Source organism: Phaeobacter cretensis (assembly GCF_047372505.1).
GTDB lineage: Bacteria > Pseudomonadota > Alphaproteobacteria > Rhodobacterales > Rhodobacteraceae > Phaeobacter > Phaeobacter cretensis.
In genome coordinates this window covers 1-57671 of the sequence record NZ_JBKBEU010000002.1, presented here as the reverse complement: position 1 = coordinate 57671, position 57671 = coordinate 1, and the positions used below count along the sequence as shown (strand labels likewise).

The following is a 57671-nucleotide window of genomic DNA, read 5'->3' as shown; positions in this document are numbered from 1 at the left end:
CAGTGGATGAATTGTCCAACACTGCAAAGGCTCAGCTGCCCGCCCTCATCGCTCGGCGGCTCAGCCAGATGACGGCGTCCCAACGCTATGCCTACCTAAAACTGGCCACAGGGGGCTTGCGTGTCGGGATCTCCGCCCGGCTCGCGCGCAGCGCATTGTCGCAATTTGGTGGCGTCGGTGTAAACGAAATAGAGGAGCTATGGCATAGCCTTACGCCGCCCTACCTCACCCTGTTTGCATGGCTGGAAGGGGGTAACAAACCCGTCAACCTTGCCGCTGCGCCTTTTCGACCTGTTATGCTTTCAACCGGTACTGATCTCGACGATCTGGCGAGCGCGCTACCAACTGATTTTATCGCCGAATGGAAATGGGATGGCATCCGTGTGCAGGCGACCAACGATGGCGGTGCTCGGCGGCTCTATTCACGCACCGGCGATGATATTTCGGGATCATTTCCTGACCTGATTGACGCGCTGAACTTTGAAGGGACACTGGATGGTGAGCTACTGATAAAGCGTGGCGATACTATCACGCCTTTTGGTGATTTGCAGAAACGGCTCGGCCGCAAGAAGGTCGGCAAAGCTATGCTGGCAAGCCACCCCGCCGCACTAAGGGCTTACGATCTGCTCTTTTGGAATGGCAATGATTTAAGGTCGCAGGCACTGGTGGAACGCCAGGCCAGCCTGGAAAGCTGCGTTGCCGAACTGAACGATCGCCGCATTGATATGTCCCGCCCGCTTGCGTTTGACACTTGGGAAAGCCTCGCGCGATTGCGCGCAAACCCACCCGAAAGCGTGATTGAAGGTGTGATGATCAAGCGCCGCGATAGTGCCTATATAGCGGGGCGCAAACGCGGAAATTGGTTCAAATGGAAACGCGACCCGATGCTGGTCGATACGGTCATGCTCTACGCACAACGCGGCCACGGGAAACGCTCCGGGTACTATTCCGATTTCACCTTTGGTGTCTGGCAAGATGATCAGCTGGTTCCGGTTGGCACGGCCTATTTCGGTTTCACCGATGCAGAACTGAAAGAACTAGACCGGTTTGTACGCAATAACACAACCGATCGTTTCGGCCCGGTGCGCGCGGTAAAGCCAGACCTGGTTCTGGAAGTTGCCTTTGAAGGTTTGAATGAATCCAGCCGTCACAAAAGCGGTATAGCTATGCGTTTTCCGCGAATAAATCGTATCAGAACCGATAAACCAGCATCAGAGGCCGGAACGTTAAAAGAGCTCCAGAGTTTTCTTTAACGTTGTACGCTTAGAGTAAAATATCACAGATGTCAGTACACGGACAGTCAGCGTGACCACAAACGAGTTGTAACGACCATGCAGAAACAGTCTTTGGCCTATCTTACATTGGTACTTGCCGTTGCCTTCGCCGCAGCGCCACTAGTGACTGAGCCGTTCACAGGCTTTACTACAAACCAGCTGCCGTATCCGCAGCCAAATCCGATAATCCAACCCATTGGCCCAGCATTTTCAATCTGGATTGTAATCTATGTGTGGCTCATTTTGGGAGCGGGCTTCGGCGTTCTTCGCGTGCCTGAGGCCGCTACATGGCACGAAATGCGCAAGCCTTTGGCGATCAGCCTTTCATTGGGCGTCTGCTGGCTTTGGGTTGCAAAAACCTCGCCAGTACTAGCTACAATCATGATTGTAATAGTGACAGCAACCGCGATACTTGCGATGCGGCGCGCCGGCAATGACAAAAGAATTTGGAAACGCGGGCCTGTTGGCCTCTACGCCGGATGGTTGACGGCGGCCTCCGCCGTTTCGATCAGTGTTGTGGTTTCAGGTTATGGAATCATTGATGGGCAAATCGCGGGTGTGATTTGCCTGCTTGCAGCGCTAGCCGTCGCATTCTGGGTGCAGTCAGGAAGCCCATCCGCCTGGACATACACGGTTGCCGTTTGTTGGGCCATCGGCGGGATAATCATAAACCAATGGGGCAGCGGCAACTGGTTTGTTGTGACTTTGGCCAGTTGCGGATGGATTGCACTTGCGCTGCGTGGCCTGTCAGGTGCCAGATTGATCAAAATGCCTGAATAGCTTAGAGTACACCAATACAGGATCCCTACTTAACAGGCTAAAACATGAGCGTAAAAGCCTCCATATCCCTGACCGAAGCGCAGGAGGACTTTGCCCGCACCTTGGTTGCAGAAGGCCGATATGCCAGCCTAAGTGCAGTTTTGCAGCAAGGTCTTGAAATGCTACGCGAAGAAACCGAAGCCCGTGCCGCGGACACCATTGCCCTTCGTGCCCTGATGGCAGAGAGACGCGACGGCCCCTTTGTTGACGTGTCCGAGGGGCGCCAACGCACTGCAGGTCTCTTGGCAAGAAAACGAGCAGAAAATGGTCTATCGGATTGATCGCGCCGAGGCGATTGATCACGATCTAGAGGCGATTTTCGATTTTCTTTTCGACACGGCTATCGGCTTTGGAGACGATAAGGAAACGGCAATCAGCCGAGCTGCAAAACGTCTGAACGAGATTGAAGACGCTATTGAAGCACTTGGCAGAGCACCTCATCAAGGCACTCTCCACGCTGAAATCGCCACAGGCCTACGCAGCGTTACCAAAGGCCGTGCCATCTTCTATTTTGATCTCAATGAAGCAGAGCAATGCCTGCGCGTACTGGCTGTATTTTTTGGCGGACAGGACCACCAACGCCGGATGTTGTTACGTGCCTTAAACCATGATCGCGAGAAATTAACACCCTGATCAGGCACCAATTTCTTGGTGATTGGTCAGGCATTCGGAATGATCCCGCAGCACCTCTAAGACACGGCATTCTGCGACCGTTCCGCCAGCGCAATCACAGATCATCCGCTGCAATTCGGTCTGCAACGCCTGCAATCGGGCGATCCGATCCGTAACCTCTTTTAACTGTCGCTGAGCGATAGAATCTGCATCGGTACAGGATTGGCCTGGATGGTCGGCCAGATCCAACAGTTCACGAATGGCATCTAGCGCAAAACCCAACTGCCGCGAATGACGAATAAACGCAAGCCTATCCAAATCTAAATCGCCGTATCGTCGCTGCCCACCTTCGGTTCGACCGGGTTCTGGCATCAACCCGATTTGTTCATAGTACCGAACGGTTTGGACCTTAGTCCCTGTGCGTTTGGCCAATGTTCCAATGGTGAACACGTAATGCCTCCAGATATACATGACGAAATCTATATAGACTGTAGGTTTGGGCACTGAGATCTGCAACCCACAACGAAAAAGGGGCGGCCAACGGCCACCCCCGATCTCAACTGCAGACCTTCACCTCAGGCCGCAGCTTCCCCCGGCCGCTTACCCAAAATGATCATGCTCAGCAGATCATCATCAGTCACGTCCTCGATATCGACCGTTCCGACGAGTTGACCGTTTTTCATAACAGAGGCGCGATCACATAGCTCCATAACCGCATTCACATCATGATCGATCAGGAAAATACCAATCCCCTGGGCCTTCAATTGTTGGATCAACTCCGCAACCATTTGGGTCTCATGCGGGCCAAGGGCTGCCGTCGGCTCATCCATGATCAGGATCTTGGCGTTAAAATAAACCGCACGTGCAATAGCTACAGACTGGCGTTGACCACCCGATAAGGCCGACACCGGTTCTGAGAACTTTTGAAAGTTCGGATTCAACCGGTTCATGATCTTGCGGCATTCTGCTTCCATTGCAGAGTCGTCCACCAGCCCGAATGGCGTCACCAGCTCACGACCAAGAAACAGGTTAGATGCTGCATCAAGATTATCTGCAAGCGCAAGCGTTTGATAAATCGTCTCGATATTGTGCGACCGAGCATCCCGCGGGTTGGTAATTTCAACCGCCTCACCGTTAACCCGGATTTCACCACTATCCATCTGATACGCGCCAGACAGCACCTTGATCAGAGTGGATTTCCCCGCGCCATTATGGCCAAGCAATCCAACGACTTCACCCGGATGAAGATCAACACTAACATGATCCACAGCCTTAATGCCGCCAAAGGAAATTGAGACGTCTTTCATCTCGACCAAGGGGGTAGCGCCTGCGGCGCGCAGCTCTTTTGCGGTGCTCATATCCGGGCCCCCACACGTTTGCGATAAAGGATGTCGATCCAGACAGCGGCAACCAGAACGGTGCCGACAACAATGTTCTGGAACGGCGCATCAACGCCCACCATTGCCATACCGGATTGCAGGCTTTGCATAATCAACGCACCAAGAATCGCGCCATAAATTGTCCCAAAGCCACCAGATAGAGCGGTACCACCAATGACAGCTGCCGCGATCACCCGCAGCTCGTCCAAGGTGCCGATGTCGTTTGAGTGGTTGGCAAGCCGCGCCGAAGCCACGACCGCCGACAGGGCACAAAGGAACCCCATAAGCGCAAATATCTTAACTGTCAGAAGCCGAGTATTAATACCGGATAGCTCTGCAGCATCAGGATTGCCACCGGTGGCAAAAATATAGCGCCCAAACCGTGTACGGCGGGCAATGATGGTCATGACTACAGCAGTGGCGATCAGGATCAGCACCGAAATAGGTAGACCATAGCCAACCACCAGCCCCTCAGGCATGATCTCACCCTGAGCTTCCATCATCCGCTTCAAACGGCGGACTGGGATCTGATACGCATTGAGGATGCCAACAAATCCGAGGATCGCAGAGGCTATTGTACCCGCGATCACGGCCTCAGCCCAAGCTGGTTTCACTGGGAACCCATGTCTTTGTTTGGCGCGCCGACTATTCCACAGCGCAGCCAATGCCAATACCGCAGCGACAATGCCGACACCCCAGCTGAGCGTGGTTCCCAATGTGCCAGAAGTACCGCCAAAAATCAGAAAGGTGCTATCAAGCGGGCCAATGGTTTGTCCGTCGGTTAGATACCAGGCCACGTTACGCCAAACAAGAAATCCGCCCAAGGTCACGATAAATGCCGGAATGGTCAGAAACCCGATCATCCATCCTTGGAAGGCTCCGATAAGAGTACCGACAACCAGTCCAACAGCCATTGTGATGATCCAAGTCGCCGGATGATTGAGCCCCAGGCCCAGCATATCGGGCAAAACATCGGTCTGCACCACAGCCATCACCGCTGAGCAGGTCGCAAGAAGCGCGCCGACGCTCAAATCAATGTGCCGGGTTACAATCACAAACACCATGCCCGTAGCCATGATTGCCACTGATACTGTTTGAATCGTGAGGTTAAAGATATTGCGCGGCGTTAGGAAACGCCCATCTGTCAAGATGTTGAACCCTATGCACAAGATGACAAAGGCACCGATCATTCCCAATAGGCGGACATCCAGTTCCAATTGCTGGAACAGGCCGCGCTTGCTGTGTTCGGGGATCGGCTGAGACGTGGTTTCGGTCATATCCGAACTCCAGTGATCAGCGGTATTGAAGGAGGGACGCGTGCCCGATCCAATAAGGATCCTCTGCGGGCACGCGCCGGTTTGAAACGAGACCGCGTGCGGTCTCAGCCTTAGCTTAGTTGCAAGGTGCAGGGCCGTTTGTCACACCTTGGCACAACGCATCCTTGGTGATCCAGCCCGCATCTACGACAACCGTCAGATTGTCAGCTGTCACCGGAACCGGCTCTAGGAAACGTGCCATTAGTTCAGTTCCTGCGGGTGATGTCCAGGCTCCACCACCGACAACATCGCCCATGGCAGCGCCTTCTGCCATTTCAACCGCAATTTCAGCTGCTGCTTTGCCAAGGTCACGGGCATCTTTCCAGACTGATACAGTCTGTGTACCCTTGGCCACGCGGTTCAGCGCAGCGTGGTCACCATCTTGTCCGGAAACAGCGATCCCTTCCATGCCCTGTGCGGTCAACGCAGCGACAACACCACCGGCTGTCCCGTCATTTGAAGCTACAACCGCATCAACTTTATTGTCGTTGGCAGTCAGGATCTGTTCCATGTTGCGCTGCGCGTTGGCAGGCAACCAGCCGTCTGTATACGCTTCGCCGACGATCTTGATGTCGCCACCATCGATGGCAGCCTGAATGATCTCTTGTTGACCACCACGCAGGAAATCCGCATTGGGATCAGTAGGAGAACCCTTGATCATCACGTAGTTGCCGCTTGGTTGGGCACCAAGCACGGCACGGGCCTGCATCCGCCCTACTTCGACATTGTCAAACGTCAGATAGAAAGCGCGGTGATCTTCGATCAGGCGATCGTAGGCTACAACAGGGATACCCTCATCCGCAGCGGCCTGAACAGCTGGGCCAATCGCCTGTGCATCTTGTGCTAGAACGATCAACGCATCCACACCCTGTGCGATCAGGCTCTCGATATCAGAAAGCTGCTTTGCAGACGATGACTGTGCGTCAGCAGACACATACGTCGCCCCCTTGGCTTCCAACGCGGCCTTGATTGCTGCTTCGTCGGTCTTCCATCGCTCTTCCTGAAAGTTCGACCAGCTTACGCCAACGGTCACATCTTCGGCAAAGGCCATGCCTGCCGTTGCAGCAAAGGCAAGAGCAGAGATTCCACTCAGAAATTTCATTGTTTTCCTCCCTCGAGTCGTTGCGGACTAGTGCAGCAGTTCAGGTCCACCCTTGCTACATATCCGTCCTGCTATCCCTAACATTATTTTTTTTGAAACTCAAATTAAATAATGTATCATGTGGTGATATATCTTGTCGGTCGGTGGCTCCTTGCGATAACCCACTCGACAGCATAGGGGAAATACGGTGGTCAAATCGGACAGGCTTTCACATTCCAGCGAACTGCGTGAAAGCAGTCGTCTCCAAGTATTTGATACTATCCGGGCCGCTGGGAAAATTGCACGCATTGATATTGCCCAAGCCACACGAATCAGCCCCGCCACCGTCACCGCCATTACAGCGGAATTGTTGGCCGCCGGATTGATCGAGGAAGTTAGCCCAGACTTAGCGCGTGACGGTAAGCGCGGCCGTCCTAGGGTCGCACTCAAAGTCTGTGGCAATGCACATTATATTGCCGGGCTTAAACTATCGCATCATGCCATCACCACACTGATTACCGACTTCGAGGGTAGCGAACTGGTCAGCCACGAAATGCCCCTACGGGGCGGTCAGATATCACCCGATGCGCTCAGTGAAAAAATTGTCGAGGCTCTTGATCAGAGTTGCGCCAAGCGCGGCCTAGTGCGGGAGCAGATCTCGGGTGTCGGCATCGGCATGGCTGGCGTGATGGATGCAGAGCGCAATTTTATCTACTGGTCCTCGTCACTCAACGTGCGCAACATTGATTTCGGAAGCGTCCTGAACCGCTATCTATCCATGCCCGTTTTCATCGACAATGATGCCAATCTGGTCGCCAAGGCGGAGCACCTTTTCGGCGAGGGCGATACCCGCAGCAACTTTGTCGTTGTTACGGTGGAGCATGGCGTAGGTATGGGTATCGTCATCGACAATCAGATCTATCGTGGAGCACGGGGCTGCGGCGCAGAATTTGGCCATATCAAAGTCCAGCTAGAAGGCGCGCTTTGCCAATGTGGTCAACGTGGCTGTCTGGAAGCCTATGTCGGAGATTATGCTCTGCTGCGTGAGGCAAACATAACCAGCGGCGTCGAACGGCATAAGGATCTTGCATCGCTTTACCGGGCCGTAGCTGAAGGCGATACCATGGCCCAGTCCATTCTTGATCGCGCCGGGCGTATGTTCGCAATGGGGCTAGCCAATATCGTGAATATTTTTGATCCCCAGATGATCGTTCTGGCTGGTGCGCAACTGGCCTTTGGCTATCTGTCCTCAGACAAAGTAGTCGAGGAAATGCGCCGTTGGGTGGTGCAGGTGGATGGGCCCCTGCCCGAGGTGCGCGTGCATGGTTGGGGAAACCAAATGTGGGCCAAAGGAGCGGCCGCCTATGCGATTGAGGAAGTTTCTGCCCTAACCATTCGCGAGATGGCGAGCCATGCAAGTTAGGCCCACAATAACCATCATTGCTCTACTTGCTATCGGTACGACCTCACAGGCTGTTCAGGCCGGCGGCACAGACCAGCCGCTTTTTGAACCTCGCCCGGTACCAGAACATATCTATGATGGCGGTTGGGAACATTTTGTTGGCGGTGGTCTTGCCTCGCTTGATTGCAACCGCGACCGGCTCCCCGATTTGGTCGCAGCGGGCGGCGATAATCCGGTTCAACTGCTGGTCAATCGGACCAAAGGCCCCGGTTCGCCCCTAAGATTTATCGCCGAAACCCCTGCCACCTTGGCGCAAACCGGCGTAACAGGCGTCTATCCACTGGATATCGATGGCGATGATATTATGGATCTGGCGCTCTTGCGGGTCGGTCCCGATAAACTGCTGCGCGGTTCCGGAGATTGCCAGTTTGAGCCGTTCGACGGGCTTGGGTTTATCAGTGACGAGCATTGGACGACCGCATTTTCCGCAACATGGGAGGCGGATTCGAAACTGCCCACACTTGCGTTTGGCACCTATGTCGACCGAGACAACCCAGAAGGCCCATTCGAAACCTGCGACGACACGTTGCTCTATCGACCAGATGGGGACAGCTATGGCCCACCGATCAAGCTCCAACCTGGCTATTGCGCGCTTTCAATTTTGTTTACCAACTGGCACAGAACTGATGGCGGACTTGCGCAAGGTCGGGCCGATCTTCGAGTTAGCAATGACCGGCATTACTATGTTCGCGACGGGCAGGAGCAAATGTGGAAAATGACCACGCCGCCATCGCTCTATAAACAAAACGACGGTTGGGTGCCCTATCACCTCTGGGGAATGGGCATCGCGTCGCGCGATCTCAATGGCGATGGATTCTCGGATGTGTACCTCACCTCAATGGGCGATCAAAAACTTCAATTGTTCGATCCGTCTAGCATCGGCCCAACCTACCGAGACGTAACTTATGACTTCGGCACCACCGCACATCGCCCTACAAGCGGAGGAGACGGGCGTCCATCGACGGGATGGCATGCGGACTTTGGCGATGTAAATAATGATGGGCGCGACGATATTTTTGTGGCCAAAGGCAATGTCGAACAAATGCCTGACGCAGCGATGCGCGACCCAAACACACTGCTGATGCAAAGTACCAATGGCCGTTTTTCTGACATGGCTGCGGCAGCCGGAGTTGCCAGTATGGCGCGTTCACGAGGAGCCGTTTTACGCGATCTCAATCTGGATGGCCGCCTTGATCTGGCTGTTTCAAACCGCCGTGCGCCGCTGGAACTCTTTGAAAACATCACCCAATCAGACGGAAACTGGCTCACTATCTCGCTGGAGGCCCCCGCCCCCAACACACAAGCAATAGGCGCCTTTGTCGAACTGGATGATGGTACGCGAATACAAACGCGTGAAGTCACAATCGGAGGTGGCCATGCAGGTGGGTCATCCGGGGATTTGCATTTTGGCCTTGGCTCATCTCACGGCATTCGACTGCGGATCATCTGGCCAGATGGCACAAAAACTGAGTGGCAAAATGTTATTGCCAATCAGCACATTACGGTGTCGCGCTAACATACCCTCGCAAAATCACCGCTCCACCGGTAGCCCCGAAGGCACCGCATCCGGCACACCAAGCCGCCCCTCGGTCCTCTTACTGTCAGTCAAGGCCTCAAGGAACGCAACTAGATCAGCCAAGTCTTCATCACTCAATCGAACTGGGGACAAATCGTTTGCAGCTGCGATCCGTTTCAATTCGGCCTGATCATCCATCACGGCCCAATCCACTGCACCACTAAGCTGTGGCAAAAGCACCTGACTGCGGTTGTAGGAATTCAGGGCTGCAACGGGGTCAAAATGGTGTCGCACAACGGCCTCAAGTGTCCGATAGGCACCGGCGTGCCCATAAGGCGCCGTTAGCGCGACATTGCGCAACGATGGCGTGCGAAACCGATAAGCATCTTCTGGATCACCGGTGACGCGCAGCCGCCCTTCGTCGCGAGCGTGAGATTCGAATCGCGCCGCCTTACCCGGACCCAACTGTGGCATCGCAATTGCATAGAACCTATTGTCCGTCTGCAGCCAGCCAGAATGGCACTGGCCGCAGAGGGCTGCCCCGTAGAACAACCCTTGCCCACGCGCCGCCGCACCCTGCAAAGCCTCGCCCTTCACCAAAGCCCGATCAAACGGGCTGTCATCGGCTCGCCACTCAAATTCAATAAAAGAAGCAATCACATTACCGACGTCTGTGAACCTGATTGGTGCTCCAATCCCCAAAACAGTATCAAAGCGCTGCCGGTATTCAGGAATCTCCGCTACGCGATTCGCGATCAGATCCCAAGCTCCACCGGGATGGCTCAATTGGCCCAGACGTACCGCCCGCGAAATATCATTCTCACCATAGTGGCCCGCCATTTCATCTGGCGACAGCACCGGGAACATAGCTTGTGCCGCCAAGGCTGACTCAAATCCGGCAACCATGTCGCCCCCTAGAGGCGTGCGAATTCCCGCCCCGTAAGCCGGATCCGCCTCCAGGCGACCGTCATGGAACATCACTTCCATCCCTTTGGCACCTAAATTCCAAAGGGATGGCGCATTCCTCGGTATCCGTTGTTCTGGGAGGTTTTCGGGATCAGCCATACGCTCAGGACCAAGAGTGTTGGCGCCTTCACCCAGCGACAGTGAAACACCGTCGCCTGTTCCAAACCGCGGGTGATGACAGCTAGCGCAGCTTATATTGCGATTCCCCGAAAGGATCGGATCATAGAACAATAACTGCCCCAACGCGGCTTCAGCCGGATCTACTGCCTTGAAAATCGGTCGCGGGCCAAGATCTAAATTGACAGCCACACCGCTAGTCTCTTCATCCTGTGCATGAGCGGCTATGCTCAGAGAAATGAGCAGACTGCAAAGCAGATTGGTCCCGACCCAGCGCTTAGTCATCTTCCCGAACCTCATTCACTTGCCGTTTCTTTCTGAGAAAAACTCAAGATCAACTGCTGCTTATAGGGCTGGTCAGGTTGGACCAATACACTCGGAAACCCCGATTGATTGACAGCATCAGGAAAGCCCTGTGGTTCAACACAGACGGCGGAAAACGGCGTGAGCGGCTGTTCACCCCATGCAGTCTGAAGACTATTCAAATGTGCAGCCGTGTAAACTTGGGCCCCAGGCTGATCCGAATACATCTGCATGACAACTCCGTTTGGAGCCATCAGACACGCCACCTTCGGCACCCCGTCAGCGGCATCCCGGGAATTGCCTTCAGGGAATACTATATGAGTATCAGAACCCAATTGCCGTGGATCCAGAGCAGCAAATGTAAGGTCTTGGCCGTAGTCAAACCGTGTGCCTGAAACAGGTACGATTTCTCCGGTGGGCACGCCATCGGCGCGAACTGGCAAATATGCGTCTGCGGCGCTCTGCAGGCGATGCTGCCAGATATCGCCGTCCACACCCAGAGTATAATAATTGTGCTGGGCTAGGTTGATTGGCGTGACCTCATCAACATCTACGGACATGTCGTAGGTAACGTTGGAGCCTGATAGCGTGATGCGCAGTAGGATTTCAGCGCAGCCTGGATAACCATTCTCACCGTCGGCGGAGGTATAGCGAAGTTCGATCATATCACCGCCGATCTGGCGCATATCCCAAAACACGCGACCCAACCCCGCAGGACCACCGTGAAGCTGGTTGCCTCCCTCGTTTGCACAAAGGGCAATACCCTTCCCCCCCAGATCAAAAGTCGCTCGACCGATTCTATTGGCAACTCTGCCAACGATAGCACCCAGATAAAAAGGGTCGCCTAGATAAGCGGTCATATCATGATAGCCAAGAACCATCGGTTGCCAGACATTGTCTCGACGCAAGTCGAGCCGAGCCGTTACCCCGCCGAGATTCAGCACGCGAAGCCGCAGTTTATCGTTTTCTAGATCGATCCATTGCAGCTGCTCCGCTGCATTTTCCGGCAAATGGGGATGTTGCAAGGGCATATTTTTAGGTGGCGAAATGGGTGGCAACAACTTGGGGTGTCCTTTGAATACAGACCCCCGGATCGTTGTGATTGGGGCATTTATTTCAGTATATAAATTAATCATTCAACCCATATCTGTCAATTAAACACAGGTATATTGCCCTTCGCGCGATCAGATGTCCTTGGCATGGCACAAGACACAACCCGGTCGTCAGGGTTCTCGACAAGGCCCAAGCAATACTCAATTTAAGACAAATTCTTGCCACGAATTTAAATCAAATCTTAAGAAACGCGGAAGAGATCGCAGCCCAAGATGGCAATCAGCGATCCAGTCGATACCAGCATCGGCGCCGTGAGGCAGAAGATCGGGGCAAGACATGAGCGACATTACAAATTTTGACCATCTACGCTCACCATCTGGAAGCGAGCACGCCAATCAACACCGGGTCGGCATCTATGCGACTATAGGCAAACGGCTACTTGACCTAATACTGGCGTTGGCGCTTCTTCCGACTCTCATACCCGTGATCGCCACCCTCTGGCTTGTAAGTCGCCGCGATGGTGGACCTGGGTTCTTTGGACACACCCGCATCGGCAAAGACGGAACTCCTTTCACCTGCTGGAAAATACGGACAATGATCCATGGCGCTGAAGAGGTGCTCGCAGAGCACTTATTGACCAACGCGGAAGCCGCCGCGGAATGGGCGCGAGATCGCAAGCTGACATCCGACCCTAGGATTACCAGTTTTGGCTATTTCCTGCGTCGCAGCAGCTTAGATGAATTGCCGCAAGTCTGGAATGTATTGCGCGGCGATATGAGCTTCGTAGGCCCACGCCCAATCGTACGCTGTGAATTGAGCAAATACGGCACCGCCGCGAGTGTATATCTGAGCCAAAAACCCGGAATCACAGGCCTTTGGCAGGTTTCAGGTCGCAACGACGTCAGCTATGAACAACGGGTTTCGCTCGATGTTGATTACCTAAAACGACGGACATTTGGCTTTGACCTAAAGCTAATCCTGTTGACTGGCCTATCCGTTGTCGGGTGCACTGGTCGGTAAACGCCGCATTAAGTCCTGTGCTATAGTCTTCTGCTCAAGGCGAAAGGGACAAAAGGCTGCACCATTGCGTGACCGCCGCGCAACAATATGCTCCCTAACTGCAAAAGCGGGAACGACCAGAATGCACGACAGCAATACTGATGCTTCGACACTCAACCATGTCTCGCGGGGCCGTGGCCGCCTCGCTTTGATGGGGGTGTTATGGTCCTTCATCAATATACTGGTCAGCAACGGCTTGACAGTCATCGTCTTTCTCATCACGTCGCTATTGTTGGAACCCGCTGATTTCGGGGCAGTCGCGCTTGCCACTTCCATCGTCATATGGGTCATGACATTGGTGCCCCTGCCGCTTGGGGACGCCATCATTCAGCGTAGCGACCTAAACCAAAGCCATCTCGATAGCGCATTCTGGTTGACGATGGCTGTTGCGCTAGTGTGTATCGCACTACTGGTCCTTGCTGCGCCTTGGTTTGCCGCCTGGACAAACCTTGACAGTCTCGCGCTCATATTGCCGGTTCTTTCCCTACGTATCCTGTTCGTTTCGCTTGGGAATATACCAGCCGCATTAGTCAATCGACGGATGGAATTTCGCCATATCGCGCTGCGTACGGCACTTGCAAACGGTCTCGGGGCTGCAGGCTGCCTGCTGCTTGTCTTGGAAGGCTATGCCATCTGGGCGCTGATCATAGCCCAGGTCATCACCGCTGTGGTCGGATGTATCGTCTCCTTTTGGAGCGCCCGCTGGCGCCCGGGGTTACAACTATCAAGCGCAGCTCTAACCGATTTGCGTGGTTTCACCCTATTCACGATGGGTGGACGAATGATCGAGCCCACCAAGATCAACCAGATACTACTCGGTATCATCGCGGGTCCGGCAGTCTTGGGTATCTTTTTCTTTGCACGCCGAATTTGTGAAATTCTGCAGGAGGTGACAATCGGCACCCTTCTGCCAGTCACACGGGTGCTTTTCGCCAGCCTTCAGACGGAGCAAGAACAACGTAGGGAAGCCTTTATTCTGGCCAGTTTTTCCGCAGCCACCGCGGCGTTTCCACTGTTTATTGGGTTCATCATTGTAGCCCCGACCGCGATCCCATTTGTTTTTGGGAGTAAGTGGCTCGCGGCGATCTATCCGCTACAGTGTTTTGCACTGCTGAGCCTGATGATGAGCATTGGCGTAATGCAGGCCTCACTGGTTCGGTTTTCTGGGTATGCAAAATGGTGGTTTGGTTTTGAATGCTCCGTCAGCCTGTCCGGTTTTGCTGCAATCCTCCTTTTTGCACCCGAAGGACTGAACAAGATTATGACAGCGCTGGTCATTACTTCCTTTTTCCTTTGGCCGATAGCGACCTGGAAGACTCTGCGAATTCTCAAAACCTCTGCGACTAGGTATATCTTTGACGCGTTACGACCAGCCATCATCGCAGTTTCGATGATGGCGATCTCACTATTTGCGCTGCGTGAACTCGGGCCGCCAATGTACGGCACACCTCTACTCTTGGCACAAATCGGAGTGTCCGTTCCTACCTATCTCATCATGATTTTTATGGTTGGCGGCGACCGGATACAGCAAATACTCACCAGGGTTCGTAGCAAAAAAAGCCAAAATACTTCATGATTGTAGAGCCTAGCTCTATAGTCAGCTCGGCAACCACATCCTAGAGGTCGCGCCCAATTTCCAGCTACCGCAACACACTTCAAAAGAGTTTGTGGTTCGTTGCGCGTGTATCAACCACGCACGAGAGTGCCTCATTCCCCATGTTCGGCAAAGCAATACGCAATTTGACATGGGTGGCCGCTTTGGACTCTATTCACGGCCAGCCCCTTCATCATGGAAACTGAAGTATAGAGTCATAAACATCGCTATGATTGGCAAAGACGGTGCAAAAGGGCGCGGTTGTGGAATGTCTCAGGCATACTGAGCAGCCTGATCTGACTGGTCCAAGCTGATTGTTAGTGCATCATCGGCGTGTGATCCATTGGGATGATGGTTTCGGGCGCAGGCCGGCGATAGTCCAGCGCACTATGGGGGCGTTTTGTGTTGTAGTGTCTCCTGCATTGTTCAATCGGAATTTGAGCTTCGTATAGGCTATTGAAGATTTGTACCTGTCGCGGTTTGGTGCCGCTCCTTTGATAGCATTTACTGTAGCAAAGAAGACTGACCTTGGGACTGAAACGGACGGGCGAATTCCGCCAAGATGCAGTGCGGATCGCGCTGACCAGTGGGCTGACGCGCAAGCATGTGGCTGAGGATCTGGGTGTTGGAATGTCGACGCTGAGCAAGTGGATCACGGCGCATCGGGAAACAGATGTGGTGTCGAAAGAGGATTTGGAACTCGCCAAAGAAAACGACCGGCTTCGGCGTGAGACACCATTGCCTGACAGCACATGCTTGCATGTGTGAGAGGGCACATTCTCAAGGAGGAAAGGGAAATATTAAAAAGGCCACGGTGTTCTTTGCGCGCTTTCCGCAATTGTCCCGCCGGTCGCAAGACAGCGGTCTGACCTGGTGACACTGGCGTACATTATAGAACAATCGCGCCTGAGCCTGGGCGGCTTCAAGCTGTCCGCTCTCATGCATGTAAACATGCACCGCCGGGCAGTGGATGTCTGGGAAAGGTAATTGTTATGACAATGCTGCCGTCGAGACCTTCTTCAAATACATCAATGGCTTCTACAATCCGCGTCGAAGGCATTCAGCATTGGCTTGGAAAGCCCTGTCGTCTTCGAACGGAAACTGGCCTAAACAAGCACTTGGAGCGGCACAAAAGCGCGACAGCTCCACTATCGTCGTTGAGCCGTTCATCCCTGAAGCGGCCGTTGACGCTTTCGCAGTCTCCGTTCTTCCACGGGCTCCCAGGTTCAATGTAAGCCGTCTGGGCGCCGACGGCGGTAGTCCAGTCCTGGACCGCTTGGGCGATAAATTCTGGCCCAGTGTCTGAACGTATGAAGCGGGGGCACTCCGAAGTATGAACAGATCCGACAGGGCAGCGATCCTGCGATAGCCATATCGGCCGTACTGTCAGTCAGGTCAGCTCGATCATGTCGGCGACCAACCTGTCTTCGTCCGCGCGGCCTCTTGGGAGGCGTCGTTGAGTGGATCGATGTTTTCACAGCACGCGGCAGGCGCGTCTGTCGGAAACGTTCAGCTGATTGCGTACCTGGTTAATACAAGCACGACGACGAGCGGGGCTCAGTCGTTTCCCTTGGTGGCTTCCGTCAGGATTAGTCTGTCCAACGTCAGATCAGAGACCGCGTGCCTCAGGTAGGCTTATCGAAATCTGGTCCGACCACTATAGTTCGCAACGCCTATCAACCAGGCCTCCTAGGAAAAACCGCGGCGATTTTTAGTCCACCGCGGTCTCAATCCAGGGATAGTGAAGGCCTAGGCCGCAGCAACGTAGCTCGCCTGCCTCGAGGTATGGGCCATTTGCCCGCTATCACCAGTTTGGAATGCTGTAACCAACCGAGACAAGTTGGTCGTTTCATGGTCCAAAGAACTGCAGGCAGCGGCGGTTTCCTCACACATAGCTGCGTTCTGCTGTTGTGCAGCTTCCAGCGTACTCATCGCGCTATTGACTTCAGAAATGCCTTTGGATTGCTCATCGGCTTGTTTCGCAATGTCACCGACATGCTCCGAAATACTTCCGATTGCATTCATGATGGTGGTGAGAGAGTCATTGGTTCGACCAACCAAGTCCACGCCATGTGCAACTTGCGCCTCCGAAGCCGTGATCAATTTTTTGATCTCAAGAGCAGATTCAGAGGAGCGCAGAGCAAGACTGCGAACCTCGGCAGCCACAACCGAGAAGCCTCGGCCCGCCTCACCAGCACGCGCCGCTTCAACGCCTGCGTTGAGCGCCAACAAGTTGGTCTGGAACGCAATATCATCAATCATTCCGGTAATCCGGGTGATCTGCTCAGATGTTGCCGCGATAGAATCCATGGCATCAACAGTGTCCCGCGCAACGGCAGAACTATTAGTCGCATTCTGGCTAACAGAAGTGACGAGAGCCTCAGTTTCGCGAGCGCCACTGGCGACATGCTGCACATTCTGCGTAAGCTCGCTCAGTGATGCAGCCGTCTCTTCCAGTTGCATAGCTGATTGTTCAGTCCGTTGTGACAGGTCATTTGTCGCCGAAGAAATCTCCGTCAACCCGGTATCAATCGATCCGGAAGAGTCGTTCACAGATGTGATCAGCTTACTAAGTTGCTCAACCGTATTGTTGAAATCTCGGCGCAAGGTTTCGTATTGGCTTGGCATTTCTTCATGAATTTCAACGTCCAAACGTCCGCCCGCCAGATATCGGAGACTTTGAGCCAGCGTCTGAACCACCTGTTCCTGTTGCTGTTGTTCACGCAATTGCGTTGCTTCCAGCTCCTCCTTGGACGCAAGCCCTTGGCGCAATGTTTCAATCGACACTGCCATAGCCCCGATTTCATCTTTACGCTTTGGCATATCAACTGGATCATGCACCTTCCCGGCAGACAGATCATTCACGATAGTGAGCATTTTGCCCAAGGGGCGGCGTACCAACGACCGTACCGAGAAGAAAATAGTTGCAAGTGTCAGGCCCAGCAACAGAACGTTAGTGATCAACTGCTCGTAGATACTTGCTGTTACAGGATTCACAAAAACATGGCGTGGCACATCCAGAACAACCACCCAAGTCTTGTTCATACCATATGCAGTAAACGGGAAGAACAAGCGTGTTGATCCATCAGCGCGATCTGAAACGATTTGCGGCTGACCGCTATCAACTGCTGCCTGAAAATCAACGACCTCTGCACCTTCAAAAGCCTGGATCAGCATCTCCGGATCAGGGTGTGATAGCCACTTCCCACCCTGGCCTAGCAACATCACGCTCCCGCCTTCGTAGACCGATAGCCCGTTGACGAATTCACCAAGGTTATCGAGCACGATATCCACACCAGCAACGCCAATAATCTGCCCCTGCGCCTTGACTGGTACAGACACAGATGTCAGCAACCGATTTTCCTCAGAAAGATAAGGTTCCGTAATGACACTCGCACCGGAGTCAATTGGCAAGCGGTACCATTCAGATGTGTCGGTCGGATCCACATTGAAGGTCTCGAAATTCAAGCCACCAGAATCGGATTTTGTCCAATAGGCAGCAAAGATCCCGTCGGCGTTTCGACCTTCAGCCCCGGAAATGAAGTCCTCGGTCGCGCCGTCAGGAATCGCTGACATCCATGAAGAAAACACAAGATCATAGCGACCCGGCACCCCTTCCATAATTTTGATAAGATCAGCAGTTGTCGCCTTGCCGTCATCAATGTACCCAGACAACGCTCCTCCCAATGCAGAGGCCGCTGACGTCGCCTCAACCAATTGCGAAGATAAACTTTGGGCAATATCTGAAGCACGCTGGGACGCGCCCTCAAGCACGCGTTCTCTGACTTGTGTAGATTCATTTAGCGCAGTGAAGACGCTAAAGCACAGCATCAATCCAGTGATTGCAACTGTTGTCGCGGCAAGCAGCTTGCCCGAGATGGTATTAAACAGAGCAGGCATTCATTTCTCCATTTGGAAGGCTCGTCGTTACCGACCCCTCCCATATCTGCCTGAAGAAAGTGTTTACCCCTGACCCCGACACCGAACTTGCCACAGCAATACTGGAAAAATTTCACTCACATTAGATCGATGTTCTCGGCTCCATGCCCACAACGATTTAGTGCACGATCGATTGCCAAGTTAAGATGTCAAATTGGAACGACTGCTGCCGAAAGCCACTTACGGGCCTCATCACCCACCAATGGCGACAGTTTCTGAAAGACATGTTGATGGTAGCTATTCAACCATGCTCTCTCCGTATTACTCAACTTGTCTAAGATCATCATATCGGTCTGGATCGGGGCCCACGTCATGTTGTGAAAACCGAGAAAACCATCAATGCCTTCAATAATTTCGAAGATATTCTCTATGCGAATGCCAAATCGTTCTGCCTCGTAGTATCCAGGCTCAATAGACACCACCATGCCGGGAAGCAAATCCACGGGATTGTATGGCTTTCCGATGCGCTGTGGATGTTCATGCACAGACAGCCGGTGGCCAATGCCATGACCTGTCCCGTGATCGTAATCCAGGCCTAGATCCCACAGCGGGCGGCGGCAGATAGCATCAATATGATGGCCTTGTGTCCCTCGCGGAAACCGCAATGTTGCCAACGAATGAAACGCTTTGAACACGGCTGTATAGGCCTGATCATAACCATCTGGGCGCTGATCAAAGGCAAAACTGCGCGTTGCATCGGTGGTCCCAGTTTCATACTGACCGCCACTATCCAAAAGATAGGTACGCTGTGGCAATATCGGGGCATTGTGACCGTTAATCGCCGCATAGTGACACATGGCAGCATTGCCGCCAGCGGCAGAGATCGTTTGAAAACTCTCGCTCAAAAAACCCGGGCGGGCCTGTCGGCAGGCGAGTATTTTTGCCTCGGCCTCGCGTTCTGTAACAGGGTCTCCTGCTGCTGCACGCGTCGGAACCGTCGCATCCAGCCAAGCAGAGAATTCCACCCACGCAACGCCATCGTGAACATGACAATCATGCAGCCCCGACAACTCTACCGAATTCTTAACGGATTTTGCGCGGGTCACTATGCTCGCGACAGACACCGGAGTTGATCCGGCAGCCGCAATCGTTTGACGCACGGCTACAGGCGAAAAGTCTGGATCGAACAACACCCGTTGACCTGCTTTGCATAGGTTTCGCAAATCTGCGAGAAACTCCGATATCGGGCGCTGCGCTACCGTAGATGGCAGATGATCACATACCTCTTCGCTCACTTTTCGCGGGTCAACAAACCAAGTAATCCCGCCTGAGCGATCTGCGATAAGAAAGGATTGTGGCATCGGATTAAAGGCCACATCATTGCCACGTACATTCAGCAGCCATGAGATGTTGTCGGGCTGTGTATCCACCAGCAACTCAGCATCCTGCGCTGCAAGATATGTCGCCAAGTCGGCGCTTTTATCGGCGCAACTACGTCCTGCCAATTGAAGAGGAAAAACGCTGACCTCGCCCAATGGTGCCGAAGGCTGAAACTGCCAGATCGCATCGACTGGGTTGTGTTCCAGAGCGGTCATTGTAGCACCTGTCTCAATACAAGCAGTTGCAAATCGATCAAACCAGCCAGGGGGAAGATGCATAGGATCAAACCCCACCTTCCAGCCATTTTGCACAACAGCGTTCAGCCACACCTCGGGCGGCTGATCAAACAGGTGATGATGCGAAAACAACGAACCCGAGCATTCATTTTCGACCTGCACGCTATAACGACCATCGACAAAGACGGCGACCGTCTCCGCAGTGACAATCGCCATCCCGGCGGATCCCGAAAACCCGGTGATATACGCCAAGCGCTCATCATGAGGGGATACATATTCACCTTGGTGCGCATCGAAGCGAGGCAGAATAAACGCATCAAGACTGCTAGCAGCCATTTCCGCTCGCAGATCTGCAATACGTGCGCCAATCGTCGGGCCGCTTAGGGTGTCAGGCATGTTCATTGATCTCTTCAGCAAGATGGCAGGCAACCTCACCGCGATCACCAAACGAGCGCAGGCGCGGTACATCCTGCCTGCAAATCTCAGATGCATGGGCACAGCGCACATGAAACGGGCAACCCGGTGGCACATCCAACGGCGAGGGCAATTCGCCCTCCAATTGAATAGCATCGCCCTTATCATCAGGGTCGAGTGAAGGTGCCGCGCTTAGTAGAGCCTGCGAATAGGGGTGCGCTGGATTGGCAAACAAGCTCTCACTATCGCCTATTTCCACAATACGGCCCAGATAGATCACCGCCACACGATGTGAGACATGGCGGACCAACCGCAAGTCATGAGCGACAAACAAAATAGTCAGATCCAGCTGTTCCTGCAGCTCCAGCAACAGGTTAACCACCTGTGCCTGCACTGAGACATCCAGCGCTGATACCAATTCATCTGCGATCAACACCTCAGGTTCCACTGCCAGCGCACGAGCGATCGCGATCCGCTGACGTTGGCCGCCCGAAAACTCATGCGGCAGTTTCTGCGCCGCATCACCTGGCAGCCGCACTAGTTCCAACAGCTCTTCTACCCGCGACGGGATATCGGTTGCGGGGCGCATTTTGTGGACGTGCAACGCCTCGCTCAGGATCTGGCCGCAGGTCATCCGCGGATTAAGCGATGAGTATGGATCCTGAAACATCATTTGCACGCGCCGATTATAACTGCGGTCGCTGCGCGCTTCGCCAGCGAAGATATCTTCTCCGTGGTGGAGAATGCTGCCGCCCTGCGGCTGATAAAGCCGGACAATGCAGCGAGCCAGGGTCGACTTGCCACACCCTGATTCACCGACAACTCCTAGGGTTTCCCCTTTGTTGAGCGCCAGGCTAACGCCGTTGAGTGCACGCACCGCCCGACCAGGCCGTTTGCGCACCACATCAATAAGGTTGCGGGGTAAATGAAACGTCAGACTTAGGTCCTGGATTTCCATTACAGTATCCGTCATGCCACCTCTCCCTGAATGCTGGGAACCGGATTGAAGCAAGCCGCCCGACGATCAGCGCTGATCATCTCCAATGGCGGTCTTTTGCTTAGGCAAATCTCCGTGCGCGCCTCACATCGCGCGGCATAGGCGCAGCCTTGCGGCAGCCTCTCTAGGCTAGGCGGTGTGCCCGGCACCGAATAGAGGGTTGTCCGGGGAGCGACATCCTGAGGAACAGAGCGCATTAACCCAGCCGTATAGGGATGGCGAGGGGTGCGCAGAACTTGCCGTACCGCGCCTTGCTCAACAATACGGCCCGCATACATCACTGCGACGTTCTCACAGGTCTGCGCCACAACGCCCAAATCGTGGGTAACCAGGATCACCCCCATATTCATCTCATCTGAGAGACGCAAAATCAGATCAAGAATCTGCGCTTGAATGGTGACATCCAGTGCGGTGGTGGGCTCATCCGCCAACAACAGCTTAGGTTCGGCGGCCAAGGCGATAGCAATCATCACACGTTGCCGCATCCCGCCGGAAAATTGGTGCGGATAATCCTGCAACCGCGAGGCAGCGGCGGGGATCCCTACATGATCGAGCATCTCTATCGCACGATCACGGCGTGCGGCGCGGGATAAATCCGTATGCGCCTTCAACGTCTCCGTCAGCTGCAATCCCACCGTCAGCAATGGATTTAGCGACGTCATAGGTTCCTGAAAGATCATCGCAACCTCGCCGCCACGAACACGACGCAGTTGCCGGTCCGTAAGGCGTGCAATATCCTGCCCCTGCCAGCGAACCTCTCCGGTCACCTCACCGTGGCGGCGGGTCAATCCCAGGATCGACCGCAGGGTTACGCTTTTGCCGGATCCGCTTTCCCCGACAAGCCCCAAGACTTCGCCCTGACGCACATCGAAACTCACATCACGCACTGCGGGCAACATCACAGCACCACGCTTAAAAGTGGTGCTGAGGTTGCGGACCTCCAGAACTGGTTGTGTCTTATGCATAATCATAGTCCTTTCCCCCGCTCAACCACGAGGCCGCAACAAATCGGCCAGCCCATCGCCGATCAGCGAAAACCCGATACCAGTCAGCACGATTGCGATTCCAGGCATCAGGCTTAGCCACCAGGCGGTGGTAATAAAATTACGCCCCTCGGCAATCAAAACGCCCCACTCTGCCTGCGGTGGTTGCGCCCCAAGCCCCAGGTAACCCAACGAAGAGCCCAACAGGATGGCCAAGGACATATCGGTCATCCAGTAGACGATCACCGGAGTGATGGCGTTCGGCAAGAGATGACGAAAGATCACCCGGCGGTCAGAATAGCCCATGACGACTCCCGCCGAAGCATAATCGTTGCCCATCTGGGTAATCACTTCTGCGCGCATCAAACGCGCATAATACACCCAGCCGACGATGGTGATCGCGATGTACATATTGACCAATCCCGGCCCCAGTACCGCGACAACGGCAATAACCAAAACCAAGAAGGGAAAGGTGATTACAGCATCCACTACCCGGCCAAAGATCATATCGGCAATACCTCGATAGTATCCCACCAATGCGCCCACTGTGACACCGATAACCATGGCAAATATCGTAGCCAATACCGCCATCTGCATATTCACGGAATAGGCCGAGATCACCCGGCTCAAACTGTCACGACCCAGCATGTCCGTGCCAAAGGGGTGCGCCCAACTTGGTGGCTGGCGCACAGCATTATAGTCAATGAAATTAGGGTCATAAGGCGCAAAGAGACCCGGAGCGATCGCCAGCAGGGCAGAGATAGAAATTATGGCAACGCCAATCATGAACCCCGGCTTTCGCAGAGCTATTTGCCAGCGACTTTGGACGGGGCGCGTCGCTTCGGGCGACAGGAGTGTGGCATCGGTCATGTCAGGCGCATCCTCGGGTCTAGTGCGCTCTGGATCAGATCGGTCAATAGGAACACAATCGAAACCAGCACGGCAAAGGTCAGGGTCAACCCCTGGATCAGCGGGTAATCACGGGCAAAAATAGCCTCCAGCATCAAACGACCAACACCAGGTACGGCGAACACCGTTTCGGTTACCAGCGTGCCGCTCATTAAGTTACCAATAGAGAGGCCCAACAGTGTGACAGTCGAAATCAATGCGTTACGCAACACGTGGCGACCAAGAATTTGCGTGGATGACAAACCTTTGGCGCGTGCAAATTCGACATATTCCGCATCGACCACTTCGATGATGGCCGACCTCAGATTCCGCATAATGATCGCCGAGGTATAAAGCGCCACGGCCACAGACGGCAGAAACAGATGATACAGGCGCGCAGTAAAACTGTCCCCATAACCACCCACCGGGAACCAGCGCAGTTGCGCTGCCAGAAAGGTCAACAAAATTAGGCCGATATAGAACACCGGCATCGACAATCCGACCTGAAACACTGTGCGTATGACAGCATCGGGCCAGCGACCCCGGTTCAACGCTGCGACAAAGGCCAGCGGCCCAGCGATCAACACTGATAGCGCTACGGCATAAGTCGTTAGAAACAGCGTTGTTGGCAGGCGCGCGGTAATTACATCCATCACCGGCGCACGCATCAGGATCGAACGGCCAAGATCACCTTGAACGGTGTTGGAGAGAAATTGCCAAAACTGGACAACCAACGCTTGATTTAACCCCAGTCTCTCTCGAATTGCAGCCAAATCGGCGTCTGATGCCCGGTCTCCCGCGATGGCAATTGCAGGGTCACCTGGCAGAAGTCGCACGAGAAGGAATATGATGACCATGACCAAAAAGAAGGTCACTGCCATCAGCATCATACGCTTTATTATATACTGTAAACTAGCCATATTGGCATCCGTTCATCTGCGCCGCCAACCTATTGGTTGACGGCGCTTTTTGCATTGCTAGGCGTGGTCAATCAGCGACTGATTGAGGCTTCCTCGAACAGGTTGTTACCCAGCGGGGTCTGTACATACCCGCTAACACCCGTGGACAAGGCCACCGCAAACGGAGTCTCATACATGAACAAGAGCGGAGCAGCTTCAGCATAGATCGACTGCATCTCGGCATATTGACCGGCGCGTGCGCCTGCATCCATTTCCGTCGCAGATGCCTCGAACAGGCCATTGAACTTTTCGTTCTCCCAACCGGTGCCAACAGCTTTGGCAGTGGGGAAATAACCCAGCCAACCTGTGACCTGGCTTGGATCATTTACATCGTTGACCCAACCATAGGTGTGGATATCGAATTCACCCGAACGGTTCTTAGCGCCACGTGTGGCATTATCCACTTGTTCCACTTTCAGCTGGATCCCCAAAGGTGCCCACATCTGTTGGAGTGCTGCAAAAATCGTGCTGTCATCCGCAGAGCCCGCCAGCGTGGTAAAGGTGATCTCTGTTCCTGGCGCTAAGCCGGCCTCCGCAATCAAGGCCTTCGCCTTGTCCAGATCATAGCCATAAAGCGGATCTGTTGCAGTCGCCAACTGAGTTGCTGCCGCCATAAGAGGCGAGGTCATAGGTTTGCCTGCACCCTGCAATACCAACCCAATCAGCGCTTGTTTGTTGGTCGCGTAGTTTAGCGCTTGGCGCACACGCTCATCTGCCAGCGGATTTGGCGAACCGTCAGCCCGCGTCGGGCGCGTATTTATCGGCGAATAGATAATCCGTGTCGACGGAAACAGATTCATGTCGATATTCTGATCGGCTTCCAATTCTGCAACACGTGAGAACGGAATGAACTCAGCCCCATCCATCTCGCCTGCCTGCAGTTTCAGAATGCGGGTGGCATCGTCTGGAATAATCTCGAAATGGACACCCTCGAGATAAGGCAGTGGCTTACCGTCAGTCCCGTCGCGCCAGTAGTGCTCATTAGCGCAAAAGTCCATTGAGGTGCCCTGTTCGAACCCACAAAGATAAAACGGTCCGGTACCAACGCCTGCGCCCTTGGCAGCGAAGATAGCGGCGGACTTTTCTTGGTCCGTAGCTCCTTCAGCGGCCTCAAACGCGGCCTTGGATACGATCCCGGTAGTAAAGGTCGCGAGCATGGACAGTATTGTAGGATCTGGCGCTGACAACGTCAGTGTAACTTCATTACCATCATTGGCAACTGTATCCAATGTTCCGAGAAGACCAGCCCAAGGACTTAGATCCGCATCACGAGCGCGGTCGAGCGAGAAGACTACATCCTCTCCAGTCATGGGCGTTCCGTCGGAGAATTTCACTCCGTCGCGCAGTGTCAGCTGTACCGTTTTGCCATCATCAGACACGCTATGGCTCTCAGCCAAACCAGCAACCACCGAATTTCCATCGGCGCTAGGGCGTAGCAGCGTATCAAAAAGGCTACCGACCATCCAGATATCTGGGTTACGGTCAGCATAAATCGGATCAATCAGTGTAGACCCATCGTAGCGGGCGAAATTCAATACGCCACCGCGATCCTGCGCGAAGGCCGGTGCTGTCAGAGCAGTAGTCAAGGCAGCCGCAGCCGCCACCAGTTTTCTTGTCATTGGTGAGATCCTCCCAGATCGATTCTCCGTCTCATATGACGAAGCATAGCGTGAGTTTTAAGATTACTAAAATTATTTTTAGCAAAAGTTCTGTCGAAAACATCAAAGCTGCTATTTTTCTGATGATGCACGGCTGAACTTACGTCGCGGTCCCTTACGCATCACTGCGACGAGCTCTTCATCGGCATGGTACTAACCCACAACTCGACGGCCCCCTCGTCACTCAACACGATTGAGTAATGCGGCTTAGAACAGTCATGGTGGACAGTGTCGCCGGGCGACATGATATGCACGACATCGCCGAGGTGGTATTCAAGTTGCCCTGAAATCAGATAGCAAAACACTTCGCCCTCATGGCACATCTTCTCAGACACATGACCAGCGGGACGGTGGATAATTGATGGGTAACATAGCGCGCCGGAAAACCCCGGACCAAGCTTCTCATATAGCCGCCCATTCACACCTAGTGCATAGGTCTGCCTGTTATCCTTATGAATATACTCTCTATATTCCTCTTCAACACTCAGTAGCTGTTCAACACTGGTCTGGAGCGCCGCAGCAATCGACAAGAGTGAGGACAAAGACGGTGTGCTGATGCCCCGTTCAACCTGAGAAATAAACCCAGGCGTCAGTTCGGTTTCTTCAGCTACTTGCACCATGGTCATTCCCATAGCCTTGCGACGACGACGGATCGCGTTTCCCAATTGTTCGGGGTTGTCCTTCTTGCGGCTTTTCTTGCGCGCACTTGCAGCGTCCATATGCGTATCCTGAAAACTTCGGTAGACCCGACGGCCCCCAATCAACGCTCATACGCTAACTGGATCGGCGACCAATTGATCCATGGGCTTCAGGAAGACATATACTAAAATTAATTATAGTGCTACATCAGAAAAGGAAGATGTGGCATCGATCTAGCGCCACCTCGGCTCAAACCCACCGGAGATTGCGATGCGCAGCACCAAAACCGTACATGTCATTTCCGCCCATGCCGAGGGTGAAGTAGGTGACGTCATCGTCGCAGGCGTAGCACAACCACCAGGCAAAACACTGTGGGATCAACGATCATTTATCGCTCAAGATCAGACACTGCGCAACTTTGTCCTAAACGAGCCGCGCGGCGGAGTTTTTCGACATGTCAACCTGCTGGTGCCCCCCAAGCATCCGGACGCAGATATGGGGTTCATCATTATGGAGCCTGAATACACGCCCCCGATGTCCGGATCTAATTCCATCTGCGTTTCAACAGTGCTGTTAGATGGTGGGATCTTGCCCATGCAGGAACCAGAAACCCATTTGACGCTGGAGGCTCCGGGCGGCTTGGTCAGCGTGCGCGCAGAATGCAAGAACGGCAAGGCCGAACGGATCTTCGTCCAGAATGTGCCCAGTTTTGCCGGAGAACTTGGTGTGACACTTGATGTTCCGGGTATTGGCAAACTGTCGGTAGATACAGCTTATGGCGGAGATAGCTTTGTTGTGGTGCAAGCATCCGATCTGGGTTTGAACATTTGCGAAGCCGAAGCGAAGGCGATTGCACAAATCGGCACGCGCATCCTAGCTGCCGCGAATGAACAGCTAAGTTTCACACATCCCAGCAATTCGGATTGGAACCATTTCTCGTTCTGCGCCTTCTGCGGACCATTGGAGCCAACCCAAACGGGATTGCGTAGCCGCTCTGCTGTGACAATCCAACCCGGAAAGGTGGACCGATCACCCACAGGCACCGCAGTCTCTGCCCGAATGGCGTTGATGTTGGCAAAGCAAGAGATGTCGCCCGATCAAGAATTTGAGGCCGTATCCATCATCGGATCCAGTTTTAAAGGCCGGATCGCCGGTCGGGTTACTGTTAATGGACACCCAGCCATCATCCCCGAGATAAGCGGTCGCGGTTGGATCACGGGAATGCATCAACACATGCTTGATCCAGATGATCCCTGGCCAACCGGATATCGCCTGAGCGACACATGGGGCGCATGATACATCGCCTCCCCACTTGATTAGCGGGCCTATGCAGGGCAAACCCGCTCGATCGAAATCGACCTACGCCAAACGGCAACAACGCAACCAACACCAATGAGGCATCCATGGCAGCCAAGCGCGCCATCTCACGTAACACGCTTCCAGACGTCATCGCCGCTGATCTACGCGAGCGTATTCTAAGTGGCGAACTGGCCGAAGGTGAGCCGATCCGCCAGGAAGCTCTGGCCGAAGAATACGATGTCTCACGAATGCCAGTTCGCGAAGCATTGAAACGATTGGACGCAGAAGGGCTCGTGCTCTTTGCCAATAATCGTGGCGCTACAGTGACCAAACATTCGCTACGTGAAATCGCCGAAATTTTTGATTTGCGCATATTGGTCGAGGTCGATCTTTTCCGCCGCTCGATCCCAGCGATGACCACCACGGATTTCGCGAGATGCAGCCAAATTTTGGATGAAATGGAAGCCTCCTATGATGCTGACGATGTGGCAACCTGGGGAGCACTGAACCACCGCTACCATTCCGCGCTTTATGCCGCGGCGGAGCGACGCCTAACCAATGATGTGCTCCAGGGTCTCAGCCTCCATTCTGATCGCTTTGTCCGCATGCACCTAAGCGTGATGAAGCAACGCGAACCCGCCAAATCCGAGCACCGCGATCTGCTGGCCCTCGCGGAAGCACGGAACGTCGAGGGCGCATGCGAAGCACTGACCCGACACATCTCTCGCACAAAGGAAGAGTTACTGACTTTGGTAGCGGAAAACCGCAACTAGACTCTTACTCGCCCTAAGTGGCGATCATTTTCACCCTTAAATTTTCGAACTCGCCTGTGTCTTCTCTTGTGACCGACCTTAAAACCAATATATTTAGTCGGGAATTATCCAAAGCGTCCTCAACGCTCATTTTGAACAAACGGATCCATCACAAATGATGCCAGTACAAACGTTGACCTTGCCGCACGCGCAAGAGCCTGAGCGCTTGTATACATGCCCTGCTTTCAGCGAACAGGACTACAGTATTCTCAATACCTTACGGCTGGCCGCGATGGGATGTCGGGTCGCCGCGCGCACTGATCTTTTTGAAGCCTGCGCCCTCCTATTCGTTGATGGAGAAGACGCTAAACGAACCTATGTCGACACTTTCGTAAAGTGCTTGCCAGAAGCATTGATGCGGCGAATCAAGTGGCTGCGGCCTGGTACCACTGAAGTTTCCTTTGACGAAGCTTGGGTTCTGCGCTGTCTGTCTCGCATTTCAGCTGACGATCATGATAGTCTTGGCTTCTTGTTGAGATCGCAGATTGAACCTGGTCAGCGTCGCTACATCGGATTTTTGCTGGGCCATATTTCTGAGCAATTCCCTAAGATTTAGAACCATTCTAAAAAGACTTGCTATACGCGCCCCGATGGCTATGTTGTTCCCCACAGCAAGCCAGCTCCAGCCAGCCAGCTATTTTATGAATGGAATATTGGGGAACACGATGACACAGACCGCTGCTGCACTCTCGACCGATGCAAAAACCGCAATCGCCGATGCGCTTAACCAATCCGTGGCAGAAACCGCTGTCACTACGATGCTCGCCCAGAATTTCCACTGGAACGTAAAAGGCATGTCATTCGGACCTCTGCACGACCTGTTTCAGAAAATCTACGAAGACCATTTTATCGGGCAGGATGATCTAGCTGAACGCGTTCGCGCGCTGGATATTCATGCCGAAGGCACGTTGGCCGGGATGTTGAAACGCTCCAAAGTGGCTGAACATGACGGCCATGCAACCGATCAGGAAATGATCCGCATCATGATGGAAGCGCAGGAGACGCTGGCGTCAACCCTCGCTGGCAGCGGGGCATTGGCCGCTGATCACGGTGATACCCTGACCGAAGATCTGTGCATTGCGCGCGGTCAGACGCATGAGAAATTCGCTTGGTTCTTACGCTCTCATCTCGCGGGTTGATCAAGGAACCGATCGCCTGTGGAAATTCAGCCCTAGCGCCTGTATGTGGATCGCGGTCAGAGGATATCCTCGACCGCGATTTTTCGTTTCGCCAGCTTCTTGCGATATGCGATATCCCAATGGGTGTATTTACCCAGTTGCCCCTGTTGCGCAGTCAGCATCCTGACAAATGCGCGCCGATGGCTGTCCTTTTTCAACGCTTTGAAAAGAGATTTCTGCGCCTTAGTCATCGAACAACCAATGCAGTGACCTTCGCGTTTGAATTTGCACACATCAATGCAGGGGCTGGGTATCTTGGGCATATCGAACCTTATGCGGTGGCCTAGCTTAACTCGCTAGAGATGGGGCAGAACGGGATTGATGCAACCCCAAAGGGCCTGCGTTTTCCTCAAATCCTGTCAAATCCAAAAACCGAACGAACCGCAACCCATCAAACCGCCAAGGTCACAGCCTTGCTTCTGGTATAGGCATCCAGGCCTTCCAAACCCTTTTCGCGCCCAAATCCGGATTTCCGATTGCCACCAAATGGCAACTCAATGCCTCCTGCCCAGTAATCATTCACCGTTACCTGCCCTGCATCAACACGGCGTGCCATCCGCAACGCAGTCGAAATATCCTTGGTGTAGATGCCCGCAGCCAATGCAAACTCAGTCCCATTCGCAAGAGTGACTGCCTCATCCTCATCGTCAAAGACCTGAACCGCCAATACCGGGCCAAAAATTTCCTGCAGAACTGCGTCATCATTTGCAGGCAAATCATCCAGAATAGTCGGCGCATAGAACCAACCATCTCCACTGTCCTGATCTACAAGAGACATACCGCCAGTTACAATATCGACACCTCGCGCACGGGCGCAGGCCACGTGATCGTCTATTTTCGCCAAATGACTGGATGAGTTCACCGCTCCCATATCTGGCCCGCGCAACCCATGACCAACCCGCAACGCCTTTGCACCGAGAACCAGTTTGTCACGCACTTCGGCATGAAGACTACGATGAACCAGCAATCGCGACCCAGCCGAGCAGATTTGTCCAGCGTTAGAAAAAATCGCCCAAAGTGCCCCCTCGACCACCGCATCTACGTCGGCATCGCCAAACGCTAACAGTGGCGATTTACCACCCAATTCCAACGTCAGCCCCGTCACATTTGGTGCAACACTTTGCATCACGCCAACACCGGTCGCAACGGATCCCGTGAACGTCACATGCCGAACACGTGGGTCACGCACAAGTGGCGCCCCAGCAGCCAGACCCGTGCCGGTCACGACATTGACCACCCCAGCGGGCAGACCGGCCCGGATCAATAAATCCGCAATCATCAGTGCCGTGAAAGGTGTCGTTTCAGCGGGTTTGACCACCGCTGAACACCCCGCCGCCAACGCAGGGGCGATGCCACGTACCAGGGTCGAGGTCGGGTAATTCCAAGGAACGATATGTGCCGTCACGCCAACTGGTTCACGCAGTGTGAAAGCGGCATTATCATTGCCGAGATTAATACTACGACCATCCAGTTTGTCTGCAGCACCTGCGTAATATTCAAACAAGCGTGCAGATCCCGCAATGTCGCCGCGCGCTTCTGCAAGTGTCTTTCCGCTGTCCAGGCATTCAACGACCGCTAGATGCTCAGCCTCGGCGCGTATCAGTTGGGCCGCCGCATTCAAAATCGCGCAGCGCTGTGCAGGTGGTGTCGCACTCCAGATAGCAAAACCACGTTCCGAACTGGTGACTGCACGGTCGATATCAGCCGCATCGCCCGCTGCAAAGTCTGCGAAAGCTACACCACGACCCGGATCAAAACTCTGCATCCGCTCACCAGCATAGGCTACGGCAGGGCCTCCGTTGATGAAATGATCACCCGGCAGATTTGGGAGAGTACCCGTTTCAAAATAGGTCGAGATCCGGTGATCAACCGTCATTGCACGTTCTCACTGCAGGTATATTTCGATTTAGCTAACCACTCTGGATTGATCTCGACACCCCAACCGGGCTGATCGCTGACCACGACTTGTCCATTCGTGACAACGAACGGGTCATTCGCAAACAGATCACGCTGCCACGGATAATAGTCGTCGCCCTCAATCGAAAACTCCAGATAACGACCGGGCAACTCTACAGCACGCAACATGTGCATAGTAAACAGCGTTACCATCGACAGATTTGCGCAATGCGGCGTACAGGGCAGTCCGGCAACGGCACCCAAGCGCGCCACCTCCATGCTGCGGACCATACCACCAAGATAAAGAATATCCGGCTGGATAATATCAACCGCGCGCATCTCGATCATGCGGCTCCAGGTCTGCAAATCCCAATCCTGCTCACCACCCGCGACATCCATATCTAGGGCACGGGTCACCTCGGCTGTCTGTTCCAGAAGCCAATAGGGGCAAGGCTCCTCAAAGTGCTCATACCCGTGGTCCTGCAAACGGTGTCCGACCTCGATGGCGCGCTGGGGTGAAAACCCGGAATTGCCGTCGACGAGCAAAGAGGCCTCATCTCCAAGCGCACTCCGAACGGTTGGAATAATCTCTTCCGTCCGTCCAGGCCATTCATCCCGGTCTTCGCCGCATTCTGCGCCCACCCGCACCTTGAAGGCATCAAACCCATCGCGGTCGTGCAGCGATTTCAGACGACTAGCTTCCTCTTGTGGGGTGATATCGCGGCGCATGGAGGAAGCATATGCCCGGATCGGTCCAGCCGTCCCGCCCAACAAGGCTGCCACTGGTTTCTCTGCAACCTTGCCGCGCCAATCCCAAACCGCAGTATCGAGCCCCGCCATCGCACGCCGTAAATAAGTGCCGGGATATTTGTGCTCGCGGAGCGGGATTTCGTCGATCACCGCCTCTAACGCATCCATCCCGCGCCCCAACGCCCAAGGGGCCACTTGGCGATGCAAGATCTCGCAGGTCAGATCGCTGTTGTAGGTCGAAACCTGGCCCCAGCCCTGCTGACCATCCTCTGACGTAACTCGGGCAAACCCGATCAAAGGGGTGCAAAACGTCTCGATCCGGCGAATGCGTAGCCCGGTATCCTCCTGCCCGTGATTGTCGCGGACGGGTACTGCTCCAGACGCGGAATAGGGCGTGCTCATACGGCCTCCAAGATCATATCAGCCGCCCGGTGGGCCAGCATCATTGTTGGGGCATTGGTGTTGCCCGATGTAATATTTGGAAAGACTGAGGCATCAACGACCCTCAACCCATCAAACCCATGCAGTTTAAGCTTCGGGCAGACAACGGCACTGTCTGCATCTGCGCCCATGCGGCAAGTGCCGACTGGATGAAACACGGTGCTACAACGCTCGCGGAAATCTGACAGGATATCTGTGTCTGACATCTGGCGCAGGTCGGGATCAAGCGCCGCCTTGATCAACGCCTCAATTGCCGGTGCCGTCGCCAAACGTTGACACAGTCGCCCCCCGGCAATGACTTGCGCCTGATCTTCGTCACTCGCCAGAGAATTTGGCCGAATAAGTGGTGCAGCCGCCGGATCCGCGCTGCGTAGATCCACCCGCCCGCGACTTGTTGGGCGCGAGGGCTGAAAGCCAATAATAAACCCGGCAAAGGGATCAGGCTGGATCACCTCGCGCTTGCCACTTGGCGTCGTCGTGTAGGTTACCGGGTTAAAATACAACTGTTGGTCCGGCCGCGCCAGATCCTGCCTGCTACGGAAATACCCCCCGCATTGATTCACCGAAAGCGCCAACGGACCACGCCGCCGGAACGCATAGTGCAGTGCTGCCCGAATTTTGCCGGTCAGTGGTGACAGTACATTATTCAATGTCGGCTCTGTCGCGCGGAAGTAATAGTTGACGCCCAGATGATCTTGGAGATTACCTCCGACATGAGGTCGATCCTGCAGGACATCTATCCCATGCTGTCGCAGCAGATCTGCGGGGCCAACCCCGGATTTCTGTAACAAACAAGGCGAGGCAACCGCCCCCGCCGACAGAATGATCTCATACCTGGCTGGAATAGAGAGAGACTTACCTCTCCGGTGCAGCTGGACTGCGGTTGCACGACGGCCGCTAAAGACGATCCGTTCCACCAAAGCGCCTGTCATCAGCGTCACATTCGACCGCTTCAGCGCAGGTACCAGAAACGCCCGCGCCGAATGCATCCGCCGACCGCCGCTGGTATTCAAACGATAGACTGCCGCCCCTTCGCCATCCGAGGCATTCACATCATCAGTCTTAGGCAAATCCAATTGCGCCGCCGCGGTAAAGAAGTGCCGGTTCACCGGGTGGATCTGATCAGAAACATCTTGCACGTGCAGCGGGCCGGCACCATCTCTCTGCCCATCTGGGGAAACCCGCGTCTCTATTGTCTCATAGGTACGCTGCACTGTATCCCAACCCCAGCCGGTTGCTCCAGCAGCTTCCCAATCGTCAAAATCCTGCGGCACGCCACGCGCATAGACCAGCGCATTAATTGCCCCTGACCCACCTACGCCCTTACCACGAGGCCAATACCCCTTGCGCCCCGCAAGCGCCTCTTCACGCTCGCTCTCGTATTTCCAGTTCACCGCCGGATCAAAGAACGTTTTTCCATAACCCAAAGGGAGCGCGATCCATGGCGAGCGGCCGCGTCCCCCGGCCTCAAGGATCAGCACTTTGTGTCGTCCCGATCGACTCAAACGCTCCGCCAGTACACACCCCGCAGAGCCCGCACCAATGATAATGTAATCAAATGTCGCCACGTGCCTGATCGTCCGTAATATTTTTGTCATTAAATCGGTACAGAGCAGATCAAAAAAACAGAAACGAAAAAAAATTCGTCACTACCTTAAAAAAATTCGTCAACTGTCTATTGTGATACGATGTACAGCGATCTTCCCCCGATGAACTGGCTCCGTGCCTTTGACGCCAGCGCCCGCAATGGCAGTTTCACTCTGGCAGCAGAGGAGCTAGGCCTAACCCCATCCGCAGTCAGCTATCAGGTACGCGGTCTGGAAGCTCGGCTCGGACACAAGCTGTTTCGCCGCGACAACAAATTGCTCAGCCTGACGCGATTGGGACATGCTTATCTGCCAGTGGTGGCCAAAGCCTTTGCAGATATTGATGCCACGACCTGGAACCTGTTTGGCAAAGGTATCCAAGAGGAGGTAACTCTTCGCTGTCTCACTTCGTTAAACCTCCTATGGCTGATGCCGCTATTGGAGGATTACAAAACAAAATATCCCACCAGTCGACTGCGGGTTTTGTCGTCATCATGGAGCGAGCTGTCACAGGGTGAGTCCATTGACATCGACATACGCTATGGAGATGGCAGCTGGCGGGATGGAGCTGTCCTGCCGTTGATGCAGAACAAAGTGATTGCTGTCGCTCCACCCAATCTGCTTGATACCGAACCGTATCCCAGTTTGCACAAGCTTCCCTTGATCGAAATGACCGGCGTCGTAGACACATGGCGTCATTTTTTTACACTTCACGATCCTGACGCAACGGTTCCAGAGTCCGCATATAAAGTGGACCAGTCCCTGATCGCATTAGAGTTGGCAGATCGGGGTTTAGGGGTTGCTCTCGTCGCCGATATCTTTGCACACCCGTATCTTGAGCGGGGCACATTGGTCCGAGTCGGACATACCGCCCTGTCGACCCAACATGGGCATCACCTCGTGCTACCTTCAGATCGCAACAGCCATCGTCCAGAAGTCAGGAACTTGGTGGAATGGCTGCAAATGCAGGCCCATATCAGTTCAGACCTTACAGCCGCAGCGATTGCCTCATCTCCGTAGGGAAGATACGTTCAGCATTGAAGTTATCCACAATGCGTGATGGCCATCCAGTTCTGATCGAACCGATCAAATACGCGCAAAGCCCCTAAGCCCAATCAAAAGCCACCTGTAGATCGCTATGCTTTCTGTTCTTGCAAATCGAACCTATCGCCATCTTCTGGCAGCGCAAGTCATCGCCTTACTTGGTACCGGGCTCGCAACTGTCGCGCTCGGCCTGCTTGCTTGGCAAATTGCCGGTGAAGAGGCTGGTGTCGTTCTTGGCACCGCCTTGGCGATCAAGATGGTGGCCTATGTCAGCTTGGCTCCGATTGTGTCTGCTTTGGCAGATCGATTACCGCGCCGCATTATGCTCGTGGCTCTGGATTTGATCCGCGCGGGCGTTGCTCTGGCGTTGCCCTTTGTCACTGAAATCTGGCAGATTTATTGTCTGATCTTCATGATGCAGGCCGCTTCGGCCGGGTTCACGCCTACATTTCAGGCCACTATACCCGATGTGATTCCGGACGAAGCCGAGTACACCCGCGCCCTATCTCTGTCTCGGCTCGCATACGATCTGGAAAGCCTTCTATCGCCGATGCTGGCTGCCGCACTGCTGACCGTTGTTAGCTTCCAAGCGCTGTTTTTTGGAACTGTGATCGGGTTTGTCGTCTCTGCGCTCTTGGTGATGTCGGTACCTATTCCATCGCCGAAACCGGGCGAACCGCGCAGTGTCTGGACGCGTACAACACGCGGCATCCGGCTCTACTTCGCGACACCACGATTACGCGCACTGTTGTCGTTGAACATGGTCGTTGCTGCTGCATCCTCAATGGTCATTGTAAATACCGTGGTGATTGTCAAAGGGCGCTTTGATCTTCACGAAGCGCAGGTCGCCATTGCTTTAGCAGCGTTTGGCGGTGGATCAATGGTCGCGGCCTTACTGCTACCCCGTGTACTTGATCATTTACCAGACCGCCCGCCAATGCTGATCGGTGGCTGCATCCTTACGTTTGGGTTGTTGGCCGGCCCATTAGCAACCAGTTTTGCCCTATTGGTTACGCTTTGGTCTCTACTCGGTTTCGGCTTTAGCCTGGCGATGACACCTACCGGACGATTGCTGCGCCGATCCGCAATACCCGAAGACCGTCCAGCACTGTTCGCTGCACAGTTCGCACTTAGCCATGCCTGCTGGCTGATAACCTACCCATTGGCTGGACAAATTGGCGCTTGGGCAGGTTTCAACACAACTTTCTTGGTGCTGGGAACCATCGCGTTCTGCAGCCTGGCACTGGCCATAAAGCTCTGGCACGCCGACCCGGCAATAGCGAATTCAACCAACGACACGACCCATCGCCATCCAGAGCTGGGCCCAGATCACCCTCACCTGATCGCCTATGGACAGGGGCAATTTCATCGACATCCTGATGTTGTCGACAAACTGCATCCGCGCGACTAACGAGGCCCAAGAAATGCGCCGAACCACCATACTTCCTCTAGCGATACCAATAAGGGATGGGTTGGGTTGCTTGAGCGGTATACTGAGACAAGAAAAGCAGATGACCGCACTCGCGGTGGCCAATACGGTCATCAAAATGTCAAACCACACGACTTAGCTTTTGTTTAGCCTGTCATTTCCCAGTCATCAGCATCAGCGTCCCAACCTGTGTCATGCACACCTGATGAGCTTGCCTGCGTCGCCGCTGTCGGCTCTGAGACATTGAAATTCGCCACCAGCTCGGCCAGCTTTGTCGCGTCGCCACGCAGCATGTGGCTGGCGGCGGTAGATTCCTCCACCATTGCAGCATTCTGCTGGGTCACCTGATCCAACTGCGACATGCCAATGTTGATCTCATTCAGGCCAGTCGACTGTGACGCGGCACCATCAGCAATATCTGAAACCTGCTGCGAGATCTGCCCGACCTGAGCCACGATATCACTCAGCGCGGTACCAGCCTTGCCGACCAGCTCCACACCGTAGTCGACCTTCTTCGAGCTTTCACTGATCAGCGTCTTGATCTCCATCGCCGCCTCGGATGTGCGTTGTGACAGGCCCCGAACTTCAGATGCAACCACCGCGAAACCGCGACCTGCGTCGCCCGCACGCGCGGCCTCTACTCCTGCGTTCAGCGCCAGAAGGTTGGTCTGAAACGCAATATCGTCAATCACACCAATGATCTGAGCGATATGTTTTGAGCTTTCCTCAATATCGGTCATTGCCGAAACCGCACTGCTTACGACGCTGCCGTTTTTGACCGCTTCGCTCTTGGCATCCTGGGTGGTGGATTCAACAGCCCGCGCACCCTCGGCAGCAGATTTCACACTGGCGGTCAGCTCATCCAAAGCGGCTGCAGTTTCTTCCAGAGTAGCGGCCTGGCTTTCCGTTCGCCGCGACAGATCATCAGATGCCTGACTGATCTCATCCGCGCCATTGCGAATAGAAGACGCTACATCAACCATATCAACAACAGTTGTGCTCAGTGTTTCCGCAGTCAGGTTAAAGTCCGATTGCAGTTGCGCATAGCCCTCGGTCAGTTCTTCGTTGATACGAGCCGACAGATCCCCCTGGGCCAATCGTGCAAGTCCGCTGCCAATCGCCGTGACAGCAGCCGCCTGTTGCGCTTGATGTGCGGCACGTTCCTCTTCTGTAGCTTTAGACAAAGCCTCCTTTTCCACAAGGCCGTCGCGGAACACGGTCAGTGCTTGCGCAATCCGGTGGATTTCATCGCTGGTTCGGTCGAAACCCTTGATGGGGCTTAGATCCCCATCGGCCAACCGTTCCGTAGTTCGGCTGATCGCGTTCAGTGGGCGCTGAACCAGCCAATGTGTCAGCAATAGCGCAACCACCAGGAGCCCGCCCGCCATCATAAGAAGGCGTTCAATATTGGTGTAGGCCTCATCCACCGTGGTTGCGATGTCATTGGCCATATAGGCAATCTCGCCCCGGCTACCGGACCCAAGCAGTGAGGCCCGGCTGGCGATCTGCAGAACGGCATTGGCAGTTGCATTCGCCTCTTTGGTTGCGTCTACATTTGCTGTAAGCGACGCAATCCGGAAAATCGCCAGACCCTGATCAGGTTGTGCCAAAGCAGTGATCTCAGCCAGTTGTTGAGCGAGGCGGCCACCGTCAAACGTTTTATACTCAGAGAGCGCGGCGGCGGCGCGTTCCATCGGTTCAGCTGCGGCACGTGTTTGCGGGACGGTCTGAGCGGTGACAACATCCAGTGCAGCAACCTGAAAATTGCTAATCCACGTATTGATTTCCAACAATGTGTTGAGGAAACCCACCTCATTGGTCAGCAGGCCCTGGATTGCCTTTTTGCTGTCTGCACTTGCGTCCTCCGCAGCCAATGTCACTTCGAAGACCATATCATCGACTGCGGTTGCCAATTCGGTATCACTGGACAGCCGCGCGCTCAGCACATCTTGCCGCAAAGCGTTGGACTGAAGCCGCCCGCGCGACACAGCCTGCTGCAACACCGCGGCCGCATCACGAATAGTAAAGATTGGAACAACGCCTGGCGCATCAACTTCCAATGTGTCTATCACCTCCTTCAAACGGCCATCCGACGCTTTGGCCAGGTCCGTAAGGATAGACTGCATCGCACGATCATCCGTTTCACCAATCGCCAACGCAATGCCCGAGATCAAGTTGATTTCCGCGCGCGCCTGCAACAGCGACTGCAACGTAGCAAATTTGACTTCGACCAGATCAACCAACGTCGCATCTACATCAGCCATGGTCTGCTCGCCGCCCTTGGTCAGGTTCAAGTAGGCCTCATCCGCCATCGCCGCTAAAGTGACCTGCAACGCGCTGCTTTGCTCTTGTAACTGCGCGGTCATTGCGATGACTGCCGACGCGTTCTTAAACGCAACAGTGCGCGCCGCAATCGAAGCATCCAATGCCTCTTCAACCATCACTACATCAGGCTTGAATTCATCGCGCAGCACATCAGGCAGCTGTCGCACAGCCCCATCGAGCGCCTTCACGGCCGTCGTTACATCACTCTTTGCAAAATCGAGCGCATTGAGCGTATCCGCCAGCATAACTGATACCATGGCGTCCTTGGTCCGGGCCGCCGCAGCCGTCATCTGACCACTTAATTCCAGCTCAGGAAGTTTTTCCTTAGAAAGCACATGCACATCTGCCGACACTCGTTCAAACACCTGCGTTACAGCGAACCCAATTGCTGCTGAGGTGCCAGCCATCGCCAGTAAAATAAGAAACATCTTGGCGCGAATACTGGACAATGGGTTCCACCGCCGTGCTGCGCGTTTACGTGTCTGCGTCGTCATGATCATTCCCGTAAGTCATTAATAGAATTAATTTCTGCCCAAATTCGGACAGGCGCCGGGCAGTCGAGGCGCTGAATGCGCCTCGACCAAAATACCGAGGTCTACTTTAGGATCCGCCGCCGGAGACGACGGGCTGAAAGCCGCCATCCTTTGTAATACGGGTCAGGAACACATCATCCATTCCCTGATTATCATCTGGCCCAAAGCGCATGGTAACACCGCCGAATTCAACATCACGCAAACCAGCCATCGCCGCGAGGTAGCTTTCGCGAGTGAGATCTGCGCCGACGTCTTCCAACGCACGAATGGCAAGGCGACCGGTCAAATATCCTTCAAGAGTGACAAATCCCGGCTCGGCATCTGCGTCCACGGCCTTCAACGCCTGCTGATATTGTGCAACCACTGGCACAGACTGATCCCATGGGAACGGCACAACCTGACTGATAATCACGTCTTCGCCTGCATCACCCAGTTCCTTGGCCAGCGCATCCGATCCAACAAAAGAGATGTTCACGAAGGTCGGGTTGAACTTGAGTTTACGCGACAACTTGATGAATTCAGCCACTGGCTTATATGCGCCAACCATCACCACGGCATCCGGCTTTGCTTTGCGAATTGTCAGCAGCGCCTTTTTTACAGCTACGGTATTTCGCGTATAGGTACCCTCTGCAACCAGCGTCATGCCGCGTTTTTCCAAGGCGGCAGTAACACCCGCCAGACCTACCCGGCCAAATCCATCGTCCTGATATAGCAGCGCAACAGACTTCATATTCTGTTCATCTACCAGATGTGAAATCCAAGCTTCCGTTTCAGCCGCATAGGTGGCTCGAACGTTGAGAATATTGCCGTGACTCGCATCCCGCAGAAATCCTGCGCCGGTGAATGGCCCGATAAAAGGCATCCCTGCATCAGTCGCAATCGGCTGCGTCGCAGACGCCGTTGGCGTACCGACGGCACCGATCAGGCCAATATGCTGATTGTCCGAAATCACCTGTTTGACCAGTGTTACGGAGCGATCAGGCTCATAGCTGTCATCCATACTGTCCAGAGCGATATTGCGCCCATGCACACCACCAGCGGCGTTCACCTCGGCAAAGGCAGCCTCCAGCCCAAGCTGCATACCCTGCCCCAGTGCCGCAGCCGGCCCGTCAAGCGCAGCGACCTGTGCGAAACGGACTTCATTTTCTGAAACACCTTGCCCTGCCAGCCCTAGTGTTGGCAGGACTACAGCCAGCGCCGTCGCGGTAATTACTTTTTTTAGCAGCATCGATTTACTCCACCTTCCATTGCATTGGTGCAGCCTCTCGCCTACCCGTTAACAAAGCACCTAGACGGCAGAATAACCCTGCGTAAAATAAACGACGCATTTTACATATCGCTTAGAACGGAGGGCCAACGGATAAATCATCGACTTAACCGGCGCTGCCTGCTAAGTTAATGACGCTTGATTTTGGTCGCTACCTAGGGCCCTGCTATCGTGAAAATTCCTTTGTTCTTTGATGGCTACGACCTCAAAGCCTATGATTTCCGCGGCGGGCAATCTCTGTCATACCTACGTGAACGACTGCGCTATGGCTACCGCTTGATGAAGGGTGCCCAGCCCCGCACCGGATTCTACGTCGCCTTCACGAATCTCTCCAAAAGCCTTCAGATGCTTGGCCACGACGTTGTGATAAATGACTTTGCTTTTGCGCGCAGGCACCCGGATCATCCAATCGGTCTAAGCGGCTACCTGCCGCCTTTGGCCCGATTTGGGCTACGCAACCCGGCGCTCTACGGTCCGGGTCGGGTCCCAGACCCTGATGATTTGGAAGTCCTGCAGCGGCAGCTGAACCTACGGATTTTGACCTACCCATCCACCTGGCCGATACAACTTAATCCTGTTGAAATCCGTCGCCAGTTTGCCCCCATGTTTGTCGGTATCGACACCGATGCCTGGCCAGATATGTCCGGCAATGAAAAATCTATTGATATCCTGTTGTACAACAAGGTCCGCTGGCATCGAAAATCTGCCCGCGAGACAGATCTGGTGCAGCCACTGCGGGATCTCCTGAAAGCGCGTGGGCTGACTTGGCGTGAATTGAACTACGGCTCCCATACCCCAACGCAATATCGCGACCTGGTTTCGCGCAGCCGCGCGCTCCTGTTTTGTACCGAGCATGAAACCCAAGGGTTGGCCTATCAGGAAGCGATGTCTGCCAATCTGCCCGTATTCGCATGGGATCAGGGAGAGCTAGTCGATCCATCGCAACGTGCCCTTACTGCGGGAGAAGTCATCCCCAGTTCGGTGCCTTACTTCGACGAACGCTGCGGGTTACAGTTTCAAATAAACAATATCGAAGAACAATTCGATCGCTTCTGGCGGGCCTTGCCGACCTATCGGCCGCGTGACTACGTGTTGGAAACATTATCCCTGCGCTGCGGCGGTGAGCGGTTTATGTCGCTTTATACACCGCTCCTTGATGCAGGCTCGGCACCGGCTTCCGAAGTCTTCACTCCTGCGGAAGCCAACATCGCCGTCACATCCGAGGGTGTCTGACGAAACACCGTCTCAGGCAATGCCGCGATCCGGGCACGACAGGCTGCCGCCCGTTCTGGCGTTATACTCTTCAATAGTTGTACCAGCGCCTCAGCGTCAGCGGCTGGCAAGGTCCAACCCTGCCCGGTTTCGTCAATTTTGCGGCCAGTCTGGGTTCCTGCTACAGCGATAACGGGGCAGCCGTGCCACCCGGCCTCATAAATCCGATTGGGCAGCAACAAATCCGAATTGCCCCTGACAAGACCATCCCCAGCCTGCCAAAGGTCCTGTGCCCACACAACGTCACAGGTATTGTAACAAGCCGCCAATCCATCCGGATAGTCATAGGCTCCGTGGAAAACAACGTTATCTAGCTGCACGATGCGGCTATGAAAATCTGGCAACACATGTTCGTGGATCTTACCATGAATATGCAGCTCTACCGCTGGGCCCAAATAGGCAGCAACCTTAAGCAGCAACTCAAAACTTGGCCGACAGCGTATGGCCCCGATCCAGCCTAATCGCTGCACATCACTCACAACGCCCGCGTCATGATCCGCGCAGGGGCGCAACATCCCTTCGGGAACAACCATCTTATTTTCAACCAGATGCCAAGGGCCATCATAACCCTGTATTGGCAAAAAATATCCCGCATGAAAGCCTGATGACGACAGCCACAAAACATCGATCCCAGCCATCAGACGGCGTTCTCCCCATCTCGCAACCTTGGCATTGAGGCCCTGACCCTCAAATAGTGAATGGATATCCAGTACTTCATAAGCCAGAGAGGCGCGGCTCACACTGCGTCGCCGTACAGCCGCAGCCAAGGCCAACATATCAACGTTACGCGCAACCAGTAGATCGGCTTGTTGCACCAATGAGATCAGCTCCGGATTACGTAACGCCGCAGCCAGCGCCAGTCGCCCTCGCCTCAACAATCCGTGCTGACCGATTTCGCCCAGATCGATATTCTGCCAGCTAACATCTGGCATTGGACCTTTGCGCGAACTAACGGAAATCACCTCATGCCCAAGCGCCTGAAATGCGGCCAACCGCCGCAACTGCGCAACATCGGTGAGATCAGACGCAAAGCAGACCAGCCGGGCCACGACTCAGCCCTTTGCTCGCTGCGGTGGCAGGTCTTCATCAGCCGTCGCACCGTATAGCTGTGCTTGTGGCAACGAAAAACAACCTGCCAACACGCCCAGATGTAGCAAACCACGCAGTAGCCAGAAATTACGGCGGGCAGTAAATACCGATACTGGCAGCGCTGCACCTATACAGTAAACCACCTTGGCCAGCGCCAACACTCCTAGGCGCGACCGCTCCAGAAACCCCGGCGCGCTGGCCGCATAGCTCTGCCCCATACGAAACCGCCGTTTGGCCAACCAGCTCAGGTTTAACCGTCCGTGCGCAACCTCTTCAAACACCAGGGCTTCAGCACAAACGGAGAACTGTGCCCCGAGGCGTGAAATTGCAAAGAAATAGGCAGTATCCTCGCCGCCGCTGACACCGCGCTTAAGATCAAAATCCTGACCTTCCCAGCGCGTGCCAGCCAGTCGCATTAGCGCATTGCAACTATGGGCTGTCTGTAACTGAACATCGTCTGAGGTATCGCGCAGCTCTGGCCAATTGCTGTGCCAATCCTGTTGAACCATCCAGTCAGGCGTATTGTCCGGATAGCGTGCAATTGCGGGACCCGAAACCACATCTGCCCCGGTATCGGCGGCACAACGCACCAACTGTTCGATCCAATCAGCAGGTACCACCTCATCATCATCAACAAACGCCACCCAATCTGATCGCCGCGAACGCGCAACCGCCAGACACGCATTGCGCGCGATCGAAATATTGCGGGCTGGCGCATGGATATAGCTAACCGGCCAGGATGTTACACACCCCCGCACCCGATGCTCGCCCGAAGGATTCACATCATTATCTGCAACAATAATGTCGATCACATATCCCAAAGGTGCGCTCAGCCGAGCCAAACTTTCCAGCGTTTGCACGACACTGCGCCGCCGATAGGTGCAGAGCAATATAGAGATCCGTTGTGTCATCAGATCAGCCACCGTCCCGCTGTGTCCGGGCCGCGTCTCCGGAAAAGGATCGAAGACTATGACGTGCCACCGCCCATAGCAGTCCCAGCGCCCAACCCATATGCATAACAATCAGCGCGACTCCGGACCAAAGCCCGATTGTGCCCAACCGCAGACAGGCAACTGCCGTGAGTGCACCCACTGCGCCCAGATAGACCAACACCCAGATGAGCGCCATGGGCCAGACCGGTGCTAGTACCAAAGCCAAAATACAGAGAAGTAAATTCACCACCGGAACCAACTGCCGCAAACGCGGACGCATCCGGTGTTTTATCAACGTCGCAGCCCGACCGGCGCCATAGTTCATATATTGCCGCCAAAGTGCTGCAGGCGTGCTGCGCATCACGTAGCCAAGCCGTATCTCACCCGCCAACCAGATCCGACCTTTGGCCTCACGCAAACGCCAGTCCAACTCAGCATCTTCGTTATGGCTAAAAGTAGCGTCATAACCGCCGACCTTCCGGAACCAACGCAAATCCATCAACGCATGGTGCCCATGATCTACATACCCGGAGACTTGTCCCCCTCGATGTGCCGCGCCGCCAGAGCCAAGCGGTGTATCTACCACCCAAGCAGCAGCTCTCCCAAAGTCATTGAGCCCTTTGGAATCCATGGCCACAACAACCGATACCCTATCCTCCGCTGCCTGTATGACGGCCATCAGAGCACTTGCGTAGTCGACGGGGTAAATTGCATGGGCATCACAACGCAGCAGAAGCGTAAAACCGCTGCCATATTCGGTGACCGCGCGGTTGATGCCTGCTGACTGTATCCGATCTGGATTGTGCAGAACATGGATCAAACAAGGGGCAGTCTCGGCAAACCGCCGCACTATTGCAACGGTGTCGTCCTCACTACCACCATCGGCCACCACTATTTCGCAACGGTCAGGATCGCGCAGCAGCGGGTCACAAAGCAGGCTCTCGAGACAAGGCAAGATAGCGGCCGCTTCGTTCAGTGTCGGGATCACGACAAGGATCCTGTCATCTACCGGAGCAAACTCAACACGAGCGTCCACGACGCCATCTTTACCTCTCTGCCCGCTCGTGCCCATGGTCTTTGTTCCATTCCGTGTTATGGACCTGTCTAGCGGATCTGATTATGCTGCAACAGATTGATTTTTGAGAGCAGTCTAATGAACTTGGACCTGCCACCTACTTGCAACCCTTGCGGCGTCGCGCAGCGCAGGGTGGGCCGTAGGCAAACCAACAACGATGGGGTCAACCAACGTGTCCACGCCTAAGACGTCCTTTGCCGCTGATGACGGCCAGGAGGTGCTCGATCTAGGGGCCATTTTTGCAATTATCTGGCGTGGCCGATGGGTGATCTGCGCTTGTGTGCTGATCGGCCTGTTTTTTGGCGTCTGGCGCGCTTACATCGCCTCCACGCCCCTCTATGGTGCTGAAGTTCAGCTAGTGCTTGATACACGGGATGAAAAGGTCGTGGATATCGAAAGCGTGGTCAGCAGCCTCTCTGCGACAGATGAGGTGATCCGCACCGAAGTCCACATTCTTGGTGGTCGCGAACTCGCCGGTCAGGTGGTTGATCGGCTCAACCTCGTCACAGACCCTGAATTCAACATGATGCTGCGCGCTCCGGGCATTAACCCGGTGCAGGCATTGAAGGACTTTATCAAAACCATCCTCGGGATGCAGGTTTACAATGTAAACACCGACCCGGACCCGGCATTCCTCCGCGAAAAAGTGATCCAGACACTGTTGGCCAATACCACCGTGGTGAACATTCCGGACACCTATATTTTCTCGATCTGGATACTGAGCGAGAACCCTTTCAAAGCTGCCAAAATCGCCAATGCATTTGCTGATACTTATGTCGAGAACCAGGTAGCGGTAAAACTGAATGTCACCGAACAAGCGACCGGATGGCTTGCTGAACGGGTGACGGAACTGCGTGGCCAGCTAGAGATCAACGAACGCCGAGTAGCCGATATTCGGGCGCAGGCTGATGTGACCAGCCCTGCGCAGCTTATCGGATTGGAAAACCGACTGATTTCGCTGCGCAGCGCTCTGGCTGAACGGGCCGAGGATGTCGCGACACAAAAAGCCAAACAAAGTGATCTCAGCACCTCGCAAACACCCGAAGATCAGCGCGCCGCTGCCCGCCGCTACGGGTTAGCGACGATCCTAACACGCTCCGAAGATCTGCAAACCGGCTGGCAAAGGGTTCTTAGTCAGGCCTCCCGTGATCTGCGTGAGGCCGAAGTCAAAGAGCAGGCGATCCGCCGTTCCATGGCCGACCTGGAGATCACTATTGCGACCCAAAGCGACGCATTGACCGGTGTCGTACAGGCCGAACGCGATGCAGAGGCCAGTCGTCTGTTGTTTGAGAATTTTCAGAACCGGCTACGCGAAACCTCCATGCAAATCGGATTGCAACGTGCCGATAGCCGGGTCATCTCGCGTGCGTTTCCACCCGACCGCCCGGCACTACCGAACAAGAGCAAGATCCTCGTAATCTGGGTTTTCCTCGGAGGTTTTATCGGCACGGTGGTGGTCATTGTGTTGCAACTCGCACGCGCGCGCCTCCATTCAGCTGCTCAGATCGCTGGTTTGACATCCGTCCCGGTGATTGCCGTGCTGGAACAGTTCGCTCAGAAAATCAGACCTGAACAAGCCAGCGCCCTTGGCCCACAAACCCGTGATGGCGAAGCTATTCGCAACCTTCGCACCTCACTCCTTATGGCGCGCGGAGATATGCCACCGCAGGTGGTAGTTTTCACCTCTGCGGAAAGCGGTGACGGTAAGTCAACGCTATCTGCAGCCATGGCCCATAATATGGCACAAATCGGTAAATCGGTGTTGCTCGTCGATGGCGATTTGCGCCGTCACTACCTCTCGAACCCGTTGGCGGATGGCAACAGCAAACCGGGGCTGTTTGATGTGCTCGCCGGACAGTCTCCTCTTGCAGACGCGGTTCTTCCCGGTGTCCTTGGCCAGGCCGATATTCTACCTGCTGGGACCGTATCGGGCAGCGCCGCAGACCAACTTAGCCAGGGAGGGCTGACTGAGCTATTAGCCGTGGCGCGCAACCACTGGGATATCATCATTTTTGACACCCCGCCGATTTCGGTTGTTCCAGATGCACGGATCATCGGCCAACACGCTGATCTATTGATCATGTTGGCACAGTGGAACACGACCCGTCAGTCTGTTTTTGTTGATGCACTGCGGCAATTGGAACAGGGAGGGCGCAGCCCCGACGGCATCGTGCTGACCAAGGTCAAAGCCGCTTCAAAACCGCTCTATGGTGCAACACGACGGTCCCGCGATCGTTATTACCATGGTTGATATCGTCTGATGCAACTGTCCTCACTCATTCGCAAAGCACGCATGGTCGGCCGTCGCAGCCTAGGTCAGCCCATACTAAACTATCAGGTGCTGGGCGAACGATGTTCTGGCACTAATTTTCTGGATCAACTGGTCCGGCAGAACTTTGCTGCTGCCCGACCCCGGTATGAAATGTGGAAACACGCGTTCCCAAACCTCATCGCATTCCCGTCAGACGTGCTTTACGTCGTGATCTTTCGCGATCCGTACCAATGGCTCGAAAGCATGTACGGCAAACCGTGGCATAGCCTATCCAGCTTGCGTGATCTGTCTTTCTCTGAGTTCATCCGCGCCGAATGGCAAAGTGAAATCGATGTGCCTGCGTGGTTCGACCTTCCTACGAACACCGCCTGCAAAGGGCAGCCGCTCAATCAGGATCTTCATCCAATAACTGGCACGCCATTTGCCAATCTATTGGCGCTCCGCCGAGCCAAGGCCGAAGCATTGCTCTCACTGCCCAAAAGAGGCGCGCGAGTGATCTATACAACCCATGCCGCGATCAGCGAAAACCCAGATGAGGTCCTGGCCCGGATTGCTCTCGAAGAGGGCAGCGTATCACGCTATAAAAAGCTGCAGGTACCAAAAGGGCACTATGGTTGGTCATGGTCCGATCGCAACGTTAAACCAAGTCAACCCGGCCAGCTGATAACGCCACAAGATCGCGCCTGGATTATGAGCCAGCTTGATCCGGCGCTTGAAACGGCAATGGGTCTTCCGATTGATCAAGCAACTGACTCCGCCACAGTCACAGGCTAAAACCACCCATCAGATCCGTGGCGGCACATCCTGCCAGCGTCCCAACGCACGACCCGCATAGATCCAGGCCATGGCGATCAACATGTGCCTGATCGAATGCTCATTGTAGATCACATTGTCCGAGAGAGCGGCGACCAGGTTGATCAGCACATAGAACAGATAATACCCAGAGGTGACGCTCCCGTCCTGCAGGTACCAGCGAAAACAGCGGATCACGACAGCAATCAACAAGCCAAAAAACGTCACCGCTCCAAGTAGGCCATTGCCCACCATCAGCTCGATGTAGCTGTTGTGAAACCAGTACAAACCCTCATCGACATAGGCCTCAATATAGAGCCTCGCATAAGACGGCACCGACCAGAACGCGCCAAAGCCTACGCCGCCAATTGGCGCCTTAGCAATTTCTTCCATCCCAAAAGCCCAGATCACTGTACGCCCGGTCAGGGTGCTGTCTTTACCCAGTTGAGCCAGCAGCAGCCCCAGCGCATCAATTCCTGAAATATATATCGCCATAGGCACCAGAAACAGCAGCATCAACGAAAACAGCAGTGCCACACGCCGTGCAGTGCCACCCCAACGGCGGATCCACAGCACAGGCACGTAAATCCCAAGAATGGCGAATGTCACGTAAGCGCCAGCCGATTGAGCCATACCCAGCACCGGGATCATTAGCGCCGCCGCCAACATCCCAAATATTGACAATCGCCAATAAAACCCCAGCGTCACCAGCCCATGAGCGGCGTTTACAGTCGCCTTGGCCAATGAGTTCTTGTGCATATAGATGCCCTTAAGCGCCCCATTGGGATGAAAAGCTGGCGACAGGAACGTCACAATGGAATTCAGATAGGACAGTGCCACTCCTGCTGCAGAGGTCAGACTGACAACAATCATCGTATGGTGCGCAGGTATGGCCGATGCAATCCGCACCGCGATAAGCGTCGTCATGGTCAGCTGAAAACTGCGATAGGCGGTCACCGGCGGGTTCACACTCCACAGCGTAGAAGCCATGGCTATCAAACAAGGCGTCAGCACTGGCCAGGCCTGCCACAGAATGGCAGCACTTTGCCGCCAATCGCGCAAGAACCATAGGATTGTCAGCGCATATAGCGCCATCCAACCCGGCGACTGGAACCCCAACCGATAAACGACACCGGTCCCCGACATTGCCGCAAGGATCAGATAAGCCATGTGCAGATGGCCTTGTTTCAGCCAAAACCGGCCAGCGGCACGCTGAAGCACCGAAGCCGTCGGAGGCGGCTGATTCTGCTGTGGCTCAGCCGTCGGTATCATCTCGCTCCTTGGTCTGCTCTGAACGTCCGCTGTTCCCTACCGCTACCTTCACAGGCCGACCCGATCCAGTCTCGGGGCTTACTGCAACGCGCTCGCGCGTCTCTTTGGCAACAAAATGGGCCTCCGTCTCATGCGTTCTGATCCTAGGCAGCATCCATAGCGCAGACGCCCCCAACGGGTCGGTCACCTCCGCCTCAATTGATCTGCGTGAGGCAGCGCAACACAGCTTAGCCCAGATCGGCGCAGCAGAAGCGCTGATATCCAGCTGACCATCGACATCGGTTGGTGTGGTCACTGTGGCCTCCCGGCCATCAACAATTGCATGTGCGCCCAACCGCCAGCACTGTCGTCGGCGCCATAGCCGTGAGATAGCAATTTGCAGTTTCAGTTCCAGCCGGTTTCGAAGCACAGACATCAACCAAGGCAGATGATCTACACGCTGCAGTCCACGCAAGATAGCAGACCAACAACGGCCAGCCCGAACGTCCCGCGCCAACTCCAGCTGTGCATGGCGTCGCACCAAAGCCTGTCGCCGCATCCCAGCAAGCGGCACGAGATCCTCCCGATTTGTCTGAGCTACCAACCTATCCAAAGCGTATATCTGCGCGGCCAGATCCTCCGGCATATTGCGATAGGAAACCGAGGTCGGATGCCGACGATAGAGATACCCAGCCATTGGCAGCACATACATATTTGCACCAGCCAGTATAAGACGTAGGTATAGATCGTGGTCCTCCCCAACCCGCAGTGCAGTGTTATATCTTACATGCTTTAGAAAACTTCTTCTGATCAATGGTTTAAGATATCCGATATGGCTGATACTCTTAGGATCAACCCCGCTCAACACCACGTCTTTCAACGTTAGCGCAAGTGAGCTACGCGGCGCATGTGCTCCAAGAATGGTTTCAGCTCGTGCCATCGGCTGATCTGAGAACAGGATCATATCATCGGCGACCATATCCGCCCCTAGATCCTGCGCCGCCGTCAGCATCTGTTCCAAACGCAAGGGATGCTGGCTATCATCGCTATCGCAGATCGCAATCCAATCCCCCCGAGCAAGCGCAAGAGCATCGTTGCGCGCCACTGCCGGGCCGCCACAGCTCTGTCGTCGCACAGCACGAATTCGGGGGTCCAGTGCTGCCGCGTCAGAGATCACCTGCCAACTGTCATCATTCGAAGCGTCATCGACAATAATCAGCTCAAGATCTGCAATCGTTTGGGCCAGAACAGCCCTTATCGCCAATGGCAGATGCGCCGCCGCGTCGCGATTGGCCATAATGACAGAAATCTGTGGCCTTGGCTCAGTCATCTCGCCATCCCTTAGGTGGAGATAGATCTGAAATCACCGGACCGCGCGCCAGGATATGTACCACACCTGGAACTCGCCACGCCGCCGACAGCCCTGCAGCATCGCCATAGGTCAACGTCAATTCGGTAAGCGATGCCAGATGGCACAACTCAGCCCAAAGGGCACCACAGCCATGGTCCGCAGCCGGATCCGGTACCTCAATTGTCCGCTGACCATGGTTAGTCTCCGGCAGATGTCCACCGGGCCCAACAAGATGTAGGATCTCTCCCGCGCGGACGGGTATTGCACCCCCCTGCCCTACTCCAGTGCTGCGTACCTTCGCCATCGCAACTCGTGCTAAACGTGGAATCAGAGAGGGGTGTCGCAGGATCTGCGCCAGAGCGCGATCATAGTGCCGCGTCTTCAGATGCTCCGCCAAGGTCTCAAACGCCAGCCGACCCTGTAGTACCCGCCGTCTATGGGTAATAACACCTTCAAGTTCAAACATTTGGTCCGGGCTTAACCGTGCACACAAGGCAGCCAGAGCCGCCAACGTTGCGGCCACCTGTGCACGGTTAGACCGATGGGACAGGGACTGAGGATGACGCCGATAAAGATAGAGCGCCTCTGGTACCAGCCAGAACCCTGCGCCTTGCAATAGCAACTGTAGATAAAAGTCCTGGTCCTCACCAATCTGCAGTGTCTCGTCATAGCGCAATGCCCCAAGCGCAGAGCGCCGGATCAAGGGCTTTAGATAACCGAGCTGCCCACCGCTCTCTCCCAGTTCCGGCACTCGAAGCATATCAGCAGCTTCGATCTTACGCGCCACATCGGGGGCATCGTCTCCAAGTACCCTGCGTGGACCCGCCAGCGGTTCTGTCGCGAAATGGATCATATCATCGGCAACGGCATCAGCGTCCAGTTCTTCAGCTGCCGCCAGTAAGCGCCGCAACCGGTCGGGATGCATAACGTCATCGGAATCACAAATCGCTACCCAGTCTCCGCCTGCGGCGGCCAGTGCCCGGTTGCGCGCCGCTGCAGGACCGCTGGGGGTCTCGTGCAAAAGAACCCGCACACGAGCATCCTGCGCTGCAACATCTTGCAAGATGGCGACGGACCCATCGCTAGACCCATCGTCTGCTACAATCAGTTCCCAATTTACGTAGGTTTGCGCCACAACAGAGCGCAGTGCGGCGCCGAGGTAGCCCGCTCCCTGATGATTGGCCATGATGATCGAAATCAATGGCCCCTGCCCCGCCGGTTCGTGCATTGTCCTGCCCGCTTTATCCGACGCATGTCTAACATGTCGCCGCGGGATGAGGCCAGATACCGAGCGCAACAACCATGCAAACTGTTCCACAGGCATTTCCCATAGCGCTGCTGCACCAACCTGCTAAGACTGATACCTAGGACACTCACCCCTACGACACCCCACGAAAGACCATTCATGACTGTTCCGCCTTTAGCCACAGCACCCGACCAGACTGTACAGGCTGGCCCCACTTTGGTTGGCATTGGCGCGCAAAAATGTGCATCGACCTTCATTCATACGGCCCTTGGTGCGCATCCGGATGCGGCCGTTTCGGACCCGAAAGAGCTGGATTTTTTCAGCGCCTATTTTGATCGCGGATATCACTGGTATCAAAACCACTTCGCCCATGGTGCAGACAAAGCGGTCAGGTTTGAGGCCTCTCCCTCTTACTTCTATGACCCACGCTGTCCTGAACGACTGAACGCCTTTGATCCATCTATCAGGGTCATCTGTCTCCTGCGCGACCCGGTTGCCCGTGCTTATTCCAATCATCTGCATGAAGTGATCAAAGGCCATATCCCTCCCCTGCCCTTTAGCGAAGGACTGGCCAACAACCCCGCCTATCTCGAGCAGGGCCTCTACAGTCGTCATCTGGGAAACTGGATATCGGTCCTGGGCCGCGACCGGGTGTTGGTGATGCTGGCGGAAGAAATCAGCGCCGCTCCGGTCCACGCTGCTCAGCAGGTTTATCGCTTTGCCGGGTTGGATTGCAGCCATGTCTCGCCGGTCTTGCATGAGCGGCGGAATGAGAGCGACCGCCCTCGTCTTCCTGCCCTGCGCAAAGTACTACGCGCTGGTGGCGACCGGCTGCGAAGGGCCGGGTTTGAGGATGCATTGGCACGGCTAAAAACGGTAGGCCCGGTTTCCGCTATGCTGCGTGCCAACAGCCAGAACATGCGGGATGTTGTACCGCCCCTCGGGGACGATGATATTGCAAGTCTCCGTGGTTATTTCGCTGACGATTTAGCCCAACTCCCCGATCTTCTTGGCCGAGACAGGCTGCCATGGGACAGCTGGGAAGCGATCTATGGTTCAAACACCTAATGTACACATCTGTCTAGAAAAGTATCGCATCCTGGGCCACCAACAGGTCAAGGGTTAGCGCGTCGCCCTGATCATCAATAACCGCTACATTTATCCAACCATCGTCACCTTCGACCTGCAACAGGTCACGAGCGCCGCGCCCGCGTTCTCCGTCCAGCCAACGGAGTTGATCCGCACCGTCCAGTTCAAACCAGGTCAAGTCCAATACGTCCCCGTGGGACAGAGTGAAATCGTTGACACGATCGGCCGGGCCGCTCTGTCGAAAAACAAATACATCTGCACCAGCGCCACCGCGTAGCTGGTCGCGACCAATGCCGCCGTCCAACTCATCATCCCCACTACCGCCAGCCAAACGATCCTTGCCGCGCCCGCCAAACAGAAAGTCATCGTCGCCTTTGCCGCGCAAGATATCCCGACCTCGGTTTCCATAAAGATGATCGGCACCGCGGTTCCCCACCAGCTGATCTGCGCCCGCACCGCCATGAATAAGGTCTGCGCCATCGCCACCAATGAGATCTTCAGCCTGATCTGTACCAAGCATTTCAGCATCATAAACTGGCTCATCCAGATTGTTCTGTCCCGGTAGGGACACATCCGCGATCACCGCAACCAGGGGTGGCCCATCCGGATCAGGGGTGCCCGCCCAATCGCGTTGGTTCTCTGAAACCGCCCAAAGATCAGCAAAGCTTTTCACTGCACCGGAATACCACAAGCCATTGGGCATATCCGCCCCACTCAGGTCGGCCAGTATTTCACCATCAACACGAAAGATCGCACTGGTCCCGGTTAATTCAATCTCATAGACGTGCCGCTCCTCAGACGCATCAAACCCAAGATCAACGACCATCGGCCCCGCGGGGCCATCAGCGAGGCGAACCCGGCTGCCGTCTTCTGCTTCCATATGGATGCTAAGTTGCACCTGGCGCGTATTGGCTCCAACGAATTCAAAATCAAACTCCAACCAGCGGTCATTGCGATAATCCTCCTGATAGAGAAACATCCCAAAAACGGTCCCATCCCGCATCTGGGGCGCTTGTGCCGTCCAGCTCCAGGTACCGGTTTCATGCGCGGCCTCTGATTGCATCTCACCACCAGTAAAAACCCGATCTCCCACGCCCGTCTGCGACGTCAGATGCAGTTCAACCAATCCTTCGGAGTTAATCTGGACATTGTCCGCTGACCATTGAGTGTCGCGTGACTGTCCTGCGTTCCAGGTCGACACCAGCCAATCGTCGCTGTCACGGATCTGACCCAACACGCGCAGGTCAACTGCTGGTGTCCTTGCCGTCTGCGTGGTGTCTGTAGACGCCATATCGATAACTCCAAACCTTCGTGCCGTTCCGAAACAGCGTTACCTTGGGTTTGGTTGTTGGGGCGAACGATGGCAGGATTGTGCCGTAATTACCGCTCATTAGTGCCCCATTCATATAGTTTAACACAAACTCAAGAACAGTTTTAGAGGGTTGCTTTTGGTCGATATGCCTAGCACGACAGAACCGCCCCACGGGCAGTCAGGTTATCTCGACACAGTACATCCCCCAATGCGCCAACCGAAATGAACCGATCCGCAACTATATCGAAACAACCGTCCCCGCAGGGACACTCTTGTTGAACCCCGCATCGGCAGCGAAGCGGGCATTGTTAACATGTATTCATATCTACCAGTTGTCGACCAGAAAAAAGGTTGCCCCCAAAGGGACAACCTTCATGCATCTAGCCACCATTCTATGTAACGTTATAGATCGTGAGCATCCAAAGCGTCGAAAAACGCAGCAATCGCAGTTTCAAGCCGCTTCTGATCAACCGCGGAAAAATCCCGCTCCATCGCCATTTCAATCCGGCCATCCCGTGCCAAACAGCGAACTGTCCCTGCCGGGACAGAACATCGCAATGTCGTTTTGGCTATTCCAGTTTGCTTACCAGTGCTTGCTTCCTTGGCACCTGAGCCGGGTGCTTTCAGCGCTTGGCGAAGCACAGAGAGCTCTTCCTCCGCACTGGAAAAAACCTGGCCTCGTAGACGTTGTTGTAGGCTCTCCAATGCAATCATATTCTCAGCCAGGTGTTTCTTGAGATCCAGCCCCAATGCGCGCGGGATAGACTCTGCGAAGGACAACTCGGCACCGATCATATCCAGCAACTCCGCAAAGTGGCGAATATAGCTGCGCTTCTGGCGACCGGCTGAAGCATAAAGAAGCGCAACAGTCTCTTCTACAGAGTCTAAACTGGTCTCCGGATCGCGCGAATAGGACAGGGCAAGCTGCGCCATTTCAGCAAAAGAGATGTCGCGCCGGACTAGGTTTTCATCCACCATACGCCTATATAGGCCCTGAAGTGTTTCTCCACGGGCGACGAGGCCGGCCGGGATCAGGCCAAATTGGTCATCACCGGTCTCTTCATACAGCTCCCGATACGCCGACAAGCGGCGGAACCCTTGCACTAGCTGATAGCCGTCACCGTCTTCTTCCACACGGATCGGGTTAGACAAGCCAAGATCGCGGATCGATTCCTTCAACTCGCCAAGATCGGGATCGCGATTAACTGCCCGGTCGCGGATCAGCTTGCTGGTAGAGATCTGCTCCAACGGGATACGGTCCACGACCAATCCGAGTGTCTTGAGCCGAACGAACTCATGCGCCAGACGGTCGTTCTCAGCTCGGATTGTTTGCTCGACCTCGGCACGGCTGCGCAACGCATCAGCGTTCTCGCTGATCGCTGTCGCCATTGGTCCACGCCGCGCCTCACCTGTTCGAACCGCCGATTTGGTCTCTGGCGCCTTACGATCAGATGACGTGTTAGATGGGGCAGGGGCCCCTCCATCCGATTCCGGTGGCGTTGGGTCCGACGGGAAATCGATGTCGAACATTCTGCGTTTGCTCATCCTTCATCCTCCAGTTGGGCCCATGCCGTAAGGGCGTTGTCTTTGAATTCCACATAGGCTTGGTCAAAGGATGCGCGCGCGCGGCGCCACGTCTCCCGGGTCATATCTCGATAGTCAATTTCATAGATGGAGCTGAGGAAACGCCCCGATTGTTCGACCGCGCGTGTCATCTCAATCGGGTGTTCGGTCATCCTATCGCCAAACACCTTTACAAATGCATCCCGCATAGCCCGATGCAAATCGTTGCCAGATTCATAGCGCGTGAGCAGAAAACGGACCTCCTGAAACACCTTGGGCAAACTGAATGTCCCCGCAGGGACAACTCCATTAAAGGCAGAAAGATCTTCCAACGCTTCAGACAGCTGGCCAATGAACGACGTCGTGGAGTCGTACTCCCAATACCCAGGGCCTGACGGGATATAGAGCATATCAGCAGCAAAGACGGCATTCATTGACTGGTAGCCGATAGCCGGCGGACAGTCGAAGATCATCATGTCGTAATCTTCAGACGGCAGCTGATCAAGATAGCGTGACACCGCCGCGAAGAACGACCATTCGGGATTTAGATGCCTGTATTGTGCCGAAGCAAATTCAACAAAGGCCGCGTTGGCACAACTGGGAATGACATCAATGGTGGGCCAGCTTGTTTGTTTAACAAAATCGCTAATGCGGAGGTCTTGCAACCCCATTCCAGTAATCGCTTCGGGCAATCTACGCTCAGGCAGGGCAGCCCCGGATTCTGCGCCACGGGTGCTCGCGTTCATACGTTCGGTTTCACGAACCAAATCCCGCGCCATAATACCCCAGACTGTATAATCTTCGGTAATGTCGCTCAGCCCCATGGAGTGTGAAAGGGTGGCCTGCGGATCGAAATCAACGCAAAGCACACGGTAGCCATCCAACGCCGCAGCATGAGCGAAATGAAGGGCGACGGTCGATTTGCCCGCACCGCCTTTGAAGTTGGAAATCGCCACGCGAAGAGCGCGTTTACCAGCTGGACGTTCCGGCATCAGCGATTTGCGGTTCACTTTTAAACGGCGGCGCAGTTCATTGATCTCTTCAAGGGAATACCAGCGCTGGCGGCCATCTTCCTCTACATGGCCCTGTGGCAGGCTTGGATCCGCCGCAAGACGCCCGCGCAAGGTGGACTGATTGACCTTAAATATCAGCTCCGCGACTTCCCAACTTGAGAACCGCCGTAGCGTCTTTTCCATCTTCGGAGAGAAGGTCTGCTGCCGGATCCAACTCTGCATCTTTAGCGACTGTGCCTGCATCTGCGCCAGGTCTTGATGGGTAAACAT

General features: G+C 54.7%; 47 protein-coding genes and 3 pseudogenes (1 of these 50 running past the window's edge). 19 read left to right on the top strand and 31 right to left on the bottom strand.

Translation table 11 applies throughout. The annotated features are described in order from the left end of the window. The 4 genes from ACEWZM_RS19105 to ACEWZM_RS19090 all read left to right on the top strand — a co-directional run. Positions 1 to 1253, top strand: the 3' portion of a protein-coding gene (locus ACEWZM_RS19105) for a cisplatin damage response ATP-dependent DNA ligase (RefSeq protein ID WP_414008220.1). Its footprint begins 304 nt before the window's first position; the window shows 1253 of its 1557 coding nt (coding positions 305–1557); its start codon lies beyond the left edge, outside the window; the stop codon is at positions 1251 to 1253. A 78-nt stretch (positions 1254 to 1331) separates the two neighbouring features. After that, complete coding sequence (locus ACEWZM_RS19100; protein WP_414008219.1) at positions 1332 to 2054, top strand: tryptophan-rich sensory protein; 723 nt, start codon at positions 1332 to 1334, stop codon at positions 2052 to 2054. Between the two features lie 44 nt (positions 2055 to 2098). Further along, on the top strand, positions 2099 to 2374 hold the full coding sequence (locus ACEWZM_RS19095) for a ribbon-helix-helix domain-containing protein (protein WP_414008218.1): 276 nt from the start codon (positions 2099 to 2101) through the stop codon (positions 2372 to 2374). Then, complete coding sequence (locus tag ACEWZM_RS19090) at positions 2358 to 2726, top strand: type II toxin-antitoxin system RelE/ParE family toxin (RefSeq protein WP_414008217.1); 369 nt, start codon at positions 2358 to 2360, stop codon at positions 2724 to 2726. Before ACEWZM_RS19095 ends, ACEWZM_RS19090 begins: the two co-directional genes overlap by 17 nt. On the opposite strand, the gene ACEWZM_RS19085 is transcribed toward ACEWZM_RS19090, so the two are convergent. The 4 genes from ACEWZM_RS19085 to xylF all read right to left on the bottom strand — a co-directional run bounded on the left by ACEWZM_RS19085 (position 2727) and on the right by xylF (position 6502). Continuing rightward, positions 2727 to 3155, bottom strand: a complete 429-nt coding sequence (locus ACEWZM_RS19085) for a MerR family transcriptional regulator (RefSeq protein ID WP_414008260.1) — start codon at positions 3153 to 3155, stop codon at positions 2727 to 2729. A 125-nt stretch (positions 3156 to 3280) separates the two neighbouring features. Further along, positions 3281 to 4063, bottom strand: a complete 783-nt coding sequence (locus ACEWZM_RS19080; RefSeq protein WP_414008216.1) for an ATP-binding cassette domain-containing protein — start codon at positions 4061 to 4063, stop codon at positions 3281 to 3283. Then, on the bottom strand, positions 4060 to 5361 hold the full coding sequence (locus ACEWZM_RS19075; protein WP_414008215.1) for a sugar ABC transporter permease: 1302 nt from the start codon (positions 5359 to 5361) through the stop codon (positions 4060 to 4062). Before ACEWZM_RS19075 ends, ACEWZM_RS19080 begins: the two co-directional genes overlap by 4 nt. Before the next feature lie 115 nt (positions 5362 to 5476). Next, a complete protein-coding gene (gene xylF, locus ACEWZM_RS19070) occupies positions 5477 to 6502 on the bottom strand; it encodes a D-xylose ABC transporter substrate-binding protein (RefSeq protein WP_414008214.1) in 1026 nt (341 codons plus the stop codon). A 187-nt stretch (positions 6503 to 6689) separates the two neighbouring features. Between xylF and ACEWZM_RS19065 the strand changes: the two genes are divergently transcribed. Continuing rightward, a complete protein-coding gene (locus ACEWZM_RS19065; RefSeq protein WP_414008213.1) occupies positions 6690 to 7904 on the top strand; it encodes an ROK family protein in 1215 nt (404 codons plus the stop codon). Next, positions 7894 to 9459 (top strand): CRTAC1 family protein, encoded by a 1566-nt coding sequence (locus ACEWZM_RS19060; protein ID WP_414008212.1) that lies wholly within the window; start codon positions 7894 to 7896, stop codon positions 9457 to 9459. Before ACEWZM_RS19065 ends, ACEWZM_RS19060 begins: the two co-directional genes overlap by 11 nt. Positions 9460 to 9474: 15 nt before the next feature. On the opposite strand, the gene ACEWZM_RS19055 is transcribed toward ACEWZM_RS19060, so the two are convergent. Further along, positions 9475 to 10827, bottom strand: a complete 1353-nt coding sequence (locus ACEWZM_RS19055; protein WP_414008211.1) for a cytochrome-c peroxidase — start codon at positions 10825 to 10827, stop codon at positions 9475 to 9477. Between the two features lie 11 nt (positions 10828 to 10838). After that, positions 10839 to 11870 (bottom strand): aldose epimerase family protein, encoded by a 1032-nt coding sequence (locus ACEWZM_RS19050; protein ID WP_414008210.1) that lies wholly within the window; start codon positions 11868 to 11870, stop codon positions 10839 to 10841. A gap of 364 nt (positions 11871 to 12234) precedes the next feature. Between ACEWZM_RS19050 and ACEWZM_RS19045 the strand changes: the two genes are divergently transcribed. Continuing rightward, complete coding sequence (locus ACEWZM_RS19045) at positions 12235 to 12918, top strand: sugar transferase (protein ID WP_414008209.1); 684 nt, start codon at positions 12235 to 12237, stop codon at positions 12916 to 12918. A 121-nt stretch (positions 12919 to 13039) separates the two neighbouring features. Further along, a complete protein-coding gene (locus tag ACEWZM_RS19040) occupies positions 13040 to 14533 on the top strand; it encodes an oligosaccharide flippase family protein (RefSeq protein WP_414008208.1) in 1494 nt (497 codons plus the stop codon). Between the two features lie 335 nt (positions 14534 to 14868). Here ACEWZM_RS19040 and ACEWZM_RS19035 read toward each other — a convergent pair. Next, positions 14869 to 15018: pseudogene (locus ACEWZM_RS19035) on the bottom strand (integrase core domain-containing protein); the annotation flags it as partial. 61 nt (positions 15019 to 15079) lie between these two features. Here ACEWZM_RS19035 and ACEWZM_RS19030 point away from each other — a divergent pair. After that, positions 15080 to 15661 (top strand): annotated as a pseudogene (locus ACEWZM_RS19030) (transposase). Positions 15662 to 15701: 40 nt separating this feature from the next. On the opposite strand, the pseudogene ACEWZM_RS19025 reads toward ACEWZM_RS19030, so the two are convergent. The 9 genes and pseudogenes from ACEWZM_RS19025 to ACEWZM_RS18985 form a co-directional block, all read right to left on the bottom strand. Next, positions 15702 to 16180, bottom strand: a pseudogene (locus tag ACEWZM_RS19025) (integrase core domain-containing protein); the annotation flags it as partial. Positions 16181 to 16300: 120 nt separating this feature from the next. Beyond that, positions 16301 to 18451, bottom strand: a complete 2151-nt coding sequence (locus ACEWZM_RS19020; RefSeq protein ID WP_414008207.1) for a methyl-accepting chemotaxis protein — start codon at positions 18449 to 18451, stop codon at positions 16301 to 16303. A 188-nt stretch (positions 18452 to 18639) separates the two neighbouring features. After that, on the bottom strand, positions 18640 to 20442 hold the full coding sequence (locus tag ACEWZM_RS19015) for an aminopeptidase P family protein (RefSeq protein WP_414008206.1): 1803 nt from the start codon (positions 20440 to 20442) through the stop codon (positions 18640 to 18642). Beyond that, positions 20435 to 21433 (bottom strand): ABC transporter ATP-binding protein, encoded by a 999-nt coding sequence (locus ACEWZM_RS19010; protein WP_414008205.1) that lies wholly within the window; start codon positions 21431 to 21433, stop codon positions 20435 to 20437. Before ACEWZM_RS19010 ends, ACEWZM_RS19015 begins: the two co-directional genes overlap by 8 nt. Beyond that, positions 21430 to 22428 (bottom strand): ABC transporter ATP-binding protein, encoded by a 999-nt coding sequence (locus ACEWZM_RS19005; RefSeq protein WP_414008204.1) that lies wholly within the window; start codon positions 22426 to 22428, stop codon positions 21430 to 21432. Before ACEWZM_RS19005 ends, ACEWZM_RS19010 begins: the two co-directional genes overlap by 4 nt. Before the next feature lie 15 nt (positions 22429 to 22443). Continuing rightward, the gene (locus ACEWZM_RS19000; RefSeq protein WP_414008203.1) at positions 22444 to 23310 is read right to left on the bottom strand and encodes an ABC transporter permease; all 867 of its coding nucleotides are present in this window, start codon (positions 23308 to 23310) and stop codon (positions 22444 to 22446) included. Continuing rightward, complete coding sequence (locus ACEWZM_RS18995) at positions 23307 to 24248, bottom strand: ABC transporter permease (protein WP_414008202.1); 942 nt, start codon at positions 24246 to 24248, stop codon at positions 23307 to 23309. Before ACEWZM_RS18995 ends, ACEWZM_RS19000 begins: the two co-directional genes overlap by 4 nt. Positions 24249 to 24319: 71 nt before the next feature. Beyond that, on the bottom strand, positions 24320 to 25906 hold the full coding sequence (locus ACEWZM_RS18990) for an ABC transporter substrate-binding protein (RefSeq protein WP_414008201.1): 1587 nt from the start codon (positions 25904 to 25906) through the stop codon (positions 24320 to 24322). A 161-nt stretch (positions 25907 to 26067) separates the two neighbouring features. Beyond that, the gene (locus ACEWZM_RS18985) at positions 26068 to 26664 is read right to left on the bottom strand and encodes a helix-turn-helix domain-containing protein (protein ID WP_414008200.1); all 597 of its coding nucleotides are present in this window, start codon (positions 26662 to 26664) and stop codon (positions 26068 to 26070) included. A 190-nt stretch (positions 26665 to 26854) separates the two neighbouring features. Here ACEWZM_RS18985 and ACEWZM_RS18980 point away from each other — a divergent pair, with 190 nt between their 5' ends. The 4 genes from ACEWZM_RS18980 (at position 26855) to ACEWZM_RS18965 (ending at position 29834) form a co-directional block, all read left to right on the top strand. Then, the gene (locus ACEWZM_RS18980; protein ID WP_414008199.1) at positions 26855 to 27880 is read left to right on the top strand and encodes a trans-3-hydroxy-L-proline dehydratase; all 1026 of its coding nucleotides are present in this window, start codon (positions 26855 to 26857) and stop codon (positions 27878 to 27880) included. Positions 27881 to 27987: 107 nt separating this feature from the next. Beyond that, complete coding sequence (locus ACEWZM_RS18975; protein ID WP_414008198.1) at positions 27988 to 28656, top strand: GntR family transcriptional regulator; 669 nt, start codon at positions 27988 to 27990, stop codon at positions 28654 to 28656. 154 nt (positions 28657 to 28810) lie between these two features. Continuing rightward, positions 28811 to 29251: a hypothetical protein gene (locus ACEWZM_RS18970; protein ID WP_414008197.1), complete on the top strand. Its 441-nt coding sequence runs from the start codon at positions 28811 to 28813 to the stop codon at positions 29249 to 29251. Positions 29252 to 29360: 109 nt separating this feature from the next. Beyond that, positions 29361 to 29834: a Dps family protein gene (locus tag ACEWZM_RS18965; protein WP_414008196.1), complete on the top strand. Its 474-nt coding sequence runs from the start codon at positions 29361 to 29363 to the stop codon at positions 29832 to 29834. Between the two features lie 56 nt (positions 29835 to 29890). On the opposite strand, the gene ACEWZM_RS18960 is transcribed toward ACEWZM_RS18965, so the two are convergent. The 4 genes from ACEWZM_RS18960 to ACEWZM_RS18945 all read right to left on the bottom strand — a co-directional run bounded on the left by ACEWZM_RS18960 (position 29891) and on the right by ACEWZM_RS18945 (position 34528). After that, entirely contained in the window at positions 29891 to 30136 is a 246-nt protein-coding gene (locus ACEWZM_RS18960) for a DUF1289 domain-containing protein (protein ID WP_414008195.1), read from the bottom strand. Positions 30137 to 30264: 128 nt separating this feature from the next. Continuing rightward, positions 30265 to 31749 carry an aldehyde dehydrogenase family protein gene (locus tag ACEWZM_RS18955; protein ID WP_414008194.1) on the bottom strand — a complete coding sequence of 495 codons (1485 nt, stop codon included), beginning with the start codon at positions 31747 to 31749 and terminating at the stop codon, positions 30265 to 30267. Beyond that, positions 31746 to 32921, bottom strand: a complete 1176-nt coding sequence (locus ACEWZM_RS18950; RefSeq protein WP_414008193.1) for a mandelate racemase/muconate lactonizing enzyme family protein — start codon at positions 32919 to 32921, stop codon at positions 31746 to 31748. Before ACEWZM_RS18950 ends, ACEWZM_RS18955 begins: the two co-directional genes overlap by 4 nt. Next, the gene (locus tag ACEWZM_RS18945; RefSeq protein WP_414008192.1) at positions 32918 to 34528 is read right to left on the bottom strand and encodes a GMC family oxidoreductase; all 1611 of its coding nucleotides are present in this window, start codon (positions 34526 to 34528) and stop codon (positions 32918 to 32920) included. The genes ACEWZM_RS18950 and ACEWZM_RS18945 overlap by 4 nt, the downstream gene beginning before the upstream one ends. 141 nt (positions 34529 to 34669) lie before the next feature. Here ACEWZM_RS18945 and ACEWZM_RS18940 point away from each other — a divergent pair, with 141 nt between their 5' ends. Both ACEWZM_RS18940 and ACEWZM_RS18935 read left to right on the top strand, forming a co-directional pair. Beyond that, complete coding sequence (locus tag ACEWZM_RS18940) at positions 34670 to 35566, top strand: LysR substrate-binding domain-containing protein (protein WP_414008191.1); 897 nt, start codon at positions 34670 to 34672, stop codon at positions 35564 to 35566. Between the two features lie 118 nt (positions 35567 to 35684). After that, on the top strand, positions 35685 to 37001 hold the full coding sequence (locus tag ACEWZM_RS18935; RefSeq protein WP_414008190.1) for an MFS transporter: 1317 nt from the start codon (positions 35685 to 35687) through the stop codon (positions 36999 to 37001). Between the two features lie 164 nt (positions 37002 to 37165). Here ACEWZM_RS18935 and ACEWZM_RS18930 read toward each other — a convergent pair whose 3' ends face one another. Then, on the bottom strand, positions 37166 to 39838 hold the full coding sequence (locus tag ACEWZM_RS18930) for a methyl-accepting chemotaxis protein (RefSeq protein ID WP_414008189.1): 2673 nt from the start codon (positions 39836 to 39838) through the stop codon (positions 37166 to 37168). 106 nt (positions 39839 to 39944) lie between these two features. After that, positions 39945 to 41105, bottom strand: a complete 1161-nt coding sequence (locus ACEWZM_RS18925) for an ABC transporter substrate-binding protein (protein ID WP_414008188.1) — start codon at positions 41103 to 41105, stop codon at positions 39945 to 39947. Between the two features lie 210 nt (positions 41106 to 41315). Between ACEWZM_RS18925 and ACEWZM_RS18920 the strand changes: the two genes are divergently transcribed. Further along, the gene (locus ACEWZM_RS18920) at positions 41316 to 42377 is read left to right on the top strand and encodes a glycosyltransferase (RefSeq protein WP_414008187.1); all 1062 of its coding nucleotides are present in this window, start codon (positions 41316 to 41318) and stop codon (positions 42375 to 42377) included. Here the strand turns inward: ACEWZM_RS18920 and ACEWZM_RS18915 are convergent. The 3 genes from ACEWZM_RS18915 to ACEWZM_RS18905 are packed head-to-tail and all read right to left on the bottom strand — an operon-like array spanning position 42284 to position 45509. Next, positions 42284 to 43465, bottom strand: coding sequence for a glycosyltransferase (locus ACEWZM_RS18915; RefSeq protein WP_414008186.1), 1182 nt, complete (start codon positions 43463 to 43465; stop codon positions 42284 to 42286). The genes ACEWZM_RS18920 and ACEWZM_RS18915 overlap by 94 nt on opposite strands. 3 nt (positions 43466 to 43468) lie before the next feature. Further along, on the bottom strand, positions 43469 to 44416 hold the full coding sequence (locus tag ACEWZM_RS18910; protein ID WP_414008185.1) for a glycosyltransferase family 2 protein: 948 nt from the start codon (positions 44414 to 44416) through the stop codon (positions 43469 to 43471). 4 nt (positions 44417 to 44420) lie between these two features. Continuing rightward, a complete protein-coding gene (locus ACEWZM_RS18905; protein ID WP_414008184.1) occupies positions 44421 to 45509 on the bottom strand; it encodes a glycosyltransferase family 2 protein in 1089 nt (362 codons plus the stop codon). A 175-nt stretch (positions 45510 to 45684) separates the two neighbouring features. Between ACEWZM_RS18905 and ACEWZM_RS18900 the strand changes: the two genes are divergently transcribed. Both ACEWZM_RS18900 and ACEWZM_RS18895 read left to right on the top strand, forming a co-directional pair. Further along, a complete protein-coding gene (locus ACEWZM_RS18900) occupies positions 45685 to 47763 on the top strand; it encodes a GumC family protein (RefSeq protein WP_414008183.1) in 2079 nt (692 codons plus the stop codon). A gap of 9 nt (positions 47764 to 47772) precedes the next feature. Continuing rightward, a complete protein-coding gene (locus ACEWZM_RS18895) occupies positions 47773 to 48558 on the top strand; it encodes a hypothetical protein (protein ID WP_414008182.1) in 786 nt (261 codons plus the stop codon). 9 nt (positions 48559 to 48567) lie between these two features. Here ACEWZM_RS18895 and ACEWZM_RS18890 read toward each other — a convergent pair whose 3' ends face one another. From ACEWZM_RS18890 to ACEWZM_RS18880, 3 genes are read right to left on the bottom strand one after another with little or no spacing between them, the layout of a single operon-like run. Then, a complete protein-coding gene (locus ACEWZM_RS18890) occupies positions 48568 to 49848 on the bottom strand; it encodes an O-antigen ligase family protein (RefSeq protein WP_414008181.1) in 1281 nt (426 codons plus the stop codon). Further along, positions 49832 to 51157: a glycosyltransferase family 2 protein gene (locus ACEWZM_RS18885; RefSeq protein WP_414008180.1), complete on the bottom strand. Its 1326-nt coding sequence runs from the start codon at positions 51155 to 51157 to the stop codon at positions 49832 to 49834. The genes ACEWZM_RS18890 and ACEWZM_RS18885 overlap by 17 nt, the downstream gene beginning before the upstream one ends. Then, a complete protein-coding gene (locus ACEWZM_RS18880) occupies positions 51150 to 52406 on the bottom strand; it encodes a glycosyltransferase family 2 protein (RefSeq protein WP_414008179.1) in 1257 nt (418 codons plus the stop codon). The genes ACEWZM_RS18885 and ACEWZM_RS18880 overlap by 8 nt, the downstream gene beginning before the upstream one ends. Positions 52407 to 52583: 177 nt before the next feature. Between ACEWZM_RS18880 and ACEWZM_RS18875 the strand changes: the two genes are divergently transcribed. Beyond that, the gene (locus tag ACEWZM_RS18875; protein ID WP_414008178.1) at positions 52584 to 53492 is read left to right on the top strand and encodes a sulfotransferase domain-containing protein; all 909 of its coding nucleotides are present in this window, start codon (positions 52584 to 52586) and stop codon (positions 53490 to 53492) included. A 13-nt stretch (positions 53493 to 53505) separates the two neighbouring features. On the opposite strand, the gene ACEWZM_RS18870 is transcribed toward ACEWZM_RS18875, so the two are convergent. From ACEWZM_RS18870 to ACEWZM_RS18860, 3 genes are all read right to left on the bottom strand, one after another. Beyond that, a complete protein-coding gene (locus ACEWZM_RS18870) occupies positions 53506 to 54804 on the bottom strand; it encodes a family 16 glycosylhydrolase (RefSeq protein WP_414008177.1) in 1299 nt (432 codons plus the stop codon). Between the two features lie 423 nt (positions 54805 to 55227). After that, positions 55228 to 56370, bottom strand: a complete 1143-nt coding sequence (locus ACEWZM_RS18865; RefSeq protein ID WP_414008176.1) for a ParB/RepB/Spo0J family partition protein — start codon at positions 56368 to 56370, stop codon at positions 55228 to 55230. Beyond that, entirely contained in the window at positions 56367 to 57671 is a 1305-nt protein-coding gene (locus tag ACEWZM_RS18860; protein WP_414008175.1) for an AAA family ATPase, read from the bottom strand. The genes ACEWZM_RS18865 and ACEWZM_RS18860 overlap by 4 nt, the downstream gene beginning before the upstream one ends.

Coding starts and splice junctions, on each gene's coding strand:
- ACEWZM_RS19100 (WP_414008219.1), top strand. CDS start 1,332: ATGCAGAAACAGTCTTTGGCCTATCTTACATTGGTACTTGCCGTTGCC.
- ACEWZM_RS19095 (WP_414008218.1), top strand. CDS start 2,099: ATGAGCGTAAAAGCCTCCATATCCCTGACCGAAGCGCAGGAGGACTTT.
- ACEWZM_RS19090 (WP_414008217.1), top strand. CDS start 2,358: ATGGTCTATCGGATTGATCGCGCCGAGGCGATTGATCACGATCTAGAG.
- ACEWZM_RS19080 (WP_414008216.1), bottom strand. CDS start 4,063: ATGAGCACCGCAAAAGAGCTGCGCGCCGCAGGCGCTACCCCCTTGGTC.
- ACEWZM_RS19075 (WP_414008215.1), bottom strand. CDS start 5,361: ATGACCGAAACCACGTCTCAGCCGATCCCCGAACACAGCAAGCGCGGC.
- xylF (WP_414008214.1), bottom strand. CDS start 6,502: ATGAAATTTCTGAGTGGAATCTCTGCTCTTGCCTTTGCTGCAACGGCA.
- ACEWZM_RS19060 (WP_414008212.1), top strand. CDS start 7,894: ATGCAAGTTAGGCCCACAATAACCATCATTGCTCTACTTGCTATCGGT.
- ACEWZM_RS19055 (WP_414008211.1), bottom strand. CDS start 10,827: ATGACTAAGCGCTGGGTCGGGACCAATCTGCTTTGCAGTCTGCTCATT.
- ACEWZM_RS19045 (WP_414008209.1), top strand. CDS start 12,235: ATGAGCGACATTACAAATTTTGACCATCTACGCTCACCATCTGGAAGC.
- ACEWZM_RS19040 (WP_414008208.1), top strand. CDS start 13,040: ATGCACGACAGCAATACTGATGCTTCGACACTCAACCATGTCTCGCGG.
- ACEWZM_RS19020 (WP_414008207.1), bottom strand. CDS start 18,451: ATGCCTGCTCTGTTTAATACCATCTCGGGCAAGCTGCTTGCCGCGACA.
- ACEWZM_RS19015 (WP_414008206.1), bottom strand. CDS start 20,442: ATGCCTGACACCCTAAGCGGCCCGACGATTGGCGCACGTATTGCAGAT.
- ACEWZM_RS19010 (WP_414008205.1), bottom strand. CDS start 21,433: ATGACGGATACTGTAATGGAAATCCAGGACCTAAGTCTGACGTTTCAT.
- ACEWZM_RS19005 (WP_414008204.1), bottom strand. CDS start 22,428: ATGATTATGCATAAGACACAACCAGTTCTGGAGGTCCGCAACCTCAGC.
- ACEWZM_RS19000 (WP_414008203.1), bottom strand. CDS start 23,310: ATGACCGATGCCACACTCCTGTCGCCCGAAGCGACGCGCCCCGTCCAA.
- ACEWZM_RS18995 (WP_414008202.1), bottom strand. CDS start 24,248: ATGGCTAGTTTACAGTATATAATAAAGCGTATGATGCTGATGGCAGTG.
- ACEWZM_RS18990 (WP_414008201.1), bottom strand. CDS start 25,906: ATGACAAGAAAACTGGTGGCGGCTGCGGCTGCCTTGACTACTGCTCTG.
- ACEWZM_RS18985 (WP_414008200.1), bottom strand. CDS start 26,664: ATGGACGCTGCAAGTGCGCGCAAGAAAAGCCGCAAGAAGGACAACCCC.
- ACEWZM_RS18980 (WP_414008199.1), top strand. CDS start 26,855: ATGCGCAGCACCAAAACCGTACATGTCATTTCCGCCCATGCCGAGGGT.
- ACEWZM_RS18975 (WP_414008198.1), top strand. CDS start 27,988: ATGGCAGCCAAGCGCGCCATCTCACGTAACACGCTTCCAGACGTCATC.
- ACEWZM_RS18970 (WP_414008197.1), top strand. CDS start 28,811: ATGATGCCAGTACAAACGTTGACCTTGCCGCACGCGCAAGAGCCTGAG.
- ACEWZM_RS18965 (WP_414008196.1), top strand. CDS start 29,361: ATGACACAGACCGCTGCTGCACTCTCGACCGATGCAAAAACCGCAATC.
- ACEWZM_RS18960 (WP_414008195.1), bottom strand. CDS start 30,136: ATGCCCAAGATACCCAGCCCCTGCATTGATGTGTGCAAATTCAAACGC.
- ACEWZM_RS18955 (WP_414008194.1), bottom strand. CDS start 31,749: ATGACGGTTGATCACCGGATCTCGACCTATTTTGAAACGGGTACTCTC.
- ACEWZM_RS18950 (WP_414008193.1), bottom strand. CDS start 32,921: ATGAGCACGCCCTATTCCGCGTCTGGAGCAGTACCCGTCCGCGACAAT.
- ACEWZM_RS18940 (WP_414008191.1), top strand. CDS start 34,670: ATGAACTGGCTCCGTGCCTTTGACGCCAGCGCCCGCAATGGCAGTTTC.
- ACEWZM_RS18935 (WP_414008190.1), top strand. CDS start 35,685: ATGCTTTCTGTTCTTGCAAATCGAACCTATCGCCATCTTCTGGCAGCG.
- ACEWZM_RS18930 (WP_414008189.1), bottom strand. CDS start 39,838: ATGACGACGCAGACACGTAAACGCGCAGCACGGCGGTGGAACCCATTG.
- ACEWZM_RS18925 (WP_414008188.1), bottom strand. CDS start 41,105: ATGCTGCTAAAAAAAGTAATTACCGCGACGGCGCTGGCTGTAGTCCTG.
- ACEWZM_RS18910 (WP_414008185.1), bottom strand. CDS start 44,416: ATGACACAACGGATCTCTATATTGCTCTGCACCTATCGGCGGCGCAGT.
- ACEWZM_RS18905 (WP_414008184.1), bottom strand. CDS start 45,509: ATGGGCACGAGCGGGCAGAGAGGTAAAGATGGCGTCGTGGACGCTCGT.
- ACEWZM_RS18895 (WP_414008182.1), top strand. CDS start 47,773: ATGCAACTGTCCTCACTCATTCGCAAAGCACGCATGGTCGGCCGTCGC.
- ACEWZM_RS18890 (WP_414008181.1), bottom strand. CDS start 49,848: ATGATACCGACGGCTGAGCCACAGCAGAATCAGCCGCCTCCGACGGCT.
- ACEWZM_RS18885 (WP_414008180.1), bottom strand. CDS start 51,157: ATGACTGAGCCAAGGCCACAGATTTCTGTCATTATGGCCAATCGCGAC.
- ACEWZM_RS18880 (WP_414008179.1), bottom strand. CDS start 52,406: ATGCACGAACCGGCGGGGCAGGGGCCATTGATTTCGATCATCATGGCC.
- ACEWZM_RS18875 (WP_414008178.1), top strand. CDS start 52,584: ATGACTGTTCCGCCTTTAGCCACAGCACCCGACCAGACTGTACAGGCT.
- ACEWZM_RS18870 (WP_414008177.1), bottom strand. CDS start 54,804: ATGGCGTCTACAGACACCACGCAGACGGCAAGGACACCAGCAGTTGAC.
- ACEWZM_RS18865 (WP_414008176.1), bottom strand. CDS start 56,370: ATGAGCAAACGCAGAATGTTCGACATCGATTTCCCGTCGGACCCAACG.
- ACEWZM_RS18860 (WP_414008175.1), bottom strand. CDS start 57,671: ATGTTTACCCATCAAGACCTGGCGCAGATGCAGGCACAGTCGCTAAAG.